The organism is Novosphingobium sp. ZN18A2, from assembly GCF_036784765.1.
GTDB lineage: Bacteria > Pseudomonadota > Alphaproteobacteria > Sphingomonadales > Sphingomonadaceae > Novosphingobium.
Genome location: NZ_CP136651.1, coordinates 1570656 through 1628326 on the forward strand (window position 1 = coordinate 1570656; position 57671 = coordinate 1628326).

The following is a 57671-nucleotide window of genomic DNA, read 5'->3' on the forward strand; positions in this document are numbered from 1 at the left end:
TCAGGGCTTCGTGCGCATTCGCGGACTCATGCCGGAAGCGTCGACTTATGCGAGCTGCTGTTTCGCCTTTTTCGTGGTCAACAGCGAGCTTTGGTATCGCGCCATCAGACCGCGCGCGACGGGCTGGCTGGCCATCGCACTCAGTCTGGTGCTGCTGCTCAGCACGTCGTCCACCGCATATGTGGCGCTGGGCGCATATTTCGCGTTCCTTGTCGTGCGTGCGCTCGCCCTACCGCGTCTGGTTCCCGACGGCAGGATCAGGCGGATCATGGGCTTCGCCTTTATCCTGTTATTCTTGGCGGCGGTAATGTTGGCCGTCGTGCCCAGCCTGCCCGACGCGGTATTCAGCATGATCGTGTCGATGACCGTGGACAAGTCGTCCAGCCTGTCCGGTCAGCAAAGGCTGTTCTGGGCCTTGCAGGGTATCGATGCGCTGGTGAAATCGCATGGCCTTGGCATCGGTCCGGGCAGTTTCCGTTCATCCAGCATCTTTTTCGCGATCCTCGGTTCGATGGGGGTGATCGGCATCGTTTCCTTTACGCTCTATCTGCTTGCCGTTTTCCAGCCGATGCGGCGTTCAAGTTGGGGGCAGGCCAGTTGGGAGAAGGGGACGGATATCGCGCAGACCGCCGGCGGCGCATTCGCCAGTGCCGCGATACTTGGCCTGATCCCGGCCGCGGTCGGCTCGCCGGTTGCCAGTCCGGCCGCGACATTCACGATTTTCGCAGGTGCGGCGCTGGCGCTGCGTCCGGCCCTTTCGCGCAGCCGCCGCGCGCTTGACGAAGCGGGGCGGCAGGCTCCGGCTTCCAATCCGGCGGCGACATGATTCACGAACCCGGCCTTGGGGGTAATCAGGCGTCATCCCCGGGACAGTTGACGGCGCGGGTCGTCGCGCCCGGCGACCTTGACGATGGCCTGATTGCCGTCTGGAATTCGTTCTGCGACGCGGGCCCGCTATACCAAAGCCCGTTCTATCGCCCGCAATTCACCCTTGCGGTCGCAGGCTCGCGGCCCGACGCACGCGTGGCCGTTCTTGAGCGGGGGGGCAGGATTGCGGGATTCCTGCCGTATCATCTGGTCGGTCGCAGGGTCGCACGGCCGATCGGCGGCCAGATCAATGATTATCAGGGGCCGATCCTGGCGCCGGGAGAGTGCGTTTGCGCAGAGGCGCTGCTGTGCGCGGCCGGGCTGGACGCATACGACTACAATCACCTTCCGGCGGAACTGGCAGAGCAGATCGGCGGAGGGCGCGGGACGTCGGTTTCGCCGCAAATGGACCTTCGCGGCGGGTTCGATGCCTATGCCGGACGCCAGGGCGCGACTTGGCGCAAGCGGCAACGGAAGCACGAGCGGCTTGTGCGCAAGACAGAGCGTGAAATCGGCCCCCTCCGCTTCGACTTCCACGATGGCTCGGACAGCGTGTTCCAGAGTCTGGTGGAGATGAAAACGCGGCAATACCAGCTCATCAAGCCCGGAATGAAGATGGCAACGGGTTGGGAGGTCGGCACCTTCGAACGGCTGCGCAACAGCACCGAACCCGGCCTGACGGGCACAGTCAGTACCCTACGCGCGGGTGACCGGCTGATCGCGGCCCATTTCGGCATGCGTTCGGCCGGTGTGCTGCATTGGTGGTTCCCGACTTATGACCTTTCGCTGAAGGCATACGGTCCGGGATACACGCTTCTAATACTCCTTGCCCAGAACGCAGCCGAACAGGGGATAGAGGTTATCGACTTCGGCAAGGGGGCGGAGCAATTCAAGTTCGACATGGCGGACAGGTTCGTTCCCCTGAAGGAGGGATCGATTGCAAGGCCGGGAAGTCTTGCCGCGATCCTGCGTGCCGGCGGCGAACGACTCGTCTCGGTCGCAAGCCACCTTCCGCTCGGCCGGTATCGCGACCATCCACGCAGGGCGGTTGCAAGGTTGATACGCCCGACCAGCCTTCCCCCGACCAGTCTGGCCCCGACCAGTCTGGCCCCGTCCAGCCTTGCGAAGTGACTTCGCGGGTCGGGCCGGTGCGGATGTATCCGAAAGGATTAAGACCAACGGCCCGGCGTGCAAGCCGGAAGTACGGTTGTCTGGTTATGGCGGGCTAGGGCGATTTCTGGCCCCGGATTCATGCGGTATGACGTTCGGAGGGAAATGTGCAGATGCAGCGCCGCGGCGCTGCGCGGGGGAAGAAACTTCAGGCCGGATCGATGAATTTGCAGACATTTGAAACGATTGACAGGGACTGTGCCCCCGCCCTCAGAATCCATGTCATAGTTGCGACATGCGGCCGGGCCGAGACCGTTTGCGAACTTGTGCGCCACCTTGAACGACAGGAGCGCGCGGCGGACGGCGTCGTTGTTGTCGGCACGTGCGAGGCCGATGTCGCGGGCGTGCGCGAAGCCAGTGCGGCCGCATCCGTTATCATCGCCAAGCGGGGGCTGTGCTGCCAGCGAAATGCCGGGATCGCCCAAGTTGCCGACGATGCCGACGTGGTCGTTTTCTTCGATGACGATTTCACACCGGCGAACGATTACCTGGCGGGCGTCGATGCGCTGATGACGGCGTTTCCGGAGACCGCCGGGTTGACCGGCGATCTGGTGGACGACGGTATCCTGGACGTTCCCATCGCTTTCGAGGACGCGGTGCGCAGGCTGGAAGTGGATGGAGAACGGCCGCAGGGCACGGACCGCGTGCCCGTCAGGTCGCTGTATGGATGCAACATGGCCATCCGTCTTGAAGCGCTGGGCGATCTTCGCTTCGACGAGAACCTGCCCCTTTACGGCTGGCTTGAAGACGTGGACCTGACCTATCAGCTCAGCCATCGCGGGCAGATGTATGCGGCGCCGGACCTGACAGGGATTCACCTTGGCGTCAGAAGCGGGCGCCAGCCCGGGCGGCGGCTTGGCTATTCGCAAGTCGCGAACGTCATCTATTTATACGGCAAGGGGACGATGCAGCCGGATATCGGCTGGCGTCAGTTGCTGCGCAACCTTGCCGCCAATTGCGTGAAGAGCATCGCCCCTGAGCCGGAGATCGACCGGCGGGGGCGGCTGGCCGGAAACCTGATTGCCATCGGAGACTTCATGCGGGGGCGGCTCGATCCGCGCCGCATCATGTCGCTTTGAAGGAGGCTTGTGAATCGACCGTGGGCGCCCGGTTCCCCATCCAGGACGTTACAGGCCGCAAACATCCGCTCGCGGTGCGGCTTCGGCAACCGATTGCGGTCGTGTCGTGACCGCGACCCCGCTTCAGCCCCCGCTTCGGGTTGCGCTGGTCATGGACGATGTCGGCCGCCCGCCCGATTGGGTCATGCGGCTCGCCACGCGCATCCATGCGGATCGCGGCCTGCGCCTGACCGCGCTGATCCAGCCGCGCAACGGCACGGCAGGGCGCCCGGTATCGCCTTTGTTGAGCGGGTGGTTCCGCCTGGAGCGCAGGTTCGCTGCCCGGTCCGAGCCGGCGGACAGCCACGCCTATTTGCAGGCGGTCGAATGCGCGAAGGTGGTCAGTGAGGAGGACCGGCCCGCGATCGAAGCGGCTCGTTCCGATGTCATTATCGACCTGACATCCGGGGCGGGGCGCGGCATCGATCCCGGCCTTGCGCTGCACGGGGTCTGGTTCATCGACTCGCTCGACCCACGGGCCAGCGTTGCATCGCTTCTTGCGCGATCGCCGGTATCGCGTTTGACCCTGCTGCGCCGGACGTCAGACCATAGCGCACCCGCGGTTGTGGCTGCCGCCTCGCTCAATCCCAAGTACGTTGCGGCCCGCAATGCGCTTTTCATGTCCGAAAAGTCCGTGCAATTGATCATGCGCGCCTTGCGACGAACCCGCTCGACCGGCCGGCCGGACTCGCTTGCGGATCGAGAGGTCGCCGCTCTGGCAGACCCGACCGCCGGGCAGTTTTCCCGCTATCTCTGGTCGCTTGCCCGTCATTCGACCCGAAGGGCCGTGAACGATTTGCGCGCGCGGATGGGGCATCGTCCCGGACAGTTCATCCTGAAGTCCGCCGAATGCGGTTGGGACGAGTTCGATGCGTCGGCTGCCACGGCTCACATTCCCGACGGCAACAGGTATTTCGCCGATCCGTTCCTGTGGGACAGGGACGGGCAAACCTACTGCTTTTTCGAAGAGTTCGATTACCGCAAGGGGCGAGGCCACATCAGCGCGGGCCGCTTCGAAGACGGGCAATTGACCGATGTCGGGCCAGTCATCCAGACCGCATACCACTTGTCGTTCCCGTTCCTGTTCGAAGCCGACGGGCAGCTCTATATGTTGCCCGAAACGTCGGAAAAGCGGCGGCTGGAGGTCTGGAAATGCATCGAATTTCCGGATCGCTGGGAACGGCACGCCACGGCATTGGAAGGAATTGCCGCATCGGATTCGACGATCAACCTGATCGGCGGCGAATGGTGGCTGTTCACCAATATTTCGACCGATCCGTTCCTTGAAATGAACTCTGAACTGCACGTCTTCCGTGTCGACGGACCCGATCTGGCGAAATTGGAGCCCCATTCCTTCAACCCGGTGGTGTTCAATTCGCGCAGCGCGCGCAACGCGGGCCGCATCCTCGAGATGGACGGGCGGCTTTACCGGCCCGCGCAGGACAACTCTCATGGCTATTACGGTTATGGCTTGCGGCTGATGGAAATCAGACGCCTGTCGATGGACGATTACGAGGAAGTGGAGGTTCGCCAGATCCTGCCCGATTTCGAACCCGGCATAATCGGCTGCCATCACCTGGACATTCGCGACGGCAGGGTAATCATCGACGTGCGAAAGAAGGTGGGCGCCCGTGCCTGATACGGCCGTCACATCTCTCGTTCGGGTGGCCGAACAGGTGCGGGGAGGGCACATGGGCGTGCCGCAACCGTCGTCGATTGACCAAATCGTGATCGTCAACGATTTCGCGACGACCGCCGGCGGCGCGACCGCGATCGCGCTTTCGGCCGCCGAACTTTACCAGCAGCAGGGTTACAAGGTCACGTTCATCAGCGGAGACGGTCCGTCCGAACGGCTGCGCGCGCTTGGCATCGAGCACGTCGCGCTCAATGCACCGGCATTGCTGAAACTGCCGTTCCGCAAGGCCATTGCGCAAGGGTTCCATCACGGGGCCGCGGCGCGCGCGGTTTCGGAGTGGATAGCCCGGCACGATACGCCGGGCACGGCCTATCATCTCCACAACTGGTCCCAGATCCTTTCGCCCGCGATATTCTCCGCGCTGCGTCCGGTTGAGGGCAGGCTGGTCGTGACCTGCCACGATTTCTTCAACATATGCCCCAACGGGGGCTTTTCGCATTTCGGTGACGCTGCGGTCTGCCAGGCACAGCCGATGTCGTTGCAGTGCCTGGCAAGCAACTGCGACCGGCGCAGCTATGCGCAAAAGATCTGGCGGACGGGGCGGCATGTAAACCTGAACGTGCAGGCGCGCTTCGCCCGCAGCAAGGCAACCTTCACGTTCCTGCACGAAGCGATGCGGCAAAAGTTCGTGGATTGCGGTTTTGCCGCGCCCGATCTGGTCACGATTCCCAACCCGGCCCATGCGTGGACCGACCGGCGTATCGAGGCGGAGCGCAACCGGGGGCTGCTGTTTGTCGGTCGCATCGCAAGGGACAAGGGGGCGGATATCGCCATCCGCGCGGCAAAGGACGCCGGACAGAAAATCACGCTTGTCGGTTCGGGCGAACTGGGACGCATGCCTGAGGAATCCGACGGCGATGTCGAATTTGCCGGTTGGTGCGACCGGGAAGAAATCGCCGCCATTGCCAGTCGTGCGCGTGCCTTGATCGTGCCGAGCCGGATCCTTGAACCCTTCGGCCTGGTCCTGGTCGAAGCGGCGATGAGCGGATTGCCCGTCATCGTCGCGTCGCACGCGCTTCTGGCACGCGATCTCGTGGACATGGGGTGCGGCGTTGCGTTCGGCATGGGGCGATCGGCCGGACCGGGCAGCCCCGAACCGGGCCGTGTGGTCGCTCGCCTTGCCACCGACGACGATCTGGTGCGCCGTATGAGCCATGCGGGCTTTGACGGCGCGAGAAGGCTTTGCAGCGATCCTGTCGAATGGATTTCCGCCTTTATCGCCATATTCGAACGCAAGATCGAAGCGTTCCGGTCGGCTGGCGGGGTGTCAACGTGACGCGGGACAGGCTGCACCTTGCGGATTTCGCGCGCCTGGGTGCGCCGTCCGGTCGCGCAACCGGAATTTCGCATCGCACAACGCTCGCTTTGTCGAAAGTCGCTACCTCGTGGCCGGATAGCGCGGCATTGGTGCGGTCAACGGTGGAAAACGATGGTCAGGCGGTGGGCAGTGCAAGGCGCGCGCTTCATGCTGCTCTATGTTCGGTTGAGACTTTGTCATGAAACTGCAAGCGGCACTTATGGCTTCACACGCAGGGATAGAGCAGCGAGGGGCAGAGCGGCGCGTCCTGCGGCTTAACGTGACGGTATCGTCGGATGGCGAGGCCGCGTCCGCTTCGGTCGACGACCTGTCCAGGACGGGGTTGCGGATTGAAACTGGGGGGAGGTTGTCGGTCGGTGAGGAAATCGTGGTCGAGCTTCCGAACGGAAAGCTTATCGAAGCGCGGATCGTCTGGGCGGATCGCCCCAGGTACGGCTGCGAATTCGTGACGCCGATATCCAAGGCGATCTTCGGCGCCATCGTGCTTGGGGCGGGGACGGACGCGCCCCCTCCTGTCGAGAAGTACCGGATCGAGGAAGTCGCGGTCGGCATGGACCTCGAAGTCCTCGCCCAGTGGACGATGGAGTTCGAGCAGGGAGCCTCGAAGCGGGGCGAGCGGCTGCTGGCGTTCCGATACAAGGAAGGCAAGATTGTTGCGATGATCGCGCGTCTGAATTGACGCGCGATCGCGCGGGCACTTGGCAAATCAACGGGCTTTAGCCGTCAGGTGGTGTGCAATGAAATCGGTATTGGCCGCGTCGGCCCTGTTCATGCTGAGCGCATCCGGATCGCCGACCGTCGTGGGGACGCCGCTGGACATGTGCGGTCTGCGCCTGGTGTTCCAGGACGATTTCAGGGATCTGAGCATCTCCGACTGGCAGCTTGATGGCCGAAGGTGGATGGCGCACACGCCCTGGCGCGGCGATTTCGGCGACGCGGCATTTACCGATCCGGGGCCGCAGGGGCCGTTTGCGATCGGCAAGGATGGACTGGAAATCACGGCGCGACGCGATGCCGCCGGAAAGTGGCGATCCGGCCTGATCGCGGCGGCAGACGCTTCGGGAAAGGGAACGGGCATCCGTTACGGCTATTTCGAGGCCAGCATGCGCTTCCCGCCAGGCCCCGGCACCTGGCCCGCCTTCTGGCTGATCAGCCTGCAGCCGGTGGCGGAAAGCGGACCACGGGTAGAGATCGACGCAGTCGAGTATTACGGCCACGCAACGGACGAATACCATTACGCATGGCATGTCTGGTTCAAGGGCAAGGACGAGCACCTGAGCCGGAGCGGCGGCGGCAAGGTGGCGGTGCCCGATGGCGCGCTGGTTGACGGCTTCCACACGTATGGCGTGCTTGTCGAACCGCGGACGACGACCTTCTACCTCGATCGCAAGGCTGTGGGGCAGGCACCCACGCCTCCGGAACTGACGACCCCGCTCTATCCGCTGGTGAACCTTGCGCTGGGATCGGGCTACCCGATCGACAAGACGCCGGACCCTTCCGTGCTGAAAGTGAAATACGTGCGGATGTACGCGGGCAAGCCGGGCCGCTGCGATCCCGGCGCGCGCAAATAATCCGTTCCTGCGATCCGGAGGAAGGTCTCCGGAACCGTTCCGCCTTCCAGCGCAATCGAACCGGAAAATCGCGATCGGTCCCGGAACAAAGGCGCAGGCTGTCGATTGGTCCTTTACGGTGCAGGTCGGCACAGACAGGGGGAATCGGCGCTGTTATAAATCGTTTTCAACATCGGAATCTGCCGGACGCGCATTGAACTGCGCAGGCGCCACTACCCGGTACCTGACTCCGGCATTGCGGCACAACAGGGCACGGACAAGATGAAACTCAAGATCAACGACAAGGATATCGAGGTCGAGACCGACGGCGATGTCCCGCTGCTGTGGGTGCTGCGCGACAACCTTGGCATGACGGGCACCAAATACGGTTGCGGGCTTGCCCAGTGCGGGGCCTGTTCGGTCATGGTCGATGGCGTGGTTACGCGCTCTTGCGTGACCCCGGTGGAAAGCGTGGCGGGCCGTGCCATCACCACGATCGAGTCGATCGAGGAAGATCCCGTCGGCAAGAAGGTGGTTGAAGCATGGGTGCGTCACCAGGTTCCCCAATGCGGGTATTGCCAGTCCGGCCAGGTCATGGCGGCAACATCCCTGCTGAAGCAAAGCGCTCATCCGGGCGATGACGAAATCCGCGCGGCCATGATCAATCTGTGCCGATGCGGCACCTACAATGCGATCCGGGCCGCGATGCACGATATCGCAACGGCGGAATCGGCGTCGGCCGATGTCAGCGCGGGGGCGGTTGCGGCAGGCGGTGCGGCCGTGGCGGCGGCGGCAGTCGCGGGCGCCGCACTCTTGCGCTCGAAAGACAGCAAGGGAGACGCGTGATGGCGCTGGACATCGATGAAAGTCGGCCGGTCTATTCAGGCGACGACCGGTTTCCCAATGGAGAGCCGGTCAACATTTCCCGGCGCCGCTTCCTGCTGGCGTCGGCCGGGGTTACCAGCGGCGCGCTGGTGCTTGGCTTCGGCATCCCGGTGGGGCCGGCCCGGGCACAAGGCGGCACGCCGCCGCTTCCCGACGCGGCGCGACACCTAAAGGTTCCGGCATTCCTTGAAATCCGTCCGGACAATACCGTGAGGCTGCAAAGCCCCTTCATGGAGGGCGGCCAGGGTCCGTACACGGCCATGGCGCAGATCGTTGCCGAGGAACTGGATATCGAACCGTCCGCCTTTTTGGTCGAGGCGGCGCCGGCAGATCCGGCATTCCTGATCATGCCTGGAATGATGCGTATCACAGGCGGTTCCATGTCCGTGCGCTCAACTTATCCGACGATGCGCAAGCTGGGCGCGTCGGCGCGGTACATGCTGATCGAGGCTGCGTCCCGTCGCATGGGCGTTCCGTCTTCCCAGCTTGAGACAGAGCCCGGCAAGGTAATTCACAAGGCATCGGGCCGTTCGCTTTCCTATGGCGAACTGGCCGGTTCGGCGCTGGATATGGCGGTGCCGCCGGAAGACATCGTCAAATTGCGCGATCCGGCAACGTTCCGCTGGATCGGCAAGCCGGTCGCGCGTCTCGACATTCATGAAAAGTCTACCGGCAAGGCGCTTTACACCATCGACATGGCTGTCGACGGGATGCTGCATGCCGCGGTCCAGCACGCACCGCGCCTGGGCTTGACCGTGCGCACTATCCGCAATGAAGCGCAGGTAAAGGCGATGCGCGGCGTGCATTCGGTGCACCGCCTGAAAGGGGCCGTTGGCGTTGTAGCAGAACGCTGGTGGCATGCAAAACAGGCGGCCGAAGCGCTGCAGGTGGACTGGGACGATCCCAAGACCGAAACCGACGTTCGTTACATGCCCGCCGATTTTTCGACCGAAGGGTTCACCACTACTCTTGCAGCCGCGAAGGGGCCGGGACAGGAGGCCGAAAGCAAGGGCGATTTCGCGGATGCCTTCGGCAAGGCGGCCACGACGCTGGAAGCGACGTATTCGAGCCAATACCTCCATCATGCGCAGCTTGAACCGCCCTCTACGCTGGCACGCTTCAACCCGGACGGCACGCTTGACCTGTGGACGCCCAACCAGGCGCCCAGCCAGTTTCAGGCGGATGCGGCGAAGCTGGCCGGGATCGATGCGGATAAGGTCAGGATAAATTCGTCCTACCTTGGCGGGTTCTTCGGCCGGCACTTCCTTTACGGGCCTGGAAATCCTTACCCGCAGGCGATCGCACTGGCCAAGGCCACGGGCAAGCCGATCAAGCTGATCTGGAGCCGTGAGGAAGAATTCCTGCGCGATCCGATGCGTCCGATGGCGGTTGTAAAGTTCCGCGCCGGACTCGATTCCGATGGCCTGCCCGTCGCGTTCGAAGCGGTCAGCGCGTGCGAGGGGCCGACCGAAGGCATTGCCAACAAGCGCGGCGATGCGCTCGATCCAACGGCGCTGGAAGGGCTTACCGGTAAAAGCTACGCAATCGCCAATACGCGCATCGCGCAGATCTTCGTGAAGAATCCGGCCACGCTTGCCTATTGGCGGTCGGTCGGAAACTCGATGAACGATTTCTTTTACGAAACTTTCCTTGACGAAGTGGCCGACAAGGGCGGGCAGGACCCCTATGCGCTGCGCAGGCACCTGCTCAAGGATAACAAACGCCTGAGCACCCTGCTGGAAGCCGTTGTTGACCTGTCTGGCGGCTGGAAGCGGGGGCCGTTCACGGCCGACGACGGCACGCGGCGCGCCCGCGGCATCGCCATGGCGTCTCCGTTCGGTTCGCACGCCGCCGCGATTGCGGAAGTCTCGATCCGGCAGGGGCAGGTCGTTGTCCACGATGTGTGGGAAGCGCTCGATCCGGGCAGTATCGTGAACCCCGCCATCATCGAGGCGCAGATACATTCCGCCGCGGCGCTTGGCCTTTCCGAAGTGCTGCTGGAACAGGCGCTTTACAAGAACGGGTCGCCGGTTGCGCGCAACTATGACCTTTACACGATCCTCCCGCCGGACCGGATGCCCGCGGTTCACACCCGGATCGTGGAAAGCGGGGCGGAGATGGGCGGTGTTGGCGAACCTCCGTTGCCGGCGGTTCCGCCCGCTGTCGTCAATGCGGTTTCGACGCTTACGGGCAATCGTGTGCGCACGATGCCGCTTTCGAAACTGGAATTCGCCAGCTGAGCCTGTGCGCCCGTTGGGGCGCACCTCCACGGACGGTGGGCTCCACACATTGCCAATATCTGGACCGGACGAGAAACCTTGAAGACATCCCGCAAAATCCTCTTCGGAATCGGCATTCTGGTGATCGTGTTCGGTGGTTTCACGGCGTGGATCGCAACACGGACGCCGGCATCGCCATTCGCCGGTGTGACCCCCGCCAGACCGGACCAGGCGATGATGGATCGTGGAGCCTATGTTGCACGCACGGCGGATTGCGTGGCCTGTCACGGTATGGCCGGAGAACCGGCCTTTTCGGGCGGGCTCGAAATGCCGACGCCAATGGGGTCCATCTACGCAAGCAACATTACGCCGGACAAACAGACCGGCATCGGAAACTTCTCGCTCGCCGATTTCGATCGTGCGATCCGCCACGGCGTGGCGCCCGACGGACACCGGCTGTACCCCGCCATGCCGTATCCGTCCTACGCCAAGCTGTCTGACGGGGATGTGCAGGCGCTTTACGCCTTCTTCATGAACGCGGTGCCCGCCGCGAACAAGGCACCGCCGCAGAGCGATATTCCCTGGCCGCTCAACATGCGCTGGCCGCTGGCCTTATGGAACCTGGTGTTCACCGATCCGGGCAGCTATCGCAACGATCCCGGTCACGACGCGACGTGGAACCGTGGCGCCTATCTGGTGGAAGGGCCGGGACATTGCGGAGCGTGCCATACGCCGCGCGGCCTGTTGATGAACGAAAAGGCGCTCGGCAGCGGCAGCAGCAAGTTCCTGGCCGGCGGCGTGCTTGACGGGTGGTTTGCGCCCAGTTTGCGCGGCGATCACAACATCGGACTCGGCCGCTGGAGTGAGGCGGACCTGTTCCGGTTCCTCAAGACGGGTCGCAACCGTCATGCCGTGGTTTACGGATCGATGACCGATGCCTTCAACAATTCCTTGCAATACATGCGGGACAGCGATCTGGCGGCCATCGCCCATTACCTGAAATCGCTGCCCGGCAATCCCGGAAACGACGGCGCACCGTGGAAATACGATTCATCCGCGAATGCCGCGCTGAAGATCGGCAACCGCAGCGCGCATCCGGGTGCCCAGACCTATATGGCGAAGTGCAGTTTCTGCCACGGCGCAGACGGGCGCGGGCAGGGCGAGTGGATTCCTCCGCTGGCGGGATCGGCCGCATCGCTGACGAAGGACGGAAAGTCCTCCGCCATCAACGTCACGCTCAACGGATCGCCGCGCGTGGTCGCGCAGGGTGTGCCTGACGGTTATCGCATGCCCCCGTTCCGCAACCAGCTTTCCGATAAGGAAGTTGCCGACCTGCTGGATTTCGTGCGCTCGTCGTGGGGCAATCGCGGCGGCGCGGTTTCGTCCGGCGACGTGGCCGACATGCGCAAGCGTACAACGCCTGCCAGCAGCCAGGTGATCCTGTTGCAGATGCGTTGAACGGGGGAATATCCGGCATGCCTGCGGGCTATTGCTGGACGTCTGAAATCGCGAAAGGCCGCTTGCCGAAACGCGTGACTTCGGCAAGCGGCCTTTCGCGCTTTTGGACTCATTGCCGCAAGTGCCGCAATTCCGGCCGATCGACCCGCCGTGGCGGTGCCGACCGGCCGGATCGGAAGCGTCAGTCCGGCATTTTTCCGCCGTAAACGGGGAAGAAGCTGGCCTCGCCATAGTCCTTGATCTGCTCTGCGTTCTTTAGAGTGTCCATGTCGGTCTCGGAAATCTCGAAATCGAGCGCGGCGTTGTCGCGCATGTGTTCGGGATTGGCCGTCTTGGGCAGGGGCAGCATGCCAAGCTGCAGGCAATAACGGATGCACAGGGCGGGAACCGACACGTCATAACGCTTCGCCATTTCGGCCAGTTGCCCGTTGTCCAGGATCGCGCCGTGCGCCACCGGGGAATAGGCCTCCACAAGGATGCCGCGGGCCTTGGTGTAATCGATCAGGTCGAACGGCGTGTTGCTGACGTGCGCCAGGATCTGGTTCACCATCGGCTTGACGCTGCCGTTCGAAACCAGGTTGTCGAGATCGGCTTCCTCGAAGTTCGACACGCCGATCGCGCGCAGCTTTCCGGCACCGTATGCTTCCTCGAGCGCGCGCCATGCCTCCAGGTTGCCTTCGAAGAAGTGCTCACCCTGGCGGAACTCCTTCCACGGCTGCGGGCTGTGGATGATCATCATGTCGATGTGATCCAGCCCCAGCGTCTTCAATGAGCCGTCGATGGCGTCCTTCGCTTCGGCATAGGACTTGATTTCGGCGGCGAGCTTTGTTGTCACGAACAGCTCGTCGCGCGCGACGCCGCAACTGCGCACGCCTTCGCCGACGCCGTTCTCGTTCGCATAGGCCTGCGCGGTGTCGAAATGGCGATAGCCGATCTGCGCCGCGTCGCGCACGGCCTGCGCAACCCTGGCGTCCTCTATCATCCAGGTGCCGAGGCCCAGCTTGGGAATCTCCACGCCGTTGGCAAGGGTATAGGTTTCGTTCAAGATCATTTCATCTGTCCTTTGGTGTTCGGTGCCGCCCTTGGCGGGCGCGGGCCGTATCCAGGCTCTTTTTCCAGCGTGTCCCACCTGGCAACAATGTCGGGTTCGAAAACCCTTTCGTTCCATTGGTGTGGGTCGATTTCCTCGAAACCCACGGAAACGGATTCGTCGCCGCAGCCAAGGATACCCGTTACATCGCGCACGATGGCATCGCTCAGCGCACGTTTCCGCTCGGGCGTCTTGCCCGGCCAGAGCTTGACGATCACGTGTGGCACGGCCGGTTCAGTCCTTTTCCGGTCCGGCGAGGTATTCCTCGTCTGTCACCTTTTCCATCCAGGTCACGTTTGTGCCGTCCTTGACTTCCTGCAGCGCGACGTGGGTCATCCCCTGGTGCGGCGTTGCGCCGTGCCAGTGCTTCCGGTCGGCCGGGCACCATACGATGTCGCCTTCGTAGAATTCATGGATCGGGCCGTTCTCCACCTGCGTCCAGCCAACGCCCTCGGTCACGATCAGCGTCTGGCCGCAGGGATGCGAATGCCACGCGGTGCGCGCGCCGGGTTCGAAATGGACGATCGCGCCGGTAAGACGCGACGGATCGGGGCGCGCGAACATGCCCGTGATCGTGGCCTTGCCGGTGAAATACTGCTCCGGACCGTCAACGGTCTGCATGTCGTCCTTGCGGGTGATTTCCATGTGAGAACTCCTTTCGATCGCTATCTAGAGCGCAATGGGTAATGTGATTAGAGGGTGTTATGTGCATGAACCTTTGAGGTGGATTCAACAATGGAACGCCGCGACGTTGCCGATCTCCTGGCCTTCCGGGCCGTGGCCCAGGAGCAGAGCTTTACCCGGGCGGCAGCCAAGCTGGGCGTGTCCGCATCGGCGTTGAGCCACACGATCCGCGGACTTGAAGAGCGGATCGGAATACGCCTGCTGACCCGCACCACGCGAAGCGTTGCCCCAACGCGCGCCGGCGAGCGCCTGCTGACAACGATCGCCCCCCGATTCGAAGAGATCGAAGCCGAACTCGCCGCGATCGGGGACTCGCATGACAGGCCTGCGGGATCTTTCCGCATAACCACCGGCATACATGCCGCCGAAACGATCCTGTGGCCGGCGATTTCACGGTTCCTTCCGAAATACCCCGACGTCCAGGTGGAAATCAGCGTGGACGCGGGACTGGTGGACATCGTCGAACAGCGCTTTGACGCGGGCGTGCGCATGGGGGAGACAATCGCGCAGGACATGGTCGCAGTCCGCATCAGCCCGGACATGAGGATGGCAGCGGTCGCATCGCCGGCCTATCTGGAAGCCCGCGACCCGCCGCTTTCGCCGCAGGAACTGTCAGGCCACAATTGCATCAACCTGCGCTTCCCGACTCTGGGCGGGCTTTATGCCTGGGAGTTCGAGAAGGACGGACGCGAAATCAATGTCCATGTCAGCGGCCAGTTGATTGTCAACGAAATCGCCATCGCCCGGCAGGCGGCCGTGGATGGGGCGGGGATCGCCTATGTCCCGGAGGACTATGTCCATGCGGACATGGATAGTGGCCGCCTGATCCGGCTGCTGGACGACTGGACGCCGCCGTTTCCCGGCTATCACCTCTATTATCCCAGCCGCCGCCAGCAATCGCCGGCTTTCGGATTGCTGGTTGAGGCATTGCGATACAAGCCGGCCTCTGTTTAAGGGGCGCGAAGCACCGCGGTCTCGGGATTGTCTTCTCTTTCCGGTAAGCCGCTGGTTCGCGGCCGTAACCGGCAGTTTTGAACGAAGCCCGGAATTGTGCAGACTGCCCTTCGCCAAGTGTGGCGTCCGTCGTCACGAAACGGTCATAAAAACTCTGTTGAAGCGCCTCGATCGCTTCCGGCGAATCAATCGGGGGGTCCAAGGAGCATACGCATGAACAAATTTATTATTGGTGCGATGGCGGGCGCATTCCTGCTTGCCGGTTGCCAGGCGAAGACCGGCGACAAGCAAGACGCTGGCGCGAACGTTTCATCCCAGATCACGGGCGCTGGTTCGACATTCGTCTATCCCGTGCTTTCCGCCTGGTCGGCCGACTATGCGAAGAAGGACGGCGTCAGGGTCAACTACCAGTCGATCGGATCGGGTGGCGGCATCAGCCAGATCAAGGCGGGCACCGTCGATTTCGGCGCGAGCGACATGCCGCTTTCGCCCGACGAGCTCTCTGCCGCCGGCCTGGCGCAGTTCCCGGTCATCGTTGGCGGCGTTGTGCCGGTTGTGCACATCCAGGGCATCGACAAGGGGCAGCTGAAGCTGACCGGTTCGCTGCTGGCCGACATCTATCTGGGCAAGGTCAGCAAGTGGAACGATCCGGCGATCGTGAAGCTCAACCCCGGCCTGAAGCTGCCCGACGCCAAGATCACGGCGGTGCACCGGTCCGACGGTTCGGGCACGACGTTCAACTTCACCCACTACCTGACCCAGGTGAGCCCGGCGTGGAAGGCCGGCCCGGGTGACGGAAAGTCGGTGGCCTGGACCGGCGGCGTCGGCGGCAAGGGCAACGAAGGCGTGGCGGCTTATGTCGACCAGATCGCCAACTCGATCGGCTATGTCGAATATGCCTATGTCCTGCAGAACAAGATGGCCTGGGCCTATGTCCAGAACGCTGCGGGCAACTATGTCGCGCCGAGTGCGGACAGCTTCAAGGCGGCCGCCGCCAGCGCCGATTGGGCCAATTCCAAGGACTTCGACCTGGTGATGACCAATGCGCCGGGCGATCAGGCCTATCCGATCACGGCGTCCACCTTCGTGCTGATGTACAAGCAGCCGAAGGACCAGGCCCGCAGCGATGCGGCGCTGAAGTTCTTCAAGTGGTCGCTCGAGAACGGGCAGGATCAGGCCAGCAAGCTTGACTACGTGCCCCTGCCCGGCACAGTGGTGAAGCAAATCGAAGACTACATGCAAGCGAACATCAAGTGACACCAAACGCAAAGTCGCCCACGCCGCCGGATACGCGGCGTGGTGACAACGATCCGGGGCCAGACGCGGCCCCGGATCATGCAAGTAGTGCCTTCTCTTCGGCCAGACCGCATGGCGGGCTGGCCGAACGAGCGTTTCGCCTTATTACCGCCGGCGCCGCCTGGCTCGTGCTCATCATCCTGCTGGCCGTTGCCTATTCCATGGCGTCGGGTGGATGGCTGGCGTTCAAGACTTTTGGCCTTGGCTTCATTACCAGCACCGACTGGGACGTGGTGAACGGCCAGTTCGGCGCGCTTGTTGCCATTTACGGCACACTTACCACCTCTGTGATCGCGCTGATCATCGCCGTGCCGGTAAGCATCGGCATCGCGTTGTTTCTTACAGAGATCGCACCTGTCTGGTCACGCCAGCCCATCGCGATCGCGATTGAACTTCTCGCGGCGGTTCCCAGCATCATCTACGGCATGTGGGGACTGTTCGTGTTCGCGCCGTTCCTGGCGACCAACGTCGAACCCTGGATAAACGATCACCTGGGCACACTGCCGGTGATCGGGCCGCTGTTCAGCGGTCCGCCCATCGGTATCGGCACGCTGACGGCCGGTATCGTTCTGGGCATCATGGTCATCCCGTTCATCGCATCGGTTGCACGCGACGTGTTCAACGCGGTTCCGGCGGCGCTGCGGGAGTCGGCGGTGGCGCTGGGGGCAACGCGGTGGGAACGCCTGCGCTATGTCACGCTGCCCTACACCCGCTCCGCCATCGTCGGCGCGATCTTCCTGGGGTTGGGGCGCGCGCTTGGCGAGACGATGGCCGTTACCTTCGTGCTGGGCAATGCGCATGACCTTTCGGCATCGCTGCTGATGCCCAGCAACTCGATCGCGGCGGCCATCGCCAACGAATTCACCGAAGCCGATACAGAGCTTTATCGCAGCTCTCTGATCGCGCTCGCATTCCTGCTGTTCCTTGTGACGTTCATCGTGCTCAGCCTTGCAAAGCTGATGCTGGCGCGCGTGGAACGCAATCTTGGCAGGACGAACTGAGATGAACTGGGTTCTTTTCCGTCGCAAGCTGGTTGACCGGATCGCTTTTGTCGGCGCTGCTGCGGCGACGCTGTTCGGTCTGGTGTTCCTGTTCTGGATATTGTGGACGACGTTTGCGAACGGTGTGGCGGCGCTCAACCTGAAGCTCATCACCGAAATGACGCCGCCTCCCGGCGCGGACGGCGGCCTTCTGAATGCGCTTTACGGCAGCGCGGTGATGGTTGTGCTGGCCATCGTGATCGGCACGCCGATCGGCCTTTGCGCGGGAACCTATCTGGCCGAACATGGCCGAAATACGCGCCTTGCAGCGGCCGTTCGCTTCGTGAACGATATCCTGTTAAGCGCGCCGTCGATCGTGCTGGGCCTTTTCATCTACGAACTGATCGTGGTGCCGATGAAGCACTTTTCGGGGATCGCGGGCGGCCTTGCGCTGGCATTGATCCTTGTCCCGGTGGTCGTGCGCACCAGCGACGAGGCGCTGCGCCTCGTGCCCGACCGCATGCGCGAGGCTGCGTTCGCGCTTGGTCTTCCCGGCTGGAAGGTCAGTCTGCAGGTGCTGTTCAACGCGGCGATGAGCGGGATCGTTACCGGCGTGCTGCTGGGCGTGGCGCGCATCAGCGGCGAGACGGCGCCCTTGCTGTTTACCGCGCTGAACAACCAGTTCTGGAGCGCGGATATCAACGCGCCGCTTGCCAACCTGCCCGTGGTGATCTTCCAGTACGCGATGAGCCCTTACGATACCTGGCATTCGCTGGCCTGGGCGGGGGCGCTTGTCCTGACCGCCTTTGTGCTTGCCCTCAACCTGATAGTCCGTCTGTTCGCGCGTCGGAGATCCTCCAAATGATGAACCTTTCACCCCGTACCGCCGACGAACCGGTGACGGCATCGATCGCGCGGGAAACGAAGATCGACGTTCGCAACCTCGATTTCTTCTATGGCAAGAACCAGGCGCTTCATTCGGTGACGCTGCCTGTCCCCGAGCATGCGGTTACGGCGATCATCGGGCCTTCGGGCTGCGGAAAATCGACGCTGCTGCGAACGCTCAACCGGATTTACAACCTCTATCCCGAACAGCGGGCAGAGGGCGAAATCCTGATGGATGGCCAGAACATCCTCGGCAAGGTCGATCTTGCGGACCTGCGCCGCCGCGTGGGCATGGTGTTCCAGAAACCCACGCCGTTCGCCACGTCGATCCGGTCCAACGTCGGGTTCGCGCTGTCGTATTACGAGAAGCTTTCCAAAGGCGAACTGGATGCGCGCATCGAAGACGCGCTGCGCCAGGCCGCGCTGTGGGACGAAGTGAAGGACAAGCTGGACCAGAGCGCGCTTTCGCTGTCCGGCGGTCAGCAGCAGCGCCTGTGCATCGCGCGCACCATTGCAGTGCGGCCCGAAGTGGTACTGTTCGACGAGCCGACATCGGCGCTCGATCCGATCTCTACCGCGCGGATCGAGGAACTGCTCGACGAATTGCGCGGACGTTTCACCATCGTCATCGTTACGCACAACATGCAGCAGGCGGCGCGCGTTTCTGAAAAGACGGCGTTCTTCCACCTGGGCGAACTGATCGAGTTCGACGATACGACGCGCATCTTCACCAATCCCGCGGCGCAGAAGACGCAGGATTACATTACTGGACGGTATGGCTGAGGCGATGCGTCGATGACCTCCAACCCGCATACCCTCAGTGCGTTCGATCAAGAGCGCAAGCAATTGCATGAGCGGATCGCGCTTATGGGGAACCTGGCCAGGCAGGCGCTTCACGCTGCGGTGGAATGCCTGCTTGCCCATGACGTTGACGGTGCCTTGCAGATCGTTGCGAGGGACAAGGAACTCGACGAAATGGCCAATGCGGTGGAAGAGTTCGCTCTTACGCTGCTTGCACTTCGTTCGCCCGTTGCCGACGATTTGCGAGAGGTTGTCGCTTCGATAAAGATCGCCAGCGCGCTCGAACGGGTAGGGGATCACGCCAAGAGCACGGCAAAGCGTGTGCCGCTGCTTCAGTCCATGGACGATATGCAAGCCGCTGCGGCGCTTCGCGAAATGTCCAAGGCCGCCGAAGACCTGCTGCGCGATGCGATCGACGCCTTCGTGGATCGCGATGCCGCGAAGGCGAGTGCCGTATGGGCCAGCGACCGCGTGGTGGACGATTACTACAACTCGGTATCGAATGCGTTGCTCGCCAACCTGGTCGCCAATCCGTCGACCGGCCAATCGACCGCGCACCTGCTATTCGTTGCGAAGAACATCGAACGCATCGGCGACTATGCGACCAACATCGCGGAAATGGTCTATTACGCGTCGGAAGGAAAGCGACTGGGCGACCGGGTTCGCGGCGCCGATCCGTTGGATTCTGACTAGAGTCCGGCCCTGGGGCCGGACATCGCCTCGCTACCGGCGGCGGGCCTCCAATCTTGCACCGATGTCCGATAAGAGCGCACGACGCGTTTCGGCGCCGTGCATTGCTCGCGCCATAGCGGTGACGGCGCGTTTGGCCGCGAATTTCTGAAATGGTTGTCGTCGCAAGGATCGGCGGCGGGAATGCGACCCGGCGATGGGGATACCTGTCGAATCGGTTTGACTGACAGGAATCACCGAATTGGTCCGTTTCCGGTCGGCACCATGCGCGCCTCGTGTCGGGAAAACCTCACAAAATGCCTCAGCAACACTTTGAAATATAATGGGTAAAAACAAACATTACCAATAGTCAATCTACTATCACATAACCGCAACAATTCTGTCTTACCGGCCACGTGGGGTCAGGCCACGGGAAGCCAAGGGACAGATTTCAATGCAAAATCACAAGTCGATCGCGCTGGCGGCAATTGCCGGCGCAATGATGGTACCGCACGCCGCAATGGCGCGCACGCATGAGCAGGCGCCAAGCGTCGAACAGCAGTTGAAGACGGCGCAACAGCAGATTGCAGAACTTCAGGCGCAATTGGACGCGCTCAAGGCTAGGATGGATCAGACCGCCGCGGCGCAGTCGCAGGTCGCCGCAGATACAAAGGTCGCATCGCAGAAGGCCGATCAGGCTCTGGCGCAGGCATCGACCGCGCAGACAACGGCTGTCGCCGCGCAGTCCAAGGCCGAGGTGGCGAGCGACAAGGCGAGCAAGCCGGTCCTGGCCGATGCTGTAAAGTGGGCAGCGGATACCAAGGTTTCGGGCCGGATGTACTTCAACGTCAGTTCTGTTTCGGCGGACGACGAAAACGGAAACAATGTCGAAAAGGACGGCGGCTTCCAGATCAAGCGGTTCTATGTCGGCATAGACCACAAGTTCAACAACACGCTCTCTGGCAACATCACCACCGATGTCCGTCAGATCGGCGGTGTGGGGCAGACGCTGTTCATCAAGAAGGCGTTCCTGCAGGCCAGGTTCAGCAAGGCCGCGATCGTGCGACTGGGATCGGCCGACATGCCGTGGATACCTTATGTCGAAGGCGTGTATGGCTACCGCCATATCGAGAATACGATCACCGACCTCGATCATGAAGGCAACTCGGCCGATTGGGGCGTGCACGTGATGGGCAGCCTGGCCAACGGCATCGTCAATTATCAGGTCTCGGCTGTGAACGGGGCGGGCTATCGCAATCCGCAGTTCACCAAGACGATCGATCTGGAAGGCCGCGTTTCGGTTGCCTACAAGGGCATCCAGGCGGCCGTCGGCGGCTATACCGGCAAGCTGGGCAAGGACGTGCAGGGCGGATACGCGCCGCACACGGCCAGCCGTTTCGACGCGCTGCTCGGTTACAAGGGCAAGGCCGGAAACGTCGGATACAGCATCGGCGGCGAATACTTCTTCGCCAAGAACTGGACCCACGTGAACACCGTGGAATCGGATGCGGCCGAAGGGTACTCCATCTTCGCCTCTGTGCAGCCGGCGCCGAAATGGAGCGTGTTCGGTCGATACGACTGGGTCCAGCCGAACAAGCACCTGAACCCGATCCAGAAGGATCGCTACTTCAACGCCGGCATCCAGTTCAGCCCCGCCAAGATCGTGGACCTGGCGCTGGTGTACAAGCGCGACAATGCCGATGGCATGCTGCAGATCGGCAATCTTGGTGCCGGACAGGCCACGCGCGACGAGATCGGCCTTTACGGGCAGTTCCGCTGGTAACCTGCCGGCAAAACGCGGAAACGGACGGGGCGGGGGGAATGGCGTTTTCCTTCGCCCCGTTTCGTTTCACGGTTCGGTCGCGATCCTGCACCGGCCCTGTTTATGCCTTTCAGATTCCGCCTTTAGGTGCGCATCGATTTGGCAGGAGGGCCGGGTTGGTAATGAAGCCCGGCGGGGCTGTGTTCGCTGGCCGAAGCCACGGGGCCGTTCTCCGTGGCGAAGGCCGCGAACATCGCAATGACTTCATCCGACGCAAGCCCGCTCTGCTGCTTTTCGCCAAGCTCGACAGCATCGAGCAGCCTTGCCAGGAAGTGCGACGACCCGGAATAGACCAGTGACCACGATGCAAACTGACGCGTGCTAACGCCCTCGTCACGGATCGTGGTGATATGAGTGTGGCGCGGATCGTCCATGATCGATGCCCTGATCGCCGCCATTTCATGACGTGGGCCTTCGATCAACTGCGCGAAGCGGCTGCCGTTGAAGATAAGCGCGCCGGTTATCTGGCAACCGGCGTTGCGGGACCGCGATACGTCGACGATTTTCTGGATTTCTTTATCGGTGGTTGAACCCGAAAGCAGGGATTCGCTCACATATACCCAGCAGTTGAAATCGTCTTGGCTTTCCATGCAGCAGCCGTCCGCAGCTTGATCCCGTTCAATTTGGACATTCGGCTGCGTCAAGTTCGATCACGACCACGGCGCCACCGCTGTCAGCGTTTCCAAACTCGATCGACGCCCGGTTTGCTTCAAGAAGCGTGCGAGACAATGCGAGGCCGACGCCAAGACCTTCGCTACTACTATCGTTCGTCTTGTCAATTGCACTAATTAACCGTTCCGGTTGGAATCCTGTCCCAAAATCGCGCACTTCAAGCCGGATACGATTGCCGGCCATACGCCGTGCCGAAACGGCCACTTCCTTCAACGTATGCTGGTTCGATGCATTTGCGGAATTGCGGAAGAGATTCACCAGAACCTGTTCGAACTGGACTTCGTCGACCAGCACGTGCGTTGCATCGTCAGCAAGGTCCAGCGTCAGGTGCACATCGTCGCAACCGGACGCTTCGAGCAGGCGGATCGCGTTGGAACACGCCCCGCGCAATGAAATAGCGGTCCGTTCCGCCACACCCAGCCGCACCAGGGACCGCGCCCGCCGGATGACATTTCCCGCGCGCTGGATTTCCTGCTGGGCGCTTTCCAGCAGCGGTATCGCATTCCCGTCCGGATCGATGGAAAGGCGCTGCACGGCATTCAGGTAATTGCTCACGGCGGCGAGCGGCTGGTTGAGCTCATGCGCAAGCGTCATGGCCATCGTGCCCATGGCTTCGAGGCGCGAGTGATGCAGTTGCCGGTGATGTTCGCGGTCGGATTCGCGCTGGGCAATGGTGCGCTTGGTAACGTCGAACCCGGTGAATATCACGCCGAAGGCATGCGAGCCGTCGTCGCGGACGGGCTGGCACACGAAATCGATGAATTCCACGTTCTGGCCGGCCTTGTTGCCGACAAGGCTGGCGAAGGGGAAGCCGGTCGTGTTTTGCTGCACGCCCGAGGTATAAACTTCGCGCAAAAGTTTCTTCAGCCACCGTCCTGCCCGGTTGGCTGACCCGGCTTCGCCGTCGAGCTGGTCGGGTCGGCCGAACAGCTCGGCCGCGGCCCTGTTGACGAATTCCAGCTTCATTTCGGGGCCGGCCGCAAGGGCAATATAGGCAGGGGAATCGTTGAGAAGCCGGTTCAGTTGCGAGTTTTCCGACAGCAGCAGGCTGTCCAGAAGCCTGGACGGCATCCGCGCGTGGATATCGATCAGAACCCCGTCGATGGTGCCGTTCGGTTCGGCCATCGGCGTGTGATAAACGGTGTAATAGTGCCCTTCTTCCTCGGGATTGACGGGCGGCAGCACGAATTTGCTTTGCACCCGCAACATACCGCGCTTGGTTTTGCGTACATCGGTTTCGATTTCGTTCCACGCCCGCGGCATGAGCAGGGGGAGCGGCTTGCCCGTATCGCCTATGCCGACCCTGCCTCCCGCAAGATCGATAAAGGCATCGTTGAAGAAGACCCGGAACTCGTCTCCCCAGAGGACCACTTTCGGGGCAGCCGAACTGAACAGGATGCCCAGCGCGGTCTTGAGCCGTATCGACCAGCCTTCAGGATGGCCGAGCGGCGAATCCGACCAGTCCAGCCGCTCTATCCGTTCGGTCCATTCGTCGGGCCATTGGTCAACGATCATATTCGAGCGCTTGCAGGACCGATTTGACTTCCAGAAGCTCTACAATAGTGCGCATCCCCAGCTTGTTCATCATGTCGAGCCGATAGGATTCCACCGTGCGGTGGCTGATGCCGATTTCCTTTGCGATTTCCTTGCTGGTCAGCCCGTCGGTCACACCGTCGAAAATCTGCCTTTGGCGGGGACTGAGCAACGTGGTGACCTTTCGCGCGGTCCGCATGTTGTTCGATTTGGCGATTGCCGTCGGGAGGCGATCGAAACCGACCCGCACAACCTTTTCCAGCGTATCGTCGGTAAACGGCTTTTCCAGAAAATCGAATGCGCCCAGCTTGATCGCGCGCACGGCCAGCGGAATTTCGCCATGCCCGGTCATGATAATGGCCGGCCAGTGACAGTCCTGTTGCCGCAGTTTTGCCAGAAAATCGATCCCGTTCAGTTCGGGCATGCGCTCGTCGATCAGCAGCACGCCCGGTTCGATCAGGTCGATTTCGTCCAGAAGGTCAAGCGCGCTCGCGAACGGGCGCACCTTCATCTTCATCGCGCCGAGCAGCGCCGTCAGCGACGCACGCATTCCGCGGTCGTCGTCAACCACATAGACGGGTGGCTGCGGCGTGTTTTCCGGCTGTGCGGTTCCGATGGACTGGATGACCTTATCTCCCATAGAGTGCGACCTTCTCCTGCTTAGAGGTCTATCACCAAATTTGGCACTACGGTAACGTTACGGTACGATACCGTAGTGATGCGGTAGTGCGGGCACGGCGCGGGGTTTCAGCGCGGTCGCAACGGTTTTGCACGGATAAGGTTTCATATCCTGACGACCTGTCCAAGAGCGATTGCCGACCCGATGCTTCATCTTGAATTCTTTGATGAAACGAACCGCCGGCTTGCGCGCGTGGTCGCCCCTGCCACGGCGGAAAGCGTGGCCAGGATTCCGGAAATCGTGGCTCGCACCAGGAAGGTGTCAGGGGCCAGCAAGCATCGTATCACATCGTTCCGGGGAAATGGCTCATGACCGGGTCATGTGACATCGGGTGAGGGCGCATTGATGGAATACGCCCCGTTCAATCCCCGCGAGCCAAGGTACCAGGTCCACTGTCCCGCAACTGCCAGGTCGGGGCGGCGCAAGACCAGGGTGCTGATCCTGAACTGGTCTTCGCACGGAATGATGATTTCATCGCCTCTGCCGCCAAGGCAGGGTGAGCTGGTGGAAATCCGGTCGGGTGCCGGATCGTGGACAGCAATCGTCATCTGGAACAGCGCCAACCGGTTCGGGGTGCGCACGCGTGAGCAGGTTATTCTCGACGGAACGCCCGAACCGATCTGGAACCGGCTTACCACGGTGGGCGAAGATCTGCGGCGGATCGTTGCATCGCTGCGCCTTCGCGCGGTTCGGCATCCCTGGCAGGACGACGACGCCTGTTAAAAGCAGGCACGGATCAAATGCGCGGTGCCTTCGCATCGCGCGGAAAAGAGGGAGGGGTCTGCGGTCGGTCCCCCCAACAATGGCGGCTCCTCCCTCAAACCCGCACCGCCTGGTGGATTGATTTTGACGTTTGCTTCCCCAACCCGATAGCGAGGTTGCAAATGTCAGAATCGGACCTCTAGTTGTAGGCGACGAGAACGTCGATTGTCGTGTGATAGTGGCCCGGCGGAACGCCCGTCGGCAGGGTTAGCGTCCCGCCGACCGTGAAGGTGTCCCGGCCTGCGGAATCGAGCTGGCCGACCGGACCGGCCTTGCGGAGATTGCCGGTGCGCGATGTCAGGCCGGTGACCACAAGCCCGTCAACGTTGCCGCCGGAAAGATCGTGCATGCCGGCGATGGTTACGGATTGCGGAAGGGAGACGATATAGGCGCGGCCCCGCGTGCCCGTTACCCTGAAGCGCGCTGCGTGCGGGCGCGGACAGGCCATCGCGGAGGGGCAGGCATTGCTGGCCCCGCCGATGTACCGGGCCGCCGTTCCATCGGCATTGACCGTTACGCTGCCGCCGCCGCTCGCCGCGGTTTTCGCAATGCCGAAATCGAGATCGCCAAGCTCGACCAGCGCAATCGGTTCGACAACCTGTGCCGATGCCGTTCCGGTTGCCGAAGCCCGGTCCGCATTGGCGTGGGCAGAAGGCGCATAGGACGCCGGAACGATCGCAGCCATGGCCGCAAGAACGGCGGCGGGCGATATCTTCGCCACCCCGCAGGCAAGCGGGCGCGGCATTTTACATCGTTTCCGCGGCGTGGTCCCGGCCGGCCTGCACAGTGCCCACCGGACCGAACTGTTGGCGGATCGCCCACCTGGCCAGTTCGTCTATGCCAAGCGGCCTGACGAAATTCAGCCCGGCAAGGTCGAACTCGGTCCAGCGCACGATAGCCTTGCGCTTTTCAAGCCCGCTCAACCGGATGAAAACCTCGTCGCCCGGCGACAGGACACAGGACGTGCGCACCTTCAGTCCGCGCTGGGACACGTCGTGGACCTCGATATTGTCCACGCTGTCTCCCCGCCCGCCGATCTCCATCGCACCGCGGCACTTCAATTGAAGGCGCGGACCGCGGTTAACCTTCTGGCCAAGGATCATCTTGCCCACTTCGGTCAGCACGCCGGAAACCTCTATCGCCTCGTCGAATTCGACGCCAATCCAGTGGCTGTCCGAATAATTGGACCACGCCACGTGGCCCTTGATGCTGAGGTTCGAATTGAACTGCACCGATAGCGATGTGCCAACGGGAATATCCGCATAGACCTTTCCCATCATGCCGTTGGCGGAAAGGTTGCGGACGATGCAGAAACTCTGGAATCCCGGCCCGGTTATGGTGACCGGGCGAAACACCGTTGTCGTCCGCTCGCCGGTGCGCCGCTCGTCCGGAAAATTCTCGCCGGAACGCGTATCAGTTGCTTGCACGTCCATCTTGCCCCCGTTTGCCCTATTGCGATCTGTCCCCGCCATTTCTGGCCAGCCAGGCCGCTGATCTGCAGCCTGGGCAGTGTCTTGATTTCACACGGAATGCGTGATGCTCAGGCAAACAAACGTAGTGTGCAAAACTGTCTAAAAACAGGTATTTACATGGCACCGTAAGGCTGCTGCCGCAATGTTACGAGCGTAACGTTACGGGTGCGGAATTACGGCATCGAGGCGCAAGCCTGCGGAAACCATGATGGCGTGTAGCGGGACCGGGCCGGTCGTTCATCCGCGCCGCTCAGCGGCCGGCTTGCCAGTCCCTTGCAATGAGCGCCTTTTCCTGCGCCGGGGCCAGTGGATCACCCACGATACTGGTATCGACGCGGGCCATGACCGCCGGGGCGACGGCGCCGCCAGCCAGCCGGTATTCGCCGCTCTCTTGCGCGGGGCGCTGCGGGGCCGAAACGATCGGCACCGACCATCCGTTGCCTTCCCTGCACCCGATTCCGCTTAGGCCGCGGGGCGTGCTGAAGGTTCGGCAAATGCCTTGCGCGGTCCGGAACGACAGGCCGATCTTCACCGGCCCCGGTTCGCCCGAAAGCCGGTGGGACAGGCTATCGGCAAGTTCTCCCTGGGCGAAAACCCGGCCGTTGCCGTCTGCCTGCAACATTCCCGCATCGGGCCGGTCGATCGTGCGGTCGAGCAGAACGCCAGCCACAAGACCGGCGGCCAGCGCCCCCGCTGCGATCGCGCCGAACACCGAACGGCGCACCGCGTGGCGCGACCGGCCGGCAAGGTCGACGACATTACCGGTGGACAGGCCAAGCCGGGCGAGTTCGCTTTCGTCGATTTCGTCGCCGGGCGGAACGCCGAAGGCAGCCACGATTTGCCGGGACATCCAGCGATGCGCGGCAACCTGCCGCACAAGCGCGGGGTCGTTTGCGAGCCTTGCCTCGAACGTGTCGCGCGCGGCGCCTTCCAGTCGCCCGTCGACATAGGCGATCACGTCTGCATCGGCGGCGCTGGTCAATGTCTTGTCCCTTCGGCTCCATAGTGTCGCAGCAAGGCGGCGCGGCCCCTTGCCAGGCGGCTGGTCAGCGTGCCTTCCGGCACTTCGAGAATGCCTGCGGCCTCGGCATAGGAATGCCCGCCGATCAGGACGAGTTTGACCGCAAGACGCTGTTCTTCCGGCAGGTCTTCCACCAGAGACCTGAGGCGGGCGAGTTCGGTGACGTCCAGTATTTCGTCCTCGGCCGAACCGCCGGCTCCGGCCTCGATCTCCTCGGTCATCGGCTCGACCAGCCGGCCCCACCGGTTGCGCGAACGCATTTCATCGATCCACAGGTTCTTCATGATCCTGAACATCCACAAATCCAGGCGGGCATCGTCACGCCGGTTTTGCCCACGTTCCAGCGCCCGCTCGATCGTCCGTTGAAGGAGATCGTCGCTATCGGCCGCATCACGCGCTATGACCCAGGCCAAACGGCGCAGGCGCGGCAACAGTCCAACGATTTCGCGTCTGATGTCGGACAATCTTCGCTTCCCTTATGGAAGAAACGTCTGGGGCGGGTCGTTTATTCCCATGTAGAGGCCGCCGGTGGAAAATTTTTTCCGCAAGCCGCCGGAGAGAGGCGTCAGGACGAGTAGCGCATCGATGGTTCGGATCTTGGTAAACTGCCTGTTGCTGCCGCTTTTCGCGGTGAGCGCTGCCTGCCTGCCGGGCCATGCGCTGGCGCAGGCCCGCGGCGGACCGCCGGCAGGGCTTCCGGCGGGAATGCCTCCCGGAATACCGGCCGGTCCGCCGTCTGGGCCGCCGGCTGGGCCGCCGGGCGGGATGCCGGATGGTCCGCCCGTCCTTCCGCCGCACGGCCCGCCGGTCTGGGCCGGTGAGGGCGTGACCAATGCGCCCAACGGGGCAGATGGCATCGCAAGTGCGCAAGCCGTGCGGGCGCAGGCATTGGCAAAGCGTGAAAGGGCGCGCGCGGCGCAACGTCTCAAGGCCGATCCTCGCGCTTATGAAGTTGACCGGAACGGTGCGCTGGCCATCCGGGGCGAAGTGCTTGCCACGGGCCTCGATGCGGCCGATCTCGCCAGGATAGAGCGCAAGGGCTTTTCGATCCTGCGCCGGGACGAGATTGCGGGCCTTGGCACGACGCTTGCCGTCGTGGTGCGCGACGGCACCCCTGCGGAGCGCGCGGTCCGGATGTTGCGGCGCATTGCGCCGCACGGGACATATGCCCTCAATCACGTAATGTTCGAAAGCGGCACTGCCGCCGGCCCGGCGACAGTGCGCGCAGGGCAGGGCGATGGTGGCGGGCGCAGCGTCAAAGTGGGGATGATCGATACCGGCGTTGCGCCGCAGGTCGGGTCGACCGCACGCATAACGCTGGTCCAGCGCAATTTTACGCAGGACGGAAGCGATCCCGAACTCCACGGGACCGCGGTTGCCGAACTGCTTGCCCGGCCGGGCGGTGCGGTGTCGATCTATGCGGCGGATATCTTCGGCTCCGCGCCGCATGACGGGACATCGGAATTGCTGATCCGGGCGCTCGGCTGGATGTCTGCGCAGCGTGTGCCGGTGGTAAATGTCAGCATGGTTGGCCCGGCCAATCCCATCGTGGGTGCGGTAATGCATAAGCTGATCGGGCTTGGCTTCACCATCGTCGCGCCGGTCGGTAACGACGGTCCCGCCGCGAAACCGCTTTATCCCGCTTCCTATCCCGGGGTCATCGCGGTGTCGGGAGCGGGTGCGGACGGGCGGCTTTTGCCAGAGGCGAGCCGTGTGAAGCGTGTCGATTTCGTCGCACCGGGCATGGCCAGCGTTGCCGGTGTGTCAGGCCGGGAAACGACGGTGCGCGGCACCTCGTTCGCGGCGCCGGTGATCAGCCGCTTGCTTGCTGACAGGATCGCCAGGCCGGATCGGGATCAGGCCCGCCGCGCCATCGCCGCGCTTACCCGCGAAGCGCGCAAACCGGACAGGGATCGCCGCTGGTTCGGCCACGGCCTTGTCGGCGGGGCCACCAGCGCGCGCTGAACCACCCGGTCTGCCGGGGCGGATTTCGCGCGAACGCACGGTTCGTCTCTCATCACCCACATCCCGTGGCGTTCCAGAGGTTTGACTGGACGAAATCCTGCCCCCCGGGCGTTTTCCGTCCGGGAGCGCAAATTGCTGTTCGGTTTCGGGCAGGAATTGATCCTGTTCGGAACGCGAAAGCGGATGAGGAAGGCACGAATGAAAGTTTTAAGGGTTGCAGTGACAGGCATCGGCCTCGTCGCCAGTCTCGCGATCGGCACAAGCGCCATGGCCGGAACCGCGGACAGCACGGGCGACGGACAAGAGGCCGTGCAGGCACCTTCGACCGACGTGGGCCGCACAGGCGGGCTGTTCGCCAACTCGAGCTTCGAACTGGCGACCGGCGCGGACTATTCGGTCGGCCATTACGGCGCCGCGGTCGATACGTCGGTCTGGAGCATTCCGCTGGACATGAAAGCCCAGATCGGACGTTTGCGGTTGCAGGCGTCGTTGCCATACGAATTCATCAACGGCCCCGGCCAGCTGGTTGGCGGCGTGATCGTTTCTTCGCCGAACAGCACCACGACGACGTCACGTTCGGGCATCGGCGATCTGAACTTGTCGGCCGCCTATCTGCTCGCCCGTGAAAACGGGGTGCTGCCGTCGATCGAAGTGGGCGGCGGCGTCAAGCTGCCAACTGCCAAGACCAGCATTGGCACCGGAGAGACCGATTTTTCGGTCAATGCCAGCTTCTACAAGTCTGTCGGAACGGGCGCGATGCTGTTCGGCTCGGTCGGGTATTCGTGGCTTGGCAGCCCGGCGGCCTATCAGTTGAAGGACGGCCTTACTGCGTCGGGCGGGCTGAACCTTCGGCCGGCATCCAACCAGAATTACGGGGTCAGCGTTGCCTATCGCGAACCGGTTGCGGACGGCCTTAGCGGGCAGGCGGTCGTCTCACCCTACATGACTTATCGCTTCAGCAAGCTGCTGGGCGTGACGCTTTACGGCATGGCCGGGCTCAACGATGCCAGTCCGCGCATCGGTGCGGGCCTGCGCCTTACCGTTTTCCAATAATCGGGTCCTTCGGGGGGCATAAGGAGAAACTGGAATGGTACGTCCAACACTCAAGGCCAGCGCAATTGCGATTGGCCTTTTCACCGCCACCAGCGCATTTGCAGCACCGCCGGCAGGCGTTCCGCATGGCCCGCCGGCAGGCATCCCGATGGGGCCGCCGGCCGGTATTCCGCATGGCCCGCCGGCTGGTGTTCCGCACGGTCCGCCGGCAGGCGTTCCGCACGGTCCGCCCGCAGCGGCAACCAGCCACATTCCCGATGCAGCCACTTCGGCGCACGTAAACACCCACGCCAACGCTCACGCTTCCATGGCAGCCGGCGCTGACGTCGGCAGCGATCCCAGCCTTGCGAAGGGCGCGTCGCTGCTCGGCAAGCTGAACGCGGCGCACGCGTCGGACACCGCGCTGGCCCACGCTTCGTCGAAGTCGGTGGTTGGCGCGCTGGGCATCTACAAGTCGACCACGCAGACCGCGCAGGCCGATGTCGCGACCTATACCGATGCCGTGGCGACCGACAACGCGAACATCACGGCCGATCAGGCCGCGGTTAACGACGCGCAAGCGGCGCTTGACGCTGCGAATGGCGCATCGCCTGTCGACCAGGCGGCCGTCGATGACGCGCAGGCGGCGCTGGATGCGGCCAATGCCCAGCTGACTGCGGACCAGAACCAGTTGACGGCCGATCAGGCGAGTCTGGATGCCGCGAACCAGAGCATCCTCGATGCGCAGACCGCGCTTGAATCGTCGACCAACACCACCCTTTCGCCGGAAGTGGTGGCGCAACTGAACACCTTGCTCGGTCTCTGAGACGACCAGGCCTCAGGCGGTGCCGGGATGCGGCACCGCCTGGGGATTTATCGAACGAAGCCGGGCCTGTTGCCCCGGTTGCCAGCGTTCGGTTCCGTTTGCCCGGCGCGCGGCGAGGTGGCGCACCGATCGGGAAAAACGCACTGGCCCGTCCGGCCAACGTCCAATCTCAACCCTGCTTTTCGCACCCAGTCATTTGAAACTATGGAGTTTCACGGGGGCGTGGACGAGTGGGAGTGTATGGGATGGGTATCTCTCCGGCAGAGCGCCGGGATCATGACACGGCAGGCAGCAATTGCGCCCCCGAAGCAGACGACCTGCACAAGGACGTTTATCTGGGTTTGCAGATTTGCCGGGCGAGCAGCCTTTCGCTGACCCGCTTGCAGATCGCGCTGAAGGATGGCGACCGGCATCGCGTTCTCGACGCGGTGGACAGGTTGCATGAACTCGATACCCGGGCCGGCAACCTGCTTGAGAACCTGCCGGGCGCCATCACCGACGATCCAGAATGGCAGGCAATCCGCAAATACGTGGAACAGCAAAATATGGCCGTAGCGTTCGAAAGGCTTGCGCTGGCAAGCGAAGTGAGCGGCCCGGACATGGTAACGCCGTTGCGGTGGCCAGACACTGGCGACCAGTCCACATCGGCTGAAGACGTTGAACCGGAACCGATCGGCCGGCGGGCGACCGTATCGAAAATGATCGTCGCCGCGATCGTGCTGGCGGCCATTCTTGCGCTGGCGCTTGGCAGCGTTTTTGTCCTGACGGGTTGATTCTCACGCTATCTGGCAGGCTGGTCACCCGGCGTGGAAACATTCAGACTACATCCGATCCGGATGTAAGGCGCCTCCGGTATTCCCCCTAGGTCACGCACCCGGATTTTCGCGGTCCCGTCCCCCGCCTAGGCCATCATGCGGTAAACTTGCTGCGTGGTCTCGGAAGGGGGACTTGTCATGAATTCGAAAAAGCTATGGCTATGGCTGGGAGCGATCTTCATCGCTTCGTTCGCCGTACTCGGCTGGCTGGGGCGCGACATCTATGTCCAGGCTCCGCCGGTGCCGGACAAGGTCGTGTCCGCAAGCGGCGCCACGATCTACACCAGGGCGCAGATAGAGGCGGGCCGCGAGGTCTGGCAATCGCTGGGCGGGATGGAGATGGGTTCCGTCTGGGGGCACGGCAGCTATGTCGCGCCGGACTGGGGGGCGGACTGGCTGCACCGCGAAGCCACCACGATGCTGGACAACTGGGCAAAGGCGGATCGGGGCATCGCCTATGGCGCGCTTTCGCCCGAACACCAGGCCGCGCTGCGGGTGCGGCTGGTGAACGACCTGCGCACCAATACCTATGATGCGAAGACGCGGACGATCACCGTATCCGATGCCCGCGCGAAGGCGATGACATCCGTCGCGGATCACTATGCGAAATTGTTCAGCACCGATCCCGACCTGCACCAGCTGCGGGTCGATTACGCGCTTCCGGAAAAGACGTTGAGCAACCCGGAAGACCGGACCGAGCTTGGCGCGTTTTTCTTCTGGACATCCTGGGCAAGCGTGACGGACCGGCCCGGACAGGCAATCAGCTATACCAGCAACTGGCCGCATGACGAACTGGTGGGCAACACGCCCGCGGCCTCGATCGGCATGTGGTCGGTCGCCAGTTTCCTGTTCCTGATCATCGGGATCGGCTGGCTGGTCTGGTACCAGGCGCGCCGGGGCGAAGACGATCACGCGGTCGCACCCGCGCACGATCCGTTCGCGGCGATGACGCCGACTCCGTCGATGCGGGCGACGACCAAGTATTTCGTCACGGTCATCGGCCTGTTCCTCACGCAAGTCCTGCTGGGGGCGATCACCGCGCACTATGCGGTCGAAGGGCAGGATTTCTATGGCATCGCCATATCGGACATCCTTCCCTACGCGCTGACGCGCACATGGCACACGCAGCTCGCGGTGCTGTGGATCGCGACGGCGTGGCTGGCGACGGGGCTTTACGTGGCGCCGATGCTTTCGGGGCATGAACCGAAGTTCCAGCGGCTTGGGGTCAATGTGCTGTGGGTCGCGCTGCTGGTGGTGGTGATCGGCTCTTTCGCTGGCGAATGGCTGGGCGTGCAGCAAAAGCTGGGCCACGGTGCGCTGAACTTCTGGTTCGGGCACATGGGGCTTGAATATGTCGATCTCGGCCGGTTCTGGGCGATCCTGCTGTTTGCGGGGCTGATGATCTGGCTGGCGCTGGTGGGCCGCGCCCTGTGGCCCGCGCTGCGCACGCCTTCGGAAAGCCGGGGGCTGATCGGGATGGTCTTCGTCTCGACGATCTCCATCGGCCTGTTCTTCGGTGCCGCGCTCACGTGGGGACGGCACACACCGCTTTCGCTGATCGAATACTTCCGCTGGTGGGTCGTCCACCTGTGGGTCGAAGGCTTCTTCGAAGTGTTCGCAACGGCGGTGATCGCGCTGATCTTCTCCGGGCTTGGCCTGGTGCGGGCACGCGCGGCCAATACCGCGGTAATCTTTTCCACCGCGGTGTTCCTGACCGGCGGCATCCTTGGCACGCTCCATCACCTCTATTTCTCAGGCACGACCACGCCGGTCATCGCCTGGGGCGCGATGTTCTCCGCGCTGGAGGTGGTGCCGCTGGCCCTGCTGGGCGTGGAAGCACTGCACAACTATCGCATGACGCGTGCTGCGCCGTGGGTGGCGACGTATCGCTGGCCGATCCTGTTCTTTGTCGCGGTTTCCTTCTGGAACCTCGTGGGGGCAGGCGTGCTGGGCTTTTCGATCAACCCGCCGATCTCGCTCTACTATGTGCAGGGGTTGAACCTTACGCCCAGCCACGGCCATTCCGCGCTGTTCGGGGTCTATGGCATGTTGGGCATCGGCCTGATGCTGTTCTGCCTGCGAACCGCGTTTCGCGATGGTGCGTGGTCGGACGCGATGCTGAAGCCGACGTTCTGGGCGCTGAACATCGGGCTTGGCGCGATGGTGTTCCTCAGCCTTGTTCCGGCGGGGATCTACCAGGCGTACCAGAGCGTGACGAAAGGCTTCTGGTATGCCCGCTCTCCGGCGGTCGTCCACTCTCCGGTCATGGAGACGCTGGTGTGGATGCGCGTGCCCGGTGACGTCATATTCTCGATAGGGGCGATCATCCTTGCGCTGTTCATGGCCCGCCTGCTGCTTGGACGCGGCGGCAGCGCCACGAAAGCGTGGGATACGCCAGACCTGATCCCCGCTGAGTAGGGTCGCACGAAGGGTCGGTTCGCGTTCGCGCGGGCCGGCCCTTTTTCCCTGGCAGCCAAAATCTTTTCGGATCCCAAATCATGAAATCGCATTCCGAACGCTTCGACAGGCTTATGGCGCTTCCGCCGATCCTGCGCGGTGGCTTTCGTCCGTTCTTCCTTGGCGGCGCGTGCTGGGCGGCCATTGTGGTTACGCTGTGGCTGTTGGCGCTTTCCGGCCGGATCGTCATTCCCTCGCGCTTCGATGCGCTGGCCTGGCATCGGCATGAAATGCTGTTCGGCTATCTGTCCGGTGTCGTCGCCGGATTCCTGATGACGGCGATCCCCAACTGGACCGGTCGCTTGCCGATCGCGGGCAGGCCGCTGGCGGCGATGGCCTTGCTGTGGCTGGCGGCGCGCCTTGCGGTGTTGTTTTCGAACGCGGTGGGAATCTTCCCGGCGATGGCGCTCGACGTTGGATTCCTGGCGACTCTGGCCTTCGTCGCTGCGCGCGAAGTGCTGGCCGCGCGCAATCGCAACGTGCCCGTTGTAATCGTGGTGAGCCTGCTCGCGCTGGGCGACCTGCTCGATTATCTGGAGCTTCTGGGCGCGCCTGTTCCTGCCGGAATCGGCTGGCGTCTGGGCTTCGGGCTGATCCTGCTGCTTGTCGCACTCATCGGCGGACGGATCATTCCATCGTTCACGCGCAACTGGCTGATGAAACAGGGAGAGCGCGAGCGGTTGCCGTCGCAGCCAACGCGGTTCGACTTGGCATCGCTCGGTTTGCTTGGCATAGCGATGGCCACCTGGGTTGCCGCGCCCGATGCAGTGGCGGCAGGCGCGTTGCTGATCGCTGCCGGGCTGATGCAATTCGTGCGGCTGGCAAGGTGGCGCGGCGTGGCCTGTTGGCGCGAGCCGCTGGTTGCGGTGCTGCACGTTGGCTTCGCATTCGTTCCGGTCGGACTGGTCATGCTGGGCCTCAGCCACTTCGTCCGGTGCGTGCCGGCCTCCGGTTCGCTGCACTTGCTGGGGGCAGGGGCGATGGCAGCGATGACGCTGGCGGTGATGACCCGCGCGACGCTGGGCCACACCGGCCGCGCGCTTCGGGCAGATGGCGTGACGGTGGCGATCTATGCCCTGCTGGGGCTGGGCGCCGTGCTGCGCTTTGCCGCTTCTGCGCTGCCGATGGACTATATCCATGCGCTGTGGCTCGCGGGTGCGCCGTGGGTTGCCGCGTTCGCGCTGTTCGCGCTGCGATATGGTCCGATGCTTGCGGGGCCGCGTCCGGACGGGAAGCCTTGATAGTGGCTGGATTTACGCCAGCCGCGCGATCATCACCATGCGCACCAGTTCGGAAAGCGTGCGCGCCGCCATCTTGGTCATCACGTTGGCGCGATAGACTTCCACGGTGCGCGCGCTGATGCCCAGGTCATAGGCGATCACCTTGTTTGCCTTGCCTTCGACCAGCCCTTCCATCACTTCGCCTTCGCGCCCCGACAGCGTGGCAAGCTTCGCCCGGATCGTGTCCCGCTCCTGCTCTATCGCATTGCGCCCTTGCTGCTCGGCCAGGGCAGAACGCACCGCGTTAAGGATCGTATCGTCGCTGAATGGCTTTTCTATGAAGTCGGCGACGCCGGCATGCATCGCCTGGATCGCCATCGGCACATCCGCGTGCCCGGTTATCATGATGATAGGATGCGTTACGCCTGCCTCTTTCAGGCGTCCAACAAGGTCCACGCCCGACATTTCAGGCATCCGGACGTCGGTAACGATGCATCCCGCTTCGATATCCGATGCGACTTTCAGGAACTGCACCGCCGATTCATAGGTCCGGGTCGCGATGTCCTCGCAATCGAGCAGGAAGGCGAGGGAATCGCGCACCGCCTCGTCGTCGTCGATGATGTGGACCACAGCGTCATTCGCCATGTTCTGTTTCCTCCGTGTCGATGCGCGGGACCGTAAAGCTGAATGTCGCCCCGCCGTGGGGCGAAGGCCCGGTCCAAATCCGCCCGCCATGCGCTTCGACAATCGTGCGGCAGATGGAAAGGCCCACGCCCATGCCGGTAAGCTTGGTGGTCACGAACGGCTGGAAAAGCTGCTCGGCCACGTCCGGGCTGATGCCGGGGCCGCTGTCTGAAACCGAAACGCGGGCCATCCGGTCGTCGTCCGCCGTGACCGTGATCGAAAGGTCGCGCACGTCGCTTTCTTCCATCGCGTCTATCGCATTGCGGATAAGGTTGAGCGCAACCTGCTGCAACTGCACCTTGTCGGCCATTACGGTGTCGACCTCTGGCGCCATGTCGAAGCGGACGCGAACGCCAAGGTCTTTCGCGCCGACCAGGGCCAGCGCGCTTGCTTCCTCGATCAGTTTGGGCAGGCTTTCAACCCGCCGCTCCGTCTCTCCGCGCGCGACGAAATCGCGCAGGCGGCGGATGATTTCGCCCGCGCGCAGCGCTTCCTGCCCGGCGCGGTCCACTGCATCGGAGACCTTCTGCAAGGGAACCTCGTCGCGGCGCAGCAGGGTCTTGCTTCCCATCAGGTAATTGCCGATCGCGCTCAACGGCTGGTTCAACTCATGCGCAAGGGCCGATGCCATTTCGCCCAGTGCCGTCAGCCGGGAGACGTGGACCAGTTCGCTTTGCAGTTCCTGCAATCGCTGTTCGGTCTTTTGCCGTTCGGTCAGGTCGCGCACGAAGCCGGTGAAGAACCGGCCTTCGGGCAGCTGCAATTCGCCCACGGCAAGTTCCATCGGGAATGTCGATCCGTCCTTGCGTTCGCCCACCACGACGCGCCCGAAGCCGATGATCCGCCGCTCGCCCGTCCGGTAATACCGCTGGAGATAACCGTCATGCTGCTCGCGATAGGGGGAGGGCATCAGCATCGAGACGTTGCGGCCCGAAACCTCGTTTGCGGTCCATCCGAACTGTCGTTCCGCCGTGTTGCTGAAATCGCGGATCAGGCCCTTTTCGTCTATCACGATCATCGCGTCCGGAACCGTGCGCAGGATCGATGTCAGATGCGCCTCGCGCTGGCCCAGCCGCTGCGTGATTTCCGCTTCTCGCGACCGGGCGCGGTGGAGCCAGCCACCCACGGCCGCAACGCAGACGCCCATCGCGGCATAGACCGCCGCGGCCACGATGTCGCCGAACAGAAGCAGGCCGGTCAGCGCGTCTGCCGTAACTCCGGCGACGGTGCCGGCGGCCGTCACCATCAACGCGCAGCGAAAGCCGCCCAGCGCCGCTGCGGCAACCACGCCCGGCACGAAGAAGATGAACGTCGCACGGTTTACCAGCAGGGGATCGAGCGTCAGCCGCGCGGCAAAGCCGATGGCGATGACCAGCAGGCCGATCACGGCCGCGCCCAGCGGGTTGAACCGTTCGGCAAGCGGCAGGGCGGCAGGCTCTTGCAAAACCGGCTGCAAGGTTCCGGCAGGCGCGCTTTCGCCTCCGGTATCCTCCGTAGGATGAAGACCCAAGTTTAAGCTCCCGATCATCAAGCCTAGCTGGAAGGACGGCTGTTGCAAGTCGTCCACGCGCCAAACGTTCCGGCGCCCGTGGCAGATGGAGAAACCCCGATGATCCCGCAATCCCCCAATTGCTTTGTCCACCACCAGCCTGCCGGCGGTTCGGATCGCATCGCGCTTGCGTTCACCAAGGCCCTGCGCTGGTGCGCGGATACCTTTTTCGCCAGACGTTACGGCCATCGCGCCGTCGTGCTTGAAACGGTCGCGGCGGTGCCGGGCATGGTCGGGGCGACGATCAACCACCTCCATTGCCTGCGCCGGATGTGCGATGACAAGGGCTGGATCCGCACCCTGATGGACGAGGCCGAGAACGAGCGGATGCACCTGATGACGTTTATCGAGGTGTGCCAGCCCACGTTGTTCGAACGGGCGGTGATCATCTCCGTCCAATGGGTGTTCTATGTGTTCTTCTTCGCGCTCTACCTTGCAAGCCCGCGCACCGCGCACCGTGTTGTCGGCTATTTCGAGGAAGAGGCGGTGATCAGTTATACCCATTACCTGCGGGAGATCGACGACGGCCGCTCACCCGATGTCCCGGCACCTGAAATCGCGAAGCGCTATTGGGGCCTTCCCGACGATGCGACGCTGCGCGACGTCGTGCTGGTGGTCCGGGCCGATGAAGCGCACCATCGCGACGTGAACCACGGCTTTGCCAACGAACTCTGCGGCATGGAGGTCCAGGAGGTGTCGCCCAGTCCGCCGCATCGCTTGTCAGAGCCGTCCTGGCGGGAAGCGGCCTGAGCGGCGGCGGCATCCGCCCGGCAAGCCGCAGAACGATGGCGTGTACCGCGCTTCTTGTCGTCGCAGACGATGCGCTCAGGAACTCGATCGCGTTCCTGCTCGAGGCGGAGGGGTTCGTTGTCCTGGCGGATGCCGGAGGCGACGCGGCCCTTCCGCAGGCCGATTGCATCGTGATCGATCATTGCGGCCAGTTGCACAACCTTGAACGGAACATCGCCAGGGTAAGGGCGATGAGCCCCGGCCTGCCGGTGCTGATAGTTGCCAGCAACCCGTCCAGTAAGCTCAGGCGGATCGTGGCGGATGCCAACGCTCATCTTGTCGAAAAACCTCTTCTGACCGACAGCCTGATAGCAAAGCTGCGCCGTCTTGCGGATGGAGCCGCATCGCACGGTGGCTGACCGTTTTCCTCGCGGTAGCCTTGCACGGGCATGGAATTTCGGTTCTTATGGATTTCAGGCAAGATTCGAATGCGCGGAGATCCCGAGTTGTTCGATTGCAATTCAGCGCGATTTCCGTGGCATAGCGGTGACGGGGCATACCTTTGACGCAGGCGCCGCTTCGCGTTGCCGTGATCGGCGGCGGCTGTGCGGCAATGGCGCTGGCGTGGGAACTGTCCAAACCCGAACATGAAGGGCGGTTCGCCGTAACCGTCTATCAGGAAGGGTGGCGCCTGGGCGGCAAGGGCGCATCGGGCAGGGGCGCAAGCGGCCGGATAGAAGAGCACGGTCTGCACATCTGGCTGGGATTTTACGACAACGCGTTTCGCATGATGCGCGAATGTCATGCCGAACTTGAAGCAGGCGGCCTTGGCGCGCTCTATGGCGACTGGCGGGATGCCTGGACCCCGGAAAACGATATCGCCTTGTGTTCCGCAAGCGAAAGCGGCGGGTTCCAGAAATGGTCGGTGCGCATGCCTGCGCGCGCAGGCTTGCCGGGCGACCCGCGCCCCCCCGGCGAAGCGTTCACGCTCCCCTTTTACATGGCGCGCGCGTTCGACCTGTTCCGTTCGCTGATCCTCGACACGCATGTGGACGGCCACAATCCGGCGAGCGGCCTCGATCGCCCGCCGGAAGGCGATGTCGCGGCGCGCATCGCCTATCTGGCGAAGCTGGGAACGTTCGCGGGGGCGGCGGCGATTGCCGAAGGGCTGGGCGTTCTTGCCGCGCTGATCCGTTCCGTAACGCCCGAAAGGGCCGATGGGCTGCTGCAATCGGCCGACGGCTTGCTGCTCCGCCTGCGGCAATGGATCGAGGATCGCTGGATCGCGGACGATCCCAACCGCTTCATGTGGGAAGTGGCCGACCTTACGCTGGCGACCATCACCGGCCTGATGCGCTATGGCATAATGGCCGATCCGCGCGGGCTGGACGCCATCGACGATTACGAGTGCCGCGAATGGATGCGGATCAACGGCGCGTCCGACAGGGCGCTGCAATCGCCGTTCCTGCGCGGGCTCTACGATCTTTCGATGGGTTACGAAAACGGGGACGCCAGCCGGCCGTCGCTTTCGGCAGGGCAGGGACTGCGCGGAACATTGCGGACGTTCTTCGGATATCGCGGCGCGTTCATGTGGCGGATGCGTGCGGGGATGGGCGATGTGGTGTTCGCTCCGCTCTACACGGCCATGAAGGAGCGCGGGGTAAAGTTCGAATTCTTCCACCGGCTGACTGACATGGGGCTGGCGCCAGGCAACGATCACATAGATGCACTGACATTCGATGTGCAGGCGACGGTAAAGGGGCGTGCGGAATACGATCCCCTTGTGCCGGTGAAGGGCAGGCCGTGCTGGCCTTCCGCGCCCGATCTTTCGCAACTGATCGAAGGCGATCGGATCGCGAAAGAGGGCTGGAACCTGGAATCGCATTGGGATCGCAGGAAGGCTGGCGAAAAGACACTGCGCGTGGGGGACGATTTCGATTTCGTCGCGCTTACCGTCGGCGTTGGGGCGGTGCCTTATGTCGCGCGGCAGATTGTCGCGCACGATCCCCGCTGGCGCGCCATGTGCGACAATGTTGCGACGGTTGCGTCCCAGGCGTTCCAGGTCTGGCTGACGAAGGATCTGGAATCGCTGGGGTGGCCGGGGCCGACCTACATCACCGGAGCCTTTGCCAAGCCCTTCGATACCTGGTGCGACATGGCACATGTGGTGCCTGAAGAGGGCTGGAGCGAACCGCCTGCAACCTCGGTCTATTTCTGCGCGGTCCTGCCCGATCCGCCTGACCCTCCATCCGATGAGGACACGGGCTATCCGGCGCGGCGGGCAGACGAAGTGCGGCACAACGCGGAAGGTTTCCTGCAAGGGCCGATCCGGTCCGTGTGGCCGGGGGCATTCGACGCCTATGGCGATTTTCGCTGGGATATCCTGAAAACCGAAGGCGCGGACCGGCCGGCGAACGGGATAGCGCGTTTTGCTTCGCAATACTGGCGGGCGAACGTAAATCCTTCGGATCGTTACGTAATCCATACCCCCGGTAGCTGGCGGCACCGTATTTCACCGCTCGACATGACTTATGACAATTTGACTCTGGCGGGCGACTGGACCGATAGCGGTTTCCATTCGGGTTGCGTCGAAGGTGCCGTAATGTCGGGCCTGCTCGCCGCACATGCGCTGAGCGGTTCCCCTAGGTTGGAGGATATAACCGCCTATGACCACCCATAAGGAGCCTGCTCCGGGCCATAAGGAGCCTGCTTCGGGCAAGCCGGCGAAGCATGGCGGAAAGCATGACACGCAGGGCGAGCGCCCGAAACGGCACAGACCGGAGCGGGCCGGGCCGGATCGCAGCGGCGCGAGTTCCGCGGTGCCTCCATCGGGTCATGGAGACGCAAGCCATGACGACCATCACCATCATCACGGCGGGCATTATCAGGCCGGACAGGGGGAATCCGCCTCGTCCGTTCACATTGACGAAGCCGTCGCGGAAGCAGTGCGGACCGGATACGACGTGCTCTCGGAAACGATTTCGCAAGGGCGCCGCGCCGCGGAAATGTTTCGGCAAGGCAACTTCAGCATCCGCGAAGTCCCCTCCGATATCGAAGCGCTGGCAAGGCGGTTGCTGGACCTTGCGCGGCAACTCAGCACCACGACGTTCGACATCTGTGAGCAGCTTCTTTCGCAGGCTGCGCATGCAAGCGGTCCGCCCCCGCCGGGAGATACGGCGGCGACGGTTCCCAATTTTCGCGAACTGAAGCCCACGCTTGCCAAACAATCGGGGCCTGCACCGCCCGGTCCAACGGCAAGGCATTCGCACCCGGAACATCACGCACACGACACGCGCAAGCTGCCTTTGGCATTCCGCTTCGACGGGAACGACAAGGTAAAGGCGCTGGTTGATACGATCGACCGCCCCTTGAAGCCCACCGGAGCCTGGGAGATCAGTGCGATGCCGCTGATGCGACAGGACAGCGGCGAACGGCCTTTGGACGACGTAAAATTCGAAGCGGACCTTTCGGCAGGCGGGCTGGTCGTGACGATCAATGTGCCGGACAACCAGCCATCCGGTGTCTATTCGGGCATGGTCGTGGCGGAGAGCCAGGACATACCGCTTGGCTTCCTGGTTGTGCAGGTGGAGGGCTGAGCGATGTTGCAGGAGGGGGCATCAGGCGCGACACGTGCTGCCCGATGCCTCCCCCCCGGATTGCTTGAACGCTATGCCGATGCAACGCGCGGGCAGTTGTCGCATTACCTTGGTACGGACAATGCCGCACCTTTTCTCGACGACTTGCTTGCTGACTATCCGGGGCGCGGGGGCAAGATGCTGCGCCCTGCAATCTGCATCGCGAACGCGCGCCTGTTCGGGGGTGACGTAAATTCAGTCGTGCGCTGCGCCGCCGCGGTGGAACTGTTGCACAATGCGCTGCTGATCCATGACGATATTCAGGACGGCAGCGAGTTCCGACGCGGCCGCCCGACGCTTCATGCCATGCACGGCGTACCCCTTGCCATCAATGCGGGCGATGCGCTGATGTTCACGGCGTTTCGTCCGCTGCTCGATGCGGTTCGCCCGTTCGGGCCGGACGTGGCGCGGCAAGTGATTGACGCGACGGTGGAAATGGCTCGGCAGACGGCTGAGGGGCAGGCGCTTGAGCTTGGATGGCGGGATAACAACGTCACGGGGCTGACGGCGGCGGACTATCTGCGCATGGCGCTGAAGAAAACGGCGTGGATGGGCATGATCTGGCCCGCGCAGCTTGGCGTAATCGTCGGTTCTCGTGGCCGTGTGGACCCTGCGCGCGTGCTGCGCTTCGGCCATTTCCTTGGCATTGCCTTCCAGATCGAGGACGATCTGCGCAATCTCACCGCCGATCCGGGCTACGGCAAGGAACGCTGCGGAGATTTGTTCGAGGGGAAGCGAACCCTCATGCTGATCCACGTGCGCGATGCGGCCGACGTTGCGGAGCGGGCGCGGATCGATGCGTTCCTGGCGCTGGGCCGCGAAGAGCGCGGCGAAGAAGAAGGCCAGTGGCTGGCTGACCTGATGCACCGCAAAGGCTCCATCACATACGGCAAGCGCGTTGCCGCCGCGATGGCGGGCTGCGCGCTCGAGGAATTCGAACAGGCTTATGGCGGATGCACAGAGGGCGATGACCGTGCCTTCCTGCTGGGCCTTGTGCGCTGGATATTCGACCGGAAATGAGCGGCCACGTCCTCCTTTACGGTGCGACCGGATTCACCGCACGGAAGATCCTTGCTCAAATCGCCGGAACGATGCCGCTGGTCATCGGCGGCAGGGATGCAGACCGCGTGATGGCCGTGGCCGACGAATTCGGATTGCCCTGGCGGGCGTTCGACTTGTCCGATCACGCCGCGATCGTCGATGCGCTGGATGGCGCGCAAGTCGTCCTCAATGCGGCGGGGCCTTATCTCGACACCGCCGCCCGGCTGGCGGATGCCTGCATCGCGGCGGGATGCGACTACATCGACCTCGCGGGGGAGTGGCCTGTCTTCGCGGAACTGCTGACGCGTGACGAGGCTGCGCGCAATGCCGGCGTCATGATCCTTCCGGGCATGGGATTGACGATTGCGGCAAGCGATTGCCTGCTGAAACGCGCGATAGAAACCTGGCCCGATACCGTGAAGTTCTACCTCGGGTTCTCGTGCCTGCACGCCGTTTCCGCCGGCAGCGTGGCGAGCGCGGCGCGCGTGTTCGATACAGACCTGTTCATCCGGCGCGACGGCAAGATCGTTCCCACACCGGCAGGCAGCCTGGTCAGGGCGTTCGATTTCGACGGCAGGCTTAGCGAAGCGACGGCGATGACCTGGGCCGATGTGGTGACAGGCGAACTTTCGACCGGCGTGCGTTCGATCGAAACCTATACCGAACAGCCCTGGTGGCACCGCGCAGGGTATCGTGCGGCGGGGCTGTTCGCGCGGGTAACGGGCGCGCAGGCGTGGCGCGGACTGGGCGGCGTAACGGCAAGGGCATGGCCCGAAGAACCGCCCGGAGGATTGCCGGATGGCACAGGTTATACGCTGGTTGTGGAAGCGCATGACCGCTGGCGCCGTCCGCGCACCATGCGGATGCACGTGCGCGATGGGTATTCGGCAAGTGCGCTGACGTCCGCTGCCGCCTTGCGGCTGATCCTTTGCGGCGGCGCAATTCCCGGCTTCCAGACGCCTTCGCTGGTGTTCGGTTCTTCGTTCATCGAAGATGCCGGCGCCGCATCCTTCGTTCCGGCAAAGGGATTGGCAGAGACATGAAACGGCACGTCCTCCCGATAGAATATGTCCAGTCCGCTGCCAGTCAGGACGTTCCGCCGCCGTATCATTTCCCGAACGTGACCGTGAATGCGTTCCTCTGGAAGGCGCAGATTCCGGCAGTTCAGGCCTATTGCGACAAGTTTCTGAACCTGGGGACGCGCGAAGAGCGGGGGTTCCGCTATGGCCCGCTTGCGGCATGGCCATACGTGATGCTTCTGTTCCTGGACTATCCCGAGATGGTCAGTTCGAACCGCTTGCCCGAAGACATCGGCGAGGTTCCGTATCCCGACCGCGGAACCACCAGCCAGCGAGAGGTCTTCGTGGCCATCCCCGTCATGCGCCACGGCAACGGCCTTGCCGGAATGCTTACCGAAAGCGAACCCAACTGCATCCTCCCGTTTATTGTCGTCGACAAGCCGTGGTCGTGCGTGTGCGGGCGCGAGATGCTGGGTTTGGGAAAGATGCTGGCGGAAATCGACATTGGGGAAAATGAATACCCCAACAGTTTCAGCGGCGGGGTGATGATGCCCGGATGGGAAGGGGATCAGCCCGGCGAATTCCAGAAGAGGCTCCCTTTCCTGGACGTAAAGACAGGCCCGCTGCTGCCAACCTTCCGGCTGGGCGCGCGGCCGGAAGAGACGCTGGCAACATTGCTGGACAGCCCGGCCGTGGCATTGGCCATCGAAACGATGGGCGATGTGTCGAACTTCCTCGATTACGCTTCGGCAGGGCTTATCCCCACGTCGATGCGCACTGTCGGATTGAAGCAGTATCGCGACGCCGCGCATCCGGAGAAGGCGGTTTACCAGGCGCTCGTCACGTGCCGGTCGCACTATACCAATGTGCGCGACTTGCGCCTTTACGACGAGATGGACGCGTTGATCACGTTCCACGACAAGGGCAGCTTCCGGCAGATTTTGCGAGTGTTCCTCGATCTGAAGGATGACCGCCCGCCCGGCAAGTTCATGACCAGCCCCACTGCGGCTTTCCGGTTTACCGCCGATGTCGATTACGACCTGATGCGCGTGATCCATGAATTTCCCATCGACGGAGGGGAAGGGATCGTTCCCCGCGCGGTGAGAAGCGACCTGACGGCGCGCTGGTTCAGGCCGATCAAGGGATTGTTCGGTGCGGGGCCGCAGCGATGACCGATTTCGTCGAATCCTTCACCACCCGCCAGATCATTCCGCCGTGGATCACGAAAGACTCGCGCTTCTGGGTTTTCGTGATCAAGGCCCAGCCGCTGTGCATGCAGAGCTATCTCGACACGCATCTCAATTCGGCGGGGCCGGACAGGGCACCCTATCACTATGTGGCGACGGCGGGGGAGTGCTACGGGATATTGACCGTTGCGCACCATGTGAACTTTTCCAGCGGATATTCCGGGCAGGAGGGGTGGGACACACTTACCCACAAGGAGGTGTTCTGGTCGTTCCCGGCGCTACGGTATGAGGTGACGCCGGATAACCTGCTGGGAAAGCACAAGGAGGTGTGGATCCAGCCGTTCTATTTCGATGACAGCAGCACCGTCATGTTCTCCAGCCGCGAGATCTGGGGAAGCGAAAAGCAGATGGGCCGGATCGTGCTGAACGAGGGGGTTGAGCCGGACGACCTGCATATCGACCTGTCGACGCAGGGATTTCGCGATTTCTCGCCGCGATCGAAGGCGCGCGAGATCGCCGTGATGCACATACGGCTGAAAAAAAACACCGCCGCGGTCGATGTCGAAAAGCTGATGCTGGCCAATCCCGGCATCGCATCGTTCAGCGGGGCGATGCTGGGCGCCATTCCCTTGTTGGGGCAAAATGGCCACGCGCCTGAACCGGGGTTCACGAACGCCATAACGATCAACACGCTGAAACAGTTTCGCGATGCCTTCGATCTGCACGGGGCGGCTTATCGCGCGATCATAGAATCGCAGATTTCGCACGTCGTCGTGGAGGCGCCGCAGTTCTATGCCGGCGAACAGGTAGAGCTTTCCTTCATGTGGTCCGATACCATGGAAGAGCAGTTCAAACGGCTGTTCGGCTTGCAAGATCCGCGCGCCCCACGGGAAAACCGTAAAGCCGTGCCGACACCGGTGCCCGTCGACGAGGTGGGCACCGACTGGAGTATGCCCTACACGTCAATTCCGGTCCTGTTCGCGATGTCTTTTACGTCGGACGCACATTTCGAAGTGCTCAGGACATTATACACCTACGGACCGAAGGGCGCGGCCTAGGGTCAGGACCTAGACTGCGCGGAATTAGACCGCTTCGGGCAAGGTTTCGCGTATGGCCGCCTTGAAATCGTAGGGAACCCATTCGACGCAATCGGGCCAGTTCCCCGTGTTTACCCAGTAATCTGCCAGCCCCAGCCTGCGGCACAGCTTTGCGAATCGGGGCACCCTGAGGGAGTCGCTCCACCGGGCAAGGATGGTTCCGGGATAATAGATGCTGGGCCGCGCGCCCTGAGGATCGAAAACGTAATCGTATGAAGCCCTTTCGGCGAGGTCGAGCGCGAATTCCACCTTGCCGAGCTTCGCGATGGAAAGGATCAGGTTCAGCGGCAACGTTCCCGTCTCTTCCAGAAGCTGGACATAGCGGGCAACGCGCTTTTCGATCAGAACGGGGTCGCGCGTCCGCTTGGCATCGGCATAGGCCTTTGCCGCCCACATATCCTTTGCCTGCCAGCCATCGAACCGTTCGATATCGGGAACGGCTTCGTCATAGGCATCCCAGAAATCCAGGAAGCTCGCGCTGTTGATCTGTGAAAGCTGGATTCCCGGATTGTCGGGCCAGCGCCGGCGGATGCGCCTGTTCATCTCGATGCCGCCCTCGTAATCGCCGGTATAGAGCCGCATCTGGGACACGAGGAGCTGTGCCGACGGCATAAGCGGGTTGAGCTCGCACGCCTGCTCGGCCAGCGCCAGTGCGTCGCGAAAGCGACCGACGCTCCAGTAGAAAACGCTCATTTCGGTAAGAATCGCGGGATCGCGCGGCGACACTTCCAACGCTTTGCTCAGCAGCTCCTCGCGTTCTGCATAGGCACCCCACGGCTCGAGCATGGCCAGCGCCGCATAGGCGCCGCCGCACGAATGATCGAGCTCAAGCGCCTTGTGCGCCGCGTCTATCACCCCGCCGCGGCCTTCGTCATATGGCCCGTCATACAGGCCGGTGCGCAAGGCCCAGGCACGCGCCGAGGCGAGCAGTTCCCATGCCTGCGCGAAATCGGGGGCGCCACTTGTCACCTTTTCCAGCAGGGGGATCGCGCGCTTCGCCGAATCGTCGAAAGTCGCGTCGCCTTCCGCAAGCCAGCCGCGTGCTCGGATGAAATCGTCGTACAGGTCCGGCGGTGCCGTGCGTTCCTTCCCCTTGGGGGCGAAATCCACCTTCAGCGCCTTTGTGACGGCTTTCGCGACGGCCTTCGCGATAGAATCCTGCAATTCGAACACGTCTTCCAGTTCGCCATCGAACCGGTCACCCCAGATCGCGCTTCGCGTGGAGCAGTCGACCAGTTCCGCGCTGATCCGCACGCGCATTCCTCCGCGCCGGACGGACCCGTCCAGAAGGTGCGACGCACCAAGCGCAGCGGCTACCTTGTCGGTATCCTTGTCCGTCCCCCGGAACTGGAAGCTGGACGACCGTGCGATAACCTTCAGGTCGCTGCCATCCGAAACCGAACGCTGGATCTCCTCCGAAACGCCGTCGCAAAAATAGGTTAGCTCGTCGTCGGATGACAGATTGTCGAAGGGAAGGACGGCCAGCATCGGTTGCGCGGTCGGGCGCAGCGGTAACTGGGCCTTTCGGACAGGCGCGCGGGCGGGCGTTCCATTGGCGCGCGCCTTTGCGAGTTCCGCGATGCTTGCATCGATCTTCAGCCATGCGGGCGCGTCCGGTTCTCCCTTCCAGCCGGTCGCCATTTCGCAATGGACGTGGTTGAACGGAAGCGGCGGCAACGCGCCGTCGACGCTCATCTGCACCAGCTTGTCAGCATTGTAGGCCATGCCCGCTTCGGCCGGCACCCAGCGTGATACGCGCGCGTCTTGCGACCATAGCACCAGCACCGCCGCGGCCTCGTTCAGGCTTTCTTCGATAACCGTCGAAAACGCGCGATGTGCCGGCAGTTCGTCGTCGATCCAGACGGAATATCCACGTTCGCGCAACCGTTCCGCGGCCGCGCGAGCCTGCTCGTAATTGTTTCGGGCATAGGAGACGAAAACGTCGGCCAATGCATACCCCTTGCTTCCCGGCGCCGGATTCGAAGACTACTTGGCGACCGAGGGCAATACAAGGCACCGAAATGGCAATATCGGCATTTATTCCTTGCCCCTCATGCGCGAAAGTATGGCGATTTTCCGGAATAATGCGTATCCTGCTTTCGGGAGGCGGCATTTGGGCACCACCTTGGCACATGTTCCTGACCATGACGCTGTGGCCGTTTTCCGGTCGGCTTTCGATTGCGGTGACGACCTGGCCGCCGTGGCCATGCGGATTGCGCGTTTCTTCGATTATCCGGCGCGCGGGGCAATTATCGAAGAAGGCCAGGAATGCGCCGATGTGCACCTGCTGACGTGCGGGCACGCCCGAAAGCAGGCGGTGTCCATCGAAGGCCGCATGATCGTTGTCGAAGATTATCGCGAAGGCGACCTTTTCGGAGAGGCGGCCCTTTCCGGCGACACGACGGCGCATGAAGACATTCGCGCGGTCAGCGCATCGCGCACAGGCGCCTTTGCTAACCATCAATTCGTGTCGCTGATGTCGGCGCACCCGGCCATCGCCCTGGCAGTGTCGCGCCTGCTGGTATCACGGCTGGGAAACGCGACGCGCCGGTTCACCGAAGGCTTCACGCTTACCGCCGCCGGCCGCGTTCATGCCGAATTGCTGCGCCGGGCGGAAAAGCAGAACGCTGCTGCCGCGCAACTTGAGATCCGGCCTCCGCCCGTGTTCAGCGAACTCGCGCTATCGGTGCAAAGCACGCGCGAAACGGTTTCCAGAGCGGTCAACGCCCTGGAAAAGCGCGGAATCGTGAAACGCACGGATGATGCCCTGATTATCGTGGCACCGCACCGGCTGGAAGAACTCGTTTACTGAGCTCGCCCACACCGCCTAGCGCAGATGCGCGGCAAATATGCTGGAACCCGAAACTTCGCCCACCGGTTCGACCTGGGGCGGGGTGCCGGGCATCAGTTGCAGCGCATCGGCAAAAGTCTCGCTTGTGGTCAGAACGCCCGGGATCGCGCCTTCGGATATCCGCACGAGTTCGGTCAGTGTCCGGCCGACCAGCGCCATCGGATCATCCAGCCAATGCGCCAGGCCGTAATGTGCGGTAAGGCGCATGGGAAATGCGTCATTCTGGAGCTTCATCAGGTCGCTCGCGTGCTGCCATGCGGCAACGGGTTCGGCAAAGGCACATATGCGTGCGTTGCCGATCGGCAGGACAAGATCGGGCTGGACCGCGATACCGTCGATCGCGCGGCGAAGCGGTGTCAGGACATCGTCGACCGCGCGGGCGAAACTTTCATCGCCTACTTCCTCAAGGCCGTCGAATGCGATGTGCAGCAGCGCCGTCAGCCGCAAATCCGCCCTGCCTTCGGGTGTTTGCCGCTGTCCCGATGCAGGGACCGACGCGTTGCGCGGCCAGCGCATAATGTGCTGCCGCGCGCCGGTTCTGCGCCAGATTTCGCCGCTGCGCCGTGTCTCCAGGCCCGAGCCGTATTCGCCCGGTCCTTCATCGACAATGACGAGTTGCACCGCTTCGCTTTCCAGCCGTGCGGCATGCCGCAATGCGGACCCTTTGGCGGTGTCGGATGCAAGGCGCGTCGCCAGCGGCTGGAAGCCGTCGCTGAAGCGGGTCATCGTGCGCACCGAGGCTGCGGCGTTCAGGCAGGAATCGAAACGGTTCCGCCACTCCTGAGCGTAAGGCGCGACCGAGGCGTTGATGAAGTCTTCTATCCGGTTCGGCAGGACTACGTGCAGTTCCGCGCCCGCGGCCAGCAAACGCTCTGCAACCAGAATATCCGAACCGGCGGCCAGTGCGCCGAACCCGAAGCCGATGCGTTCGCTATCGATGAAGCGGTCGATCCGCGCTTCAAGATCGGGGCTGTCCGCCGCCACGCCGAGATGCCCGGCATAATGGAGTGAGCGCGGCGGGCGAAGGGCGTCCAGCCAGTCTGCCGGTTTGCCCTTGCTGGACAGGACCAGTGACAGCTGGCGGATGGTCACGGCGTGTTCGTCCCACCCGTCGGGATCGTGCGCCAGCGCATGGCGCATCGCTTCTTTCGCGCCGTCGACGTCATCGCAAAGGATCAGCGCTTCGGCACGCGTCGCCGAAAGGTAGTAAGGCGTTTCCGCTATGCCCGTGTCGCGATCCATCCAGTCGATCAGTTCGCGCGCGATCGTGCAGCCCAGGTCCTCGTCACCCGAAAGCATGGCCAGGGTGGCGGTGTTGATGCGGGTATAGGGCTGGGGGCGCAGTTCGTCCGCTGCGGCGTAATACCGGGCGGCCTGTTCGAAAAGCGGGCGCCGCCGCGCGGGCGGTAGCGATACCGCCCTGTCTTTCAGCAGCCTGCCTTTAACGGCTAGCGCGGCCGGATCGTTGGTCCTGGCGTCAAATCCGCCGGCCTGGAACTGCGCTTCGGCATGTTGCAGGCCGCCCGCGCGCGCAATCGTTATGATCGATGCCAATGTCGGTCTTTGTGGATGCACGGGAACTCCCCAACCATCACGCATCGGACCCCACGGTCGTTTCGCAAAACGTGTTGCCACCCTGGGATCGACGCAGGTCGGTACTACATGCAATTCGCCCGATGGTGATGCAAGAAAGCAGAAAAAGGCCGCCACGGTCCGGGAATTCCGTGGCGGCCTTTTCAGGATTGGGCTCAGTTCTCGTTCGGTCCCTTCACCAGCGCGTGATCCATGTGATCGGCGCTGACGAATTGCTTGTCCGTCTTCGCGGACGTCCGCTCCGCAAGTCGTGTCTGGGCAACGGCGACCGCATTTTCCATGCACTTGTTGATTTCCATGGTTTCCCTGAGGGACTTGCGATTGGTGTTCTGTCCGCAGACCTTGCCGGCTGCCTCGTGGATCATTCGGCTGGCGTATTCCTGCCCCGCTTCGGTGCTCAGATCGAAGCCGTTCAGGTCGATGCTGACGCTGGGCTGGTCGCCTTGGTCGGCAAACGCGGGGGTGGCAAACGTGGTCGCGGCGGCGATGGCGGCGGCGGCCAGGGACTTCACGATGCTCTTGGTGATGTAGGCCATTTCTTCGCTCCTTCTTCCGTAGTGGCAGGATCGAAGTACGCCGCATCGATTCGCTTTGCGCGTGATGGCCATCACGCCCCGAAAATCTTGTGATTATTCTTTTCCCGGCGGCTTGCATCGATATGCGCGCCGGCCCTTGTCCTAACCGGGCAGCGCCAGCGGGCGGGCGTGATAGGTGTGCAGCCAGTCGGAAACGTCCGCCGTCATGAGGCTGGACACGCGGCCTATACGCAGGTTCAGAATATCGAAGTCGAGCGGTTCTTCCGTGATCAGATCCCTCAGCGCGGAGAGGTTGTCGACCAGCGAATGGCCGCGCTGGGCAATACCAGCAAAATCGCCCTGCATCCGGATGCCATAGATCGCGGCGCCCAGTGCGGGCAGCGCCGCGGTAAGGATCGTGACCGCGATGGTTGCCGCGTGAACGAAGCTGTCGAACTCGGGCAGAAGCAGGTCCGCGGTCTTGAATGCGAGAAGGGCAATGCAGGCAAGGGCCGTCAGGCCGAACAGCGTTGCGCCCAGTATATGCATGCGGTGATCGAGCCTGTGCATCCGGCCTGCATCGGTTCGCAGATAGGCGATCTGGCCATCGATCAGGCGAAGCAGATCCCGGCGCACCGATTCCAGGTAGGCCGCGTTCACCTGTGCGGTGGGCAATCCGATCTCGCGTGCGGTCGTCCGGGTGCTCAAGGCGACCGACCATGACATTTCCGAACTGCCCGCCCGCAGGTTCAGCGTCCCCATCCGGCTGGCGATGGACAGGCAACGCAAATGCTCGGCAAGTGCCCGGCTGTCCAGCCAGAGTTGCTGCCACGCTCCACGGATGCCCGCGCGCGTCTGCACAAGGATCGTTGCGATGATCACCAGTTCCAGCGTGACCAGAAGCGGCTTGAAGCCTGCGGGGAGGGCAAGCCCCATCAGCGACAGGAGAACGGCCGTTGCGGCGAACACGAAGTTCGCGATGTAGGTGCTGCGAAATTTCCGTGCGTAATTGCTTGCCTTCGCGTCTGCCCTGGCAAAGCGCGGGACAAGAAGTTGCGTGAGGCGCATCCCGAAACCGCCCGACAAGGGAGGCTGCGCGGTGAGCGTGGCGGCAGCACCCTCAAAATCGACGCGGGTCCGGAAATCCGAACGCCTGACGCGCCGGATGCCGAAGACTGCCAGCAGCAGCGGATAGCCGATTGCGAAAGAAAAGCGCCGCTTCGATCCGCCCTTTTGCGTCGTGCGTTCTGCTGTTTCCAAGGGTTCCGCCAGCAGGGGCGTGATCACGGAAGGCAGCAGGTCGAAATTCAGGCGGGCCACGCTGTCGAGGGTTTCGCGGCCCAGATAGACTTCGTGAAACCCGCTCCACAACAATTCGGGCGGACGCCTGTCGTCCGGGTCTATATGGACCACCGGTATCCCTTGCGATACCGCTTCGGCCACGATCTGGGCGGAACCGCCCCGGCCGCGCACCGGTTGCCCGTCCCAGATCGCGATAAGGATATCGCATTGTTCAAGGACGATCCGGCCCGCGCGTTCATAGGCCGCGCCGTCTCTTCCCGGCGGATCGCGCTCGCCCTGCAGTTCGAAAACCGCGTCGCAACCGGCAAGGATCGCGTAATAGCGGTCGCGGGCCGTCCCGGCGGGATGGTCTTGCGCATATTCGTCGCGAAAATAGGGGAGCACGGCATCGACTTGCCAGCCGCGTCCCTTCGCGGACTGTGCAGCGATGGAATCGGCGCCTTCGGCAAGGCTCGTAACCAGCCTCAGTTGCCCGGCGTCTTCCAGCCCGGCAGCTTCCTCGATCGCGGCGATGACACTGTCGACCCGGTCTTTCAGCGCGGGCAACAGCGCTTCGTCGAGCCGATCCAGCCGATGCCCCGTAACGCCGACGCCAAGCCTTTTCGCCGGGATGTCTCTATCCTCGGCCGGTGCCGATAAAGTCGGTTGCGGATCGGAAGTCGGCTCCACCCCGTGTGCATAGAATAGCGCCCGAAAGCTGGTCAATCCGAAAGCGGGGCGCGGGCCGAAAGCGGGGCGCGGTGTGGCAAGTCAATCCATGCCCGGAAATGTCCATGCCCGGAAATGGCACGACCGGGATGTGACCGTTTCCGGGACGGTCCCATCGCCGCAATTCCAGACTTCTGGACAAGCTCCGATTTTGCCAGCACCTTGCCGCGCGGAGATTCTTCAAGATTTTCGGCGGGGCAAATGACAAGCAATTCAGGCGAGCAACTGGCCAATTCAGGCGAGCAACTGGGCCGCGTGGTAAAGACCAACGGCACGCGCGCGATCTGCCTTGTCGATCATGACAGGCTGACGGGCTTCCGATCGTCGGGCGTTGAGGGCACGCTTTCCATGGGCTCTATCGGCGGCCTGTTCAAAATCCGCGTCGCAGGCTCGCTGCTGGTCGGTTCGATGACCGATCTGTCACAGGACGTGATGGACCGGTCCACCATCCTGGCAGAGATCGAGTATATCGGCGAAGGGGATGCCGGGCCGGACAACTGCCTTGCCGGTTTCAGGCGCGGTGTCGACGTTTTTCCCCAGCCGGGAGACGCGGTCTATTTCGCCGAGACGGCGGATTACGAGCGTATCTTCGCCCCGCCGGACGCGCCGACGATAACCGTCGGCACCGTCTATCCCACCGATACCGTGCGCGCCCCGCTGCTGGTCGACCAGTTGCTGGGCCGCCACTTTGCCATCGTGGGGGCAAGCGGCACCGGCAAATCGACGTCTGTCGCGTTGCTTTTGCAGCGAATTATCGATTTCGCGCCCCACGGCCACGTGGTGATCCTTGATCCGCACGGCGAATATGCGCGCGCATTCGGCGATGCGGCGAAGGTATGGGACGTTTCGAACCTTGAGCTGCCGTACTGGGCCATGAACCTTGAGGAACATTGCGATTCCTTCGTTCACGACAGCGGAAGCGGCCGGATCGTGGATTCCAACATCCTTGCCGCCAGCCTGCAAAAGGCCCGCTCGCGCAACGTGCGCATGGACGCGGCGGCGAAGATCACGCCGGACAGCCCGGTTTCCTATCAGGTGGCAGACCTGATCGCCGCGCTTGAAGAGCAGGCAGGGCGGCTTGAGAAGATCGCAGATGCACACAGATACACACAACTGCGGCTGACGATCGAACAATACTTCAATGACGAGCGTTTCCGCTTCATCTTCAATGCCGATTTCGCATCCCACTCGCTCGAACGGTTTCTTGGAGAGATCATGCGCGTGCCCGGCCACGGCAAGCCGATCTCCATCATCGACCTGGCTGGCGTGCCGACCGAGATCGTCAACGTGGTGGTGGCGACGATTTCGCGGCTGGTGCTGGATTTCGCCATCAGGTCCACGCACTTGCGCTCTGTCCCCGTGCTTCTGGTTTGCGAGGAAGCGCATCGCTATCTCCCGCGCGAGCATGACGACGCGACCGCATCTGTCGAACGTCAGCTTGAACGCGTGGCGCGCGAAGGGCGCAAGTACGGCGTGTGCCTGGGGCTGGTATCGCAGCGGCCTTCGGAGCTGTCCGAAACCGCGCTTTCGCAATGCGGCACGATCATGTCGCTGCGGCTGAACAACCTTGACGATCAGGACCGGCTGAAGGCGAGCCTTTCCGAAGGCGCGCGCGCCTATGTCGACGTGATCGCCGCGTTGAAGAACCGCGAATGCGTGATCAGTGGAGAGGGCGTTCCGGTGCCGATGCGGGTGGTGATCGACACGCTGGAAGCCGAACGCCGCCCCGCGTCCGACGATCCCCAATTCAGCAAGGCGTGGAGCGAAACCGGCGGCGAGGAAGACCTGCTGGCCGCGGTCGTCAGGTCATGGCGGGGGGAGGTATGACCTGCCCAGTTCCTGCCGGTTCACTTTCAGCGACGACGGGTTTTTGAGCCGTCCTTCGTTCACACCAGTCGACAAGATATCCGGCGCTCCACCAGATAATGGCCGTGCAGACGATAGAGAACAGACCGTCCACAGCATAGTGCCAGCCAAGGTGAACCGATGCGACCAGTATTATGATCGCATAGCTACCGGCGATCAGCTTTATCCAGAGCTGGCGCACGTTGGTCAGCGTAGCGAAAAAGAAGAGGAACGCGATTGAAACGTGCAAGGACGGCATGGCTGAAATGCCCGATCCCAAACTGCCCGTTTCAAACTGGTTCATCAGAAATTTCGCTTCCATCGGAGCGAACAGGCCATACTTCGCATCCACCATGGCAAGCTGGTTCGTCAAACCGTCGAACTGGTGCGATCCGTAGAAGTGAAAATAGAAACAAGGGCCAACAGAGGACAGGGCGGTTGCGGCAAGGCTGCCGAGAAGCGACCAGCACAGCAAATAGGAAAGCAGGCCGCGCGCCTGAAGCTTCATGTTGGACGTGAAGCAGAACCAGCCGAACATCACCATCATCATGGCAAACCACACCGTATAGGCACGGTCGAGGAAGACCGTGCCGACAGGGCCGATCAGGGCATGGGTAATACGCCACGGATCGATGCCGAACAGTGCCCGGTCCGCTGCGGCCAGATAGGGGTCGGCATAGAAGGGAACGATGCGTGGAATCGCCGATTTGTAGGAACTGATGGCCCGGCCCATCGGCAACATCAGCAAAATGAAAAGCATTCCCCGCGTCAGCCAGTGACGACGCATATACACGGTCTTGCGGAACGCGCGGATTGGCTGATCGACCTGTCGTTTGGTAATTTCAACGCTCAGAAGGCCGAACCAGATCAGGCCGGGCAACAGCCAGCCCGGCAACATCTGGCGTAACCCGCCATAGCTGAAATAGTTTGCGGCCGGTGCAAGGCCCCAAAATGCCCCGGCGGTAAATTCAACCGCAGCGAATGCCAGCAGGATAATATAAGCCAAGCCGAGGTTGCCGAACATTTTGCCCCCTGCATCTGTGCGCGACGTTCGCTTCGCCATGCAATCGCCGTCAGATCGGTCAAATTCCGCTTGAAGCGTAAACCCGTTGCCTGAAGGTTACGTTTACCCGTTCGGACAGGATCAGGTAAGGCAACCATACGGCCACACTGATCAAGACCTTGTCCACGTTGCTGGTTAACAATCCTTGCAATGGCTCTGCGACGCCCGCCGGCAGGCCATTAGCCATGCCTATTTGCCGGGCGATCAGGCATTGGATGGCGATATCCAGCACCCATGTGAAAATCAGCATTCGCGGAAAATAGGCCACGCTGCGCAGCGCCAGAATGAAGCAGACCATGTAGAAAAAGCCCATCACGGCAAGGTCTGCCGACATCATCAGGAACAGCGACTGGCCCCACGCGGGCGCGTGGCCGTTCAGCGCCGGGATGGATACGAAGAATTCAAGGCTGCGCACGGCCACGTTCAGCAACAGCCCCACCAGCATGGAAGCCATGAAACCGGCCGGTCCGAACAGCGGGTTGGCCCGCGCTTCGGTTATGCTGATCCGCCGCCATTTTCCGCAAGGCGACAGCCGCAGGGATGGTTGCGCTGTCAGCGTTCCCTGGGGGAAGGCGCGGTCCGCAAGGTAAAGCCCGGCCACCGGGGCCAGCGCGACCGCGCAATAGGGCAGGATCAGCGCCAGGGCATCCGCTGCGGAGCGCACGGGAACGGGGGCGAGCAACAGCTTAAGGGCGATCGCGGCGGTAACGGCCGCCGTCCAGGCAATGGCGATAGCGCCGATATTGCGCTGGAGATAGCGCACCACGCGCTGGCTGCGGCTTTCCAGCCGGCGCAGGTACTCGCCCGGCAACATTGCCGCAAACCGGCCGACACCGGATCGCATGGGTCTTGCCTTCGGCATTGCACGGTCAGCAGATATGTTCATTGCCCACCTGTCAATCGCCCAACTGCCAATCGCAACACGCGCCGGCATCGA

52 protein-coding genes (1 of these 52 only partly in view) are annotated in these 57671 nt (G+C 62.8%); 34 read left to right on the forward strand and 18 right to left on the reverse strand.

Going from position 1 to position 57671, the window contains the following annotated elements:
* From RXV95_RS07700 to RXV95_RS07745, 10 genes are all read left to right on the forward strand, one after another.
* Nucleotides 1-826, forward strand: the 3' portion of a protein-coding gene (locus RXV95_RS07700; RefSeq protein WP_338468422.1) for a glycoside hydrolase. Its footprint begins 626 nt before the window's first position; the window shows 826 of its 1452 coding nt (coding positions 627-1452); its start codon lies beyond the left edge, outside the window; it ends in the stop codon at nucleotides 824-826.
* 47 nt (nucleotides 827-873) lie between these two features.
* Nucleotides 874-1998: a GNAT family N-acetyltransferase gene (locus RXV95_RS07705; protein ID WP_338468423.1), complete on the forward strand. Its 1125-nt coding sequence runs from the start codon at nucleotides 874-876 to the stop codon at nucleotides 1996-1998.
* A gap of 200 nt (nucleotides 1999-2198) precedes the next feature.
* On the forward strand, nucleotides 2199-3116 hold the full coding sequence (locus tag RXV95_RS07710; RefSeq protein ID WP_338468424.1) for a glycosyltransferase: 918 nt from the start codon (nucleotides 2199-2201) through the stop codon (nucleotides 3114-3116).
* Nucleotides 3117-3222: 106 nt separating this feature from the next.
* Entirely contained in the window at nucleotides 3223-4794 is a 1572-nt protein-coding gene (locus tag RXV95_RS07715) for a hypothetical protein (RefSeq protein ID WP_338468425.1), read from the forward strand.
* Nucleotides 4787-6127 (forward strand): glycosyltransferase family 4 protein, encoded by a 1341-nt coding sequence (locus RXV95_RS07720; RefSeq protein ID WP_338468426.1) that lies wholly within the window; start codon nucleotides 4787-4789, stop codon nucleotides 6125-6127. Before RXV95_RS07715 ends, RXV95_RS07720 begins: the two co-directional genes overlap by 8 nt.
* 241 nt (nucleotides 6128-6368) lie before the next feature.
* Nucleotides 6369-6848, forward strand: a complete 480-nt coding sequence (locus tag RXV95_RS07725; RefSeq protein ID WP_338468427.1) for a PilZ domain-containing protein — start codon at nucleotides 6369-6371, stop codon at nucleotides 6846-6848.
* A gap of 58 nt (nucleotides 6849-6906) precedes the next feature.
* Complete coding sequence (locus RXV95_RS07730) at nucleotides 6907-7740, forward strand: glycoside hydrolase family 16 protein (protein ID WP_338468428.1); 834 nt, start codon at nucleotides 6907-6909, stop codon at nucleotides 7738-7740.
* A gap of 261 nt (nucleotides 7741-8001) precedes the next feature.
* On the forward strand, nucleotides 8002-8565 hold the full coding sequence (locus RXV95_RS07735) for a (2Fe-2S)-binding protein (protein ID WP_338468429.1): 564 nt from the start codon (nucleotides 8002-8004) through the stop codon (nucleotides 8563-8565).
* The gene (locus RXV95_RS07740; protein WP_338468430.1) at nucleotides 8565-10844 is read left to right on the forward strand and encodes a molybdopterin cofactor-binding domain-containing protein; all 2280 of its coding nucleotides are present in this window, start codon (nucleotides 8565-8567) and stop codon (nucleotides 10842-10844) included. The genes RXV95_RS07735 and RXV95_RS07740 overlap by 1 nt, the downstream gene beginning before the upstream one ends.
* Before the next feature lie 78 nt (nucleotides 10845-10922).
* Entirely contained in the window at nucleotides 10923-12281 is a 1359-nt protein-coding gene (locus RXV95_RS07745; protein ID WP_338468431.1) for a cytochrome c, read from the forward strand.
* 181 nt (nucleotides 12282-12462) lie between these two features.
* Here the strand turns inward: RXV95_RS07745 and RXV95_RS07750 are convergent, their stop codons facing one another.
* The 3 genes from RXV95_RS07750 to RXV95_RS07760 are packed head-to-tail and all read right to left on the reverse strand — an operon-like array spanning nucleotide 12463 to nucleotide 14016.
* On the reverse strand, nucleotides 12463-13332 hold the full coding sequence (locus RXV95_RS07750) for an aldo/keto reductase (RefSeq protein ID WP_338468432.1): 870 nt from the start codon (nucleotides 13330-13332) through the stop codon (nucleotides 12463-12465).
* On the reverse strand, nucleotides 13329-13598 hold the full coding sequence (locus RXV95_RS07755) for a tautomerase family protein (RefSeq protein WP_338468433.1): 270 nt from the start codon (nucleotides 13596-13598) through the stop codon (nucleotides 13329-13331). Before RXV95_RS07755 ends, RXV95_RS07750 begins: the two co-directional genes overlap by 4 nt.
* A 7-nt stretch (nucleotides 13599-13605) precedes the next feature.
* The gene (locus tag RXV95_RS07760) at nucleotides 13606-14016 is read right to left on the reverse strand and encodes a cupin domain-containing protein (protein WP_338468434.1); all 411 of its coding nucleotides are present in this window, start codon (nucleotides 14014-14016) and stop codon (nucleotides 13606-13608) included.
* Nucleotides 14017-14106: 90 nt separating this feature from the next.
* Here RXV95_RS07760 and RXV95_RS07765 point away from each other — a divergent pair, with 90 nt between their 5' ends.
* The 7 genes from RXV95_RS07765 to RXV95_RS07795 all read left to right on the forward strand — a co-directional run bounded on the left by RXV95_RS07765 (nucleotide 14107) and on the right by RXV95_RS07795 (nucleotide 21423).
* Nucleotides 14107-15009 (forward strand): LysR family transcriptional regulator, encoded by a 903-nt coding sequence (locus RXV95_RS07765; protein WP_338468435.1) that lies wholly within the window; start codon nucleotides 14107-14109, stop codon nucleotides 15007-15009.
* 213 nt (nucleotides 15010-15222) lie between these two features.
* Nucleotides 15223-16266, forward strand: coding sequence for a phosphate ABC transporter substrate-binding protein PstS (gene pstS / locus RXV95_RS07770; RefSeq protein WP_338468436.1), 1044 nt, complete (start codon nucleotides 15223-15225; stop codon nucleotides 16264-16266).
* A complete protein-coding gene (pstC, locus tag RXV95_RS07775; RefSeq protein ID WP_338468437.1) occupies nucleotides 16263-17306 on the forward strand; it encodes a phosphate ABC transporter permease subunit PstC in 1044 nt (347 codons plus the stop codon). The genes pstS and pstC overlap by 4 nt, the downstream gene beginning before the upstream one ends.
* A gap of 1 nt (nucleotide 17307) precedes the next feature.
* Nucleotides 17308-18150: a phosphate ABC transporter permease PstA gene (gene pstA / locus RXV95_RS07780; RefSeq protein WP_338468438.1), complete on the forward strand. Its 843-nt coding sequence runs from the start codon at nucleotides 17308-17310 to the stop codon at nucleotides 18148-18150.
* Nucleotides 18147-18953: a phosphate ABC transporter ATP-binding protein PstB gene (pstB, locus tag RXV95_RS07785; protein WP_338468439.1), complete on the forward strand. Its 807-nt coding sequence runs from the start codon at nucleotides 18147-18149 to the stop codon at nucleotides 18951-18953. Before pstA ends, pstB begins: the two co-directional genes overlap by 4 nt.
* Nucleotides 18954-18965: 12 nt before the next feature.
* A complete protein-coding gene (gene phoU / locus RXV95_RS07790; protein ID WP_338468440.1) occupies nucleotides 18966-19664 on the forward strand; it encodes a phosphate signaling complex protein PhoU in 699 nt (232 codons plus the stop codon).
* Nucleotides 19665-20094: 430 nt separating this feature from the next.
* Nucleotides 20095-21423 carry a hypothetical protein gene (locus RXV95_RS07795; protein ID WP_338468441.1) on the forward strand — a complete coding sequence of 443 codons (1329 nt, stop codon included), beginning with the start codon at nucleotides 20095-20097 and terminating at the stop codon, nucleotides 21421-21423.
* A 122-nt stretch (nucleotides 21424-21545) separates the two neighbouring features.
* On the opposite strand, the gene RXV95_RS07800 is transcribed toward RXV95_RS07795, so the two are convergent.
* The 3 genes from RXV95_RS07800 to RXV95_RS07810 are packed head-to-tail and all read right to left on the reverse strand — an operon-like array spanning nucleotide 21546 to nucleotide 24307.
* A complete protein-coding gene (locus RXV95_RS07800; protein ID WP_338468442.1) occupies nucleotides 21546-22106 on the reverse strand; it encodes a BLUF domain-containing protein in 561 nt (186 codons plus the stop codon).
* Nucleotides 22081-23649, reverse strand: coding sequence for an ATP-binding protein (locus RXV95_RS07805; protein WP_338468443.1), 1569 nt, complete (start codon nucleotides 23647-23649; stop codon nucleotides 22081-22083). The genes RXV95_RS07800 and RXV95_RS07805 overlap by 26 nt, the downstream gene beginning before the upstream one ends.
* Nucleotides 23639-24307: a response regulator gene (locus RXV95_RS07810; protein WP_338468444.1), complete on the reverse strand. Its 669-nt coding sequence runs from the start codon at nucleotides 24305-24307 to the stop codon at nucleotides 23639-23641. Before RXV95_RS07810 ends, RXV95_RS07805 begins: the two co-directional genes overlap by 11 nt.
* A 384-nt stretch (nucleotides 24308-24691) precedes the next feature.
* Between RXV95_RS07810 and RXV95_RS07815 the strand changes: the two genes are divergently transcribed.
* Nucleotides 24692-25069 (forward strand): PilZ domain-containing protein, encoded by a 378-nt coding sequence (locus RXV95_RS07815; RefSeq protein WP_338468445.1) that lies wholly within the window; start codon nucleotides 24692-24694, stop codon nucleotides 25067-25069.
* 178 nt (nucleotides 25070-25247) lie between these two features.
* Here RXV95_RS07815 and RXV95_RS07820 read toward each other — a convergent pair whose 3' ends face one another.
* The 4 genes from RXV95_RS07820 to RXV95_RS07835 all read right to left on the reverse strand — a co-directional run bounded on the left by RXV95_RS07820 (nucleotide 25248) and on the right by RXV95_RS07835 (nucleotide 28065).
* Complete coding sequence (locus RXV95_RS07820) at nucleotides 25248-25853, reverse strand: DUF4402 domain-containing protein (protein WP_338468446.1); 606 nt, start codon at nucleotides 25851-25853, stop codon at nucleotides 25248-25250.
* Between the two features lies 1 nt (nucleotide 25854).
* The gene (locus RXV95_RS07825) at nucleotides 25855-26541 is read right to left on the reverse strand and encodes a PilZ domain-containing protein (RefSeq protein WP_338468447.1); all 687 of its coding nucleotides are present in this window, start codon (nucleotides 26539-26541) and stop codon (nucleotides 25855-25857) included.
* A 289-nt stretch (nucleotides 26542-26830) separates the two neighbouring features.
* The gene (locus tag RXV95_RS07830) at nucleotides 26831-27562 is read right to left on the reverse strand and encodes a hypothetical protein (RefSeq protein WP_338468448.1); all 732 of its coding nucleotides are present in this window, start codon (nucleotides 27560-27562) and stop codon (nucleotides 26831-26833) included.
* The gene (locus RXV95_RS07835; RefSeq protein WP_338468449.1) at nucleotides 27559-28065 is read right to left on the reverse strand and encodes a sigma-70 family RNA polymerase sigma factor; all 507 of its coding nucleotides are present in this window, start codon (nucleotides 28063-28065) and stop codon (nucleotides 27559-27561) included. Before RXV95_RS07835 ends, RXV95_RS07830 begins: the two co-directional genes overlap by 4 nt.
* A gap of 121 nt (nucleotides 28066-28186) precedes the next feature.
* Between RXV95_RS07835 and RXV95_RS07840 the strand changes: the two genes are divergently transcribed.
* The 6 genes from RXV95_RS07840 (at nucleotide 28187) to RXV95_RS07865 (ending at nucleotide 35937) form a co-directional block, all read left to right on the forward strand.
* Nucleotides 28187-29566, forward strand: coding sequence for a S8 family serine peptidase (locus tag RXV95_RS07840; RefSeq protein WP_338468450.1), 1380 nt, complete (start codon nucleotides 28187-28189; stop codon nucleotides 29564-29566).
* A 198-nt stretch (nucleotides 29567-29764) separates the two neighbouring features.
* Nucleotides 29765-30619, forward strand: a complete 855-nt coding sequence (locus RXV95_RS07845) for a transporter (protein WP_338468451.1) — start codon at nucleotides 29765-29767, stop codon at nucleotides 30617-30619.
* 34 nt (nucleotides 30620-30653) lie between these two features.
* Nucleotides 30654-31424, forward strand: coding sequence for a hypothetical protein (locus tag RXV95_RS07850; protein WP_338468452.1), 771 nt, complete (start codon nucleotides 30654-30656; stop codon nucleotides 31422-31424).
* A 245-nt stretch (nucleotides 31425-31669) separates the two neighbouring features.
* Nucleotides 31670-32197, forward strand: coding sequence for a hypothetical protein (locus tag RXV95_RS07855; RefSeq protein WP_338468453.1), 528 nt, complete (start codon nucleotides 31670-31672; stop codon nucleotides 32195-32197).
* Between the two features lie 180 nt (nucleotides 32198-32377).
* A complete protein-coding gene (locus tag RXV95_RS07860; RefSeq protein WP_338468454.1) occupies nucleotides 32378-34657 on the forward strand; it encodes a nitric-oxide reductase large subunit in 2280 nt (759 codons plus the stop codon).
* Nucleotides 34658-34737: 80 nt separating this feature from the next.
* Nucleotides 34738-35937, forward strand: a complete 1200-nt coding sequence (locus RXV95_RS07865; RefSeq protein ID WP_338468455.1) for an NnrS family protein — start codon at nucleotides 34738-34740, stop codon at nucleotides 35935-35937.
* A 12-nt stretch (nucleotides 35938-35949) separates the two neighbouring features.
* Here the strand turns inward: RXV95_RS07865 and fixJ are convergent, their stop codons facing one another.
* Together fixJ and RXV95_RS07875 are read right to left on the reverse strand one after the other, a co-directional pair.
* Nucleotides 35950-36561, reverse strand: a complete 612-nt coding sequence (fixJ, locus tag RXV95_RS07870; protein WP_338468456.1) for a response regulator FixJ — start codon at nucleotides 36559-36561, stop codon at nucleotides 35950-35952.
* Nucleotides 36551-38110, reverse strand: a complete 1560-nt coding sequence (locus RXV95_RS07875) for a PAS domain S-box protein (protein WP_338468457.1) — start codon at nucleotides 38108-38110, stop codon at nucleotides 36551-36553. Before RXV95_RS07875 ends, fixJ begins: the two co-directional genes overlap by 11 nt.
* 99 nt (nucleotides 38111-38209) lie before the next feature.
* Here RXV95_RS07875 and RXV95_RS07880 point away from each other — a divergent pair, with 99 nt between their 5' ends.
* The 8 genes from RXV95_RS07880 (at nucleotide 38210) to RXV95_RS07915 (ending at nucleotide 46818) form a co-directional block, all read left to right on the forward strand.
* The gene (locus RXV95_RS07880; RefSeq protein ID WP_338468458.1) at nucleotides 38210-38899 is read left to right on the forward strand and encodes an alternative oxidase; all 690 of its coding nucleotides are present in this window, start codon (nucleotides 38210-38212) and stop codon (nucleotides 38897-38899) included.
* A 35-nt stretch (nucleotides 38900-38934) separates the two neighbouring features.
* Nucleotides 38935-39297 (forward strand): hypothetical protein, encoded by a 363-nt coding sequence (locus RXV95_RS07885; protein WP_338468459.1) that lies wholly within the window; start codon nucleotides 38935-38937, stop codon nucleotides 39295-39297.
* Nucleotides 39298-39440: 143 nt separating this feature from the next.
* Nucleotides 39441-41558 carry an NAD(P)-binding protein gene (locus tag RXV95_RS07890; RefSeq protein WP_338468460.1) on the forward strand — a complete coding sequence of 706 codons (2118 nt, stop codon included), beginning with the start codon at nucleotides 39441-39443 and terminating at the stop codon, nucleotides 41556-41558.
* Nucleotides 41545-42474 carry a hypothetical protein gene (locus tag RXV95_RS07895; RefSeq protein WP_338468461.1) on the forward strand — a complete coding sequence of 310 codons (930 nt, stop codon included), beginning with the start codon at nucleotides 41545-41547 and terminating at the stop codon, nucleotides 42472-42474. The genes RXV95_RS07890 and RXV95_RS07895 overlap by 14 nt, the downstream gene beginning before the upstream one ends.
* 60 nt (nucleotides 42475-42534) lie before the next feature.
* The gene (locus tag RXV95_RS07900) at nucleotides 42535-43533 is read left to right on the forward strand and encodes a polyprenyl synthetase family protein (protein ID WP_338468462.1); all 999 of its coding nucleotides are present in this window, start codon (nucleotides 42535-42537) and stop codon (nucleotides 43531-43533) included.
* Nucleotides 43530-44597: a saccharopine dehydrogenase NADP-binding domain-containing protein gene (locus RXV95_RS07905; RefSeq protein WP_338468463.1), complete on the forward strand. Its 1068-nt coding sequence runs from the start codon at nucleotides 43530-43532 to the stop codon at nucleotides 44595-44597. Before RXV95_RS07900 ends, RXV95_RS07905 begins: the two co-directional genes overlap by 4 nt.
* A complete protein-coding gene (locus tag RXV95_RS07910) occupies nucleotides 44594-45745 on the forward strand; it encodes a hypothetical protein (protein ID WP_338468464.1) in 1152 nt (383 codons plus the stop codon). Before RXV95_RS07905 ends, RXV95_RS07910 begins: the two co-directional genes overlap by 4 nt.
* Nucleotides 45742-46818 (forward strand): hypothetical protein, encoded by a 1077-nt coding sequence (locus tag RXV95_RS07915; protein ID WP_338468465.1) that lies wholly within the window; start codon nucleotides 45742-45744, stop codon nucleotides 46816-46818. The genes RXV95_RS07910 and RXV95_RS07915 overlap by 4 nt, the downstream gene beginning before the upstream one ends.
* A 24-nt stretch (nucleotides 46819-46842) precedes the next feature.
* Here RXV95_RS07915 and RXV95_RS07920 read toward each other — a convergent pair whose 3' ends face one another.
* Entirely contained in the window at nucleotides 46843-48807 is a 1965-nt protein-coding gene (locus tag RXV95_RS07920; protein WP_338468466.1) for a TIR domain-containing protein, read from the reverse strand.
* A gap of 40 nt (nucleotides 48808-48847) precedes the next feature.
* On the opposite strand from RXV95_RS07920, the gene RXV95_RS07925 reads away from it, so the two are divergent.
* Nucleotides 48848-49669 carry a Crp/Fnr family transcriptional regulator gene (locus RXV95_RS07925; protein ID WP_338468467.1) on the forward strand — a complete coding sequence of 274 codons (822 nt, stop codon included), beginning with the start codon at nucleotides 48848-48850 and terminating at the stop codon, nucleotides 49667-49669.
* A gap of 15 nt (nucleotides 49670-49684) precedes the next feature.
* Here RXV95_RS07925 and RXV95_RS07930 read toward each other — a convergent pair whose 3' ends face one another.
* The 3 genes from RXV95_RS07930 to RXV95_RS07940 form a co-directional block, all read right to left on the reverse strand.
* Nucleotides 49685-51262, reverse strand: coding sequence for a tetratricopeptide repeat-containing protein (locus RXV95_RS07930; RefSeq protein ID WP_338468468.1), 1578 nt, complete (start codon nucleotides 51260-51262; stop codon nucleotides 49685-49687).
* A 194-nt stretch (nucleotides 51263-51456) separates the two neighbouring features.
* Complete coding sequence (locus RXV95_RS07935; RefSeq protein WP_338468469.1) at nucleotides 51457-51837, reverse strand: UrcA family protein; 381 nt, start codon at nucleotides 51835-51837, stop codon at nucleotides 51457-51459.
* Between the two features lie 141 nt (nucleotides 51838-51978).
* The gene (locus RXV95_RS07940; protein WP_338468470.1) at nucleotides 51979-53787 is read right to left on the reverse strand and encodes a hypothetical protein; all 1809 of its coding nucleotides are present in this window, start codon (nucleotides 53785-53787) and stop codon (nucleotides 51979-51981) included.
* 240 nt (nucleotides 53788-54027) lie between these two features.
* Here RXV95_RS07940 and RXV95_RS07945 point away from each other — a divergent pair, with 240 nt between their 5' ends.
* The gene (locus RXV95_RS07945) at nucleotides 54028-55653 is read left to right on the forward strand and encodes a DUF87 domain-containing protein (RefSeq protein ID WP_338468471.1); all 1626 of its coding nucleotides are present in this window, start codon (nucleotides 54028-54030) and stop codon (nucleotides 55651-55653) included.
* Here the strand turns inward: RXV95_RS07945 and RXV95_RS07950 are convergent.
* Nucleotides 55628-56695, reverse strand: coding sequence for a phosphatase PAP2 family protein (locus RXV95_RS07950; protein WP_338468472.1), 1068 nt, complete (start codon nucleotides 56693-56695; stop codon nucleotides 55628-55630). The genes RXV95_RS07945 and RXV95_RS07950 overlap by 26 nt on opposite strands.
* A 58-nt stretch (nucleotides 56696-56753) precedes the next feature.
* Entirely contained in the window at nucleotides 56754-57578 is an 825-nt protein-coding gene (locus RXV95_RS07955; protein WP_338468473.1) for a DUF2569 domain-containing protein, read from the reverse strand.
* Nucleotides 57579-57671 lie beyond the last annotated feature (93 nt).

Coding starts and splice junctions, on each gene's coding strand:
- RXV95_RS07710 (WP_338468424.1), top strand. CDS start 2,199: ATGAATTTGCAGACATTTGAAACGATTGACAGGGACTGTGCCCCCGCC.
- RXV95_RS07725 (WP_338468427.1), top strand. CDS start 6,369: ATGGCTTCACACGCAGGGATAGAGCAGCGAGGGGCAGAGCGGCGCGTC.
- RXV95_RS07730 (WP_338468428.1), top strand. CDS start 6,907: ATGAAATCGGTATTGGCCGCGTCGGCCCTGTTCATGCTGAGCGCATCC.
- RXV95_RS07735 (WP_338468429.1), top strand. CDS start 8,002: ATGAAACTCAAGATCAACGACAAGGATATCGAGGTCGAGACCGACGGC.
- RXV95_RS07740 (WP_338468430.1), top strand. CDS start 8,565: ATGGCGCTGGACATCGATGAAAGTCGGCCGGTCTATTCAGGCGACGAC.
- RXV95_RS07750 (WP_338468432.1), bottom strand. CDS start 13,332: ATGATCTTGAACGAAACCTATACCCTTGCCAACGGCGTGGAGATTCCC.
- RXV95_RS07760 (WP_338468434.1), bottom strand. CDS start 14,016: ATGGAAATCACCCGCAAGGACGACATGCAGACCGTTGACGGTCCGGAG.
- RXV95_RS07765 (WP_338468435.1), top strand. CDS start 14,107: ATGGAACGCCGCGACGTTGCCGATCTCCTGGCCTTCCGGGCCGTGGCC.
- pstS (WP_338468436.1), top strand. CDS start 15,223: ATGAACAAATTTATTATTGGTGCGATGGCGGGCGCATTCCTGCTTGCC.
- pstA (WP_338468438.1), top strand. CDS start 17,308: ATGAACTGGGTTCTTTTCCGTCGCAAGCTGGTTGACCGGATCGCTTTT.
- pstB (WP_338468439.1), top strand. CDS start 18,147: ATGATGAACCTTTCACCCCGTACCGCCGACGAACCGGTGACGGCATCG.
- phoU (WP_338468440.1), top strand. CDS start 18,966: ATGACCTCCAACCCGCATACCCTCAGTGCGTTCGATCAAGAGCGCAAG.
- RXV95_RS07795 (WP_338468441.1), top strand. CDS start 20,095: ATGCAAAATCACAAGTCGATCGCGCTGGCGGCAATTGCCGGCGCAATG.
- RXV95_RS07805 (WP_338468443.1), bottom strand. CDS start 23,649: ATGATCGTTGACCAATGGCCCGACGAATGGACCGAACGGATAGAGCGG.
- RXV95_RS07810 (WP_338468444.1), bottom strand. CDS start 24,307: ATGGGAGATAAGGTCATCCAGTCCATCGGAACCGCACAGCCGGAAAAC.
- RXV95_RS07815 (WP_338468445.1), top strand. CDS start 24,692: ATGGAATACGCCCCGTTCAATCCCCGCGAGCCAAGGTACCAGGTCCAC.
- RXV95_RS07820 (WP_338468446.1), bottom strand. CDS start 25,853: ATGCCGCGCCCGCTTGCCTGCGGGGTGGCGAAGATATCGCCCGCCGCC.
- RXV95_RS07825 (WP_338468447.1), bottom strand. CDS start 26,541: ATGGACGTGCAAGCAACTGATACGCGTTCCGGCGAGAATTTTCCGGAC.
- RXV95_RS07840 (WP_338468450.1), top strand. CDS start 28,187: ATGGTTCGGATCTTGGTAAACTGCCTGTTGCTGCCGCTTTTCGCGGTG.
- RXV95_RS07845 (WP_338468451.1), top strand. CDS start 29,765: ATGAAAGTTTTAAGGGTTGCAGTGACAGGCATCGGCCTCGTCGCCAGT.
- RXV95_RS07850 (WP_338468452.1), top strand. CDS start 30,654: ATGGTACGTCCAACACTCAAGGCCAGCGCAATTGCGATTGGCCTTTTC.
- RXV95_RS07855 (WP_338468453.1), top strand. CDS start 31,670: ATGGGTATCTCTCCGGCAGAGCGCCGGGATCATGACACGGCAGGCAGC.
- RXV95_RS07860 (WP_338468454.1), top strand. CDS start 32,378: ATGAATTCGAAAAAGCTATGGCTATGGCTGGGAGCGATCTTCATCGCT.
- RXV95_RS07865 (WP_338468455.1), top strand. CDS start 34,738: ATGAAATCGCATTCCGAACGCTTCGACAGGCTTATGGCGCTTCCGCCG.
- fixJ (WP_338468456.1), bottom strand. CDS start 36,561: ATGGCGAATGACGCTGTGGTCCACATCATCGACGACGACGAGGCGGTG.
- RXV95_RS07880 (WP_338468458.1), top strand. CDS start 38,210: ATGATCCCGCAATCCCCCAATTGCTTTGTCCACCACCAGCCTGCCGGC.
- RXV95_RS07885 (WP_338468459.1), top strand. CDS start 38,935: ATGGCGTGTACCGCGCTTCTTGTCGTCGCAGACGATGCGCTCAGGAAC.
- RXV95_RS07895 (WP_338468461.1), top strand. CDS start 41,545: ATGACCACCCATAAGGAGCCTGCTCCGGGCCATAAGGAGCCTGCTTCG.
- RXV95_RS07905 (WP_338468463.1), top strand. CDS start 43,530: ATGAGCGGCCACGTCCTCCTTTACGGTGCGACCGGATTCACCGCACGG.
- RXV95_RS07910 (WP_338468464.1), top strand. CDS start 44,594: ATGAAACGGCACGTCCTCCCGATAGAATATGTCCAGTCCGCTGCCAGT.
- RXV95_RS07915 (WP_338468465.1), top strand. CDS start 45,742: ATGACCGATTTCGTCGAATCCTTCACCACCCGCCAGATCATTCCGCCG.
- RXV95_RS07935 (WP_338468469.1), bottom strand. CDS start 51,837: ATGGCCTACATCACCAAGAGCATCGTGAAGTCCCTGGCCGCCGCCGCC.
- RXV95_RS07945 (WP_338468471.1), top strand. CDS start 54,028: ATGACAAGCAATTCAGGCGAGCAACTGGCCAATTCAGGCGAGCAACTG.
- RXV95_RS07950 (WP_338468472.1), bottom strand. CDS start 56,695: ATGTTCGGCAACCTCGGCTTGGCTTATATTATCCTGCTGGCATTCGCT.
- RXV95_RS07955 (WP_338468473.1), bottom strand. CDS start 57,578: ATGCGATCCGGTGTCGGCCGGTTTGCGGCAATGTTGCCGGGCGAGTAC.